General features: G+C 46.1%; 58 protein-coding genes (1 of these 58 running past the window's edge). 24 read left to right on the top strand and 34 right to left on the bottom strand.

Annotated elements, in window-relative coordinates; translation table 11 throughout:
- Positions 1-161: the beginning of a dual-specificity RNA methyltransferase RlmN gene (gene rlmN / locus H6F77_RS19040; RefSeq protein WP_190490124.1), read on the bottom strand. The gene continues 910 nt to the left of window position 1, outside the view; only the first 161 of its 1071 coding nucleotides appear in the window; the start codon lies at positions 159-161; its stop codon lies beyond the left edge, outside the window.
- Positions 162-481: 320 nt separating this feature from the next.
- Positions 482-2035 carry a phytoene desaturase family protein gene (locus tag H6F77_RS19035; RefSeq protein ID WP_190490123.1) on the bottom strand — a complete coding sequence of 518 codons (1554 nt, stop codon included), beginning with the start codon at positions 2033-2035 and terminating at the stop codon, positions 482-484.
- A 76-nt stretch (positions 2036-2111) separates the two neighbouring features.
- Between H6F77_RS19035 and der the strand changes: the two genes are divergently transcribed.
- From der to proC, 8 genes are all read left to right on the top strand, one after another.
- Positions 2112-3476, top strand: a complete 1365-nt coding sequence (gene der, locus H6F77_RS19030; protein ID WP_190490122.1) for a ribosome biogenesis GTPase Der — start codon at positions 2112-2114, stop codon at positions 3474-3476.
- Positions 3477-3751: 275 nt separating this feature from the next.
- Positions 3752-4768, top strand: coding sequence for an energy-coupling factor transporter transmembrane component T family protein (locus H6F77_RS19025; RefSeq protein WP_190490121.1), 1017 nt, complete (start codon positions 3752-3754; stop codon positions 4766-4768).
- Complete coding sequence (locus H6F77_RS19020) at positions 4765-6189, top strand: anthranilate synthase component I (protein WP_190490120.1); 1425 nt, start codon at positions 4765-4767, stop codon at positions 6187-6189. The genes H6F77_RS19025 and H6F77_RS19020 overlap by 4 nt, the downstream gene beginning before the upstream one ends.
- Positions 6190-6218: 29 nt before the next feature.
- A complete protein-coding gene (gene acpS, locus H6F77_RS19015; RefSeq protein ID WP_242022324.1) occupies positions 6219-6686 on the top strand; it encodes a holo-ACP synthase in 468 nt (155 codons plus the stop codon).
- 471 nt (positions 6687-7157) lie between these two features.
- The gene (gene pipX / locus H6F77_RS19010) at positions 7158-7430 is read left to right on the top strand and encodes a transcriptional coactivator PipX (RefSeq protein ID WP_199321436.1); all 273 of its coding nucleotides are present in this window, start codon (positions 7158-7160) and stop codon (positions 7428-7430) included.
- 131 nt (positions 7431-7561) lie between these two features.
- Complete coding sequence (locus H6F77_RS19005; protein ID WP_190490119.1) at positions 7562-8233, top strand: YggS family pyridoxal phosphate-dependent enzyme; 672 nt, start codon at positions 7562-7564, stop codon at positions 8231-8233.
- A gap of 141 nt (positions 8234-8374) precedes the next feature.
- Positions 8375-8971: a cell division protein SepF gene (locus tag H6F77_RS19000; RefSeq protein ID WP_190490118.1), complete on the top strand. Its 597-nt coding sequence runs from the start codon at positions 8375-8377 to the stop codon at positions 8969-8971.
- A 104-nt stretch (positions 8972-9075) separates the two neighbouring features.
- A complete protein-coding gene (gene proC / locus H6F77_RS18995) occupies positions 9076-9858 on the top strand; it encodes a pyrroline-5-carboxylate reductase (RefSeq protein WP_199321435.1) in 783 nt (260 codons plus the stop codon).
- A 32-nt stretch (positions 9859-9890) separates the two neighbouring features.
- Here proC and plsY read toward each other — a convergent pair whose 3' ends face one another.
- From plsY to H6F77_RS18975, 4 genes are all read right to left on the bottom strand, one after another.
- Positions 9891-10568: a glycerol-3-phosphate 1-O-acyltransferase PlsY gene (gene plsY, locus H6F77_RS18990; RefSeq protein WP_190490117.1), complete on the bottom strand. Its 678-nt coding sequence runs from the start codon at positions 10566-10568 to the stop codon at positions 9891-9893.
- 90 nt (positions 10569-10658) lie between these two features.
- The gene (locus tag H6F77_RS18985) at positions 10659-11918 is read right to left on the bottom strand and encodes a DUF3086 domain-containing protein (RefSeq protein WP_190490116.1); all 1260 of its coding nucleotides are present in this window, start codon (positions 11916-11918) and stop codon (positions 10659-10661) included.
- Between the two features lie 86 nt (positions 11919-12004).
- A complete protein-coding gene (locus H6F77_RS18980; protein ID WP_190490115.1) occupies positions 12005-12394 on the bottom strand; it encodes a DUF3119 family protein in 390 nt (129 codons plus the stop codon).
- 98 nt (positions 12395-12492) lie between these two features.
- Positions 12493-13293 (bottom strand): MlaE family lipid ABC transporter permease subunit, encoded by an 801-nt coding sequence (locus H6F77_RS18975; RefSeq protein ID WP_190490114.1) that lies wholly within the window; start codon positions 13291-13293, stop codon positions 12493-12495.
- 447 nt (positions 13294-13740) lie between these two features.
- On the opposite strand from H6F77_RS18975, the gene H6F77_RS18970 reads away from it, so the two are divergent.
- Positions 13741-14001, top strand: a complete 261-nt coding sequence (locus tag H6F77_RS18970; RefSeq protein ID WP_190490113.1) for a hypothetical protein — start codon at positions 13741-13743, stop codon at positions 13999-14001.
- 196 nt (positions 14002-14197) lie between these two features.
- Here the strand turns inward: H6F77_RS18970 and H6F77_RS18965 are convergent, their stop codons facing one another.
- Together H6F77_RS18965 and H6F77_RS18960 are read right to left on the bottom strand one after the other, a co-directional pair.
- Entirely contained in the window at positions 14198-14836 is a 639-nt protein-coding gene (locus H6F77_RS18965; protein WP_190490112.1) for a hypothetical protein, read from the bottom strand.
- A 177-nt stretch (positions 14837-15013) separates the two neighbouring features.
- Positions 15014-15328, bottom strand: a complete 315-nt coding sequence (locus H6F77_RS18960; protein WP_242022321.1) for a putative quinol monooxygenase — start codon at positions 15326-15328, stop codon at positions 15014-15016.
- 544 nt (positions 15329-15872) lie between these two features.
- Between H6F77_RS18960 and H6F77_RS18955 the strand changes: the two genes are divergently transcribed.
- From H6F77_RS18955 to dnaK, 3 genes are all read left to right on the top strand, one after another.
- Positions 15873-16178, top strand: coding sequence for a hypothetical protein (locus H6F77_RS18955; RefSeq protein WP_190490110.1), 306 nt, complete (start codon positions 15873-15875; stop codon positions 16176-16178).
- A gap of 204 nt (positions 16179-16382) precedes the next feature.
- Positions 16383-16676 carry a hypothetical protein gene (locus H6F77_RS18950; RefSeq protein WP_190490109.1) on the top strand — a complete coding sequence of 98 codons (294 nt, stop codon included), beginning with the start codon at positions 16383-16385 and terminating at the stop codon, positions 16674-16676.
- 184 nt (positions 16677-16860) lie between these two features.
- Entirely contained in the window at positions 16861-18717 is a 1857-nt protein-coding gene (gene dnaK, locus H6F77_RS18945) for a molecular chaperone DnaK (RefSeq protein ID WP_190490108.1), read from the top strand.
- 196 nt (positions 18718-18913) lie between these two features.
- Here the strand turns inward: dnaK and H6F77_RS18940 are convergent, their stop codons facing one another.
- The 3 genes from H6F77_RS18940 to H6F77_RS18930 all read right to left on the bottom strand — a co-directional run bounded on the left by H6F77_RS18940 (position 18914) and on the right by H6F77_RS18930 (position 21907).
- The gene (locus H6F77_RS18940; RefSeq protein WP_190490107.1) at positions 18914-19501 is read right to left on the bottom strand and encodes a Uma2 family endonuclease; all 588 of its coding nucleotides are present in this window, start codon (positions 19499-19501) and stop codon (positions 18914-18916) included.
- A gap of 259 nt (positions 19502-19760) precedes the next feature.
- A complete protein-coding gene (locus H6F77_RS18935) occupies positions 19761-20444 on the bottom strand; it encodes an ABC transporter ATP-binding protein (protein WP_199321432.1) in 684 nt (227 codons plus the stop codon).
- Between the two features lie 206 nt (positions 20445-20650).
- Positions 20651-21907: an FtsX-like permease family protein gene (locus H6F77_RS18930; RefSeq protein ID WP_190490105.1), complete on the bottom strand. Its 1257-nt coding sequence runs from the start codon at positions 21905-21907 to the stop codon at positions 20651-20653.
- Positions 21908-22354: 447 nt separating this feature from the next.
- Here H6F77_RS18930 and H6F77_RS18925 point away from each other — a divergent pair, with 447 nt between their 5' ends.
- From H6F77_RS18925 to H6F77_RS18915, 3 genes are all read left to right on the top strand, one after another.
- Positions 22355-23371 (top strand): SDR family oxidoreductase, encoded by a 1017-nt coding sequence (locus H6F77_RS18925; RefSeq protein ID WP_190490104.1) that lies wholly within the window; start codon positions 22355-22357, stop codon positions 23369-23371.
- A 209-nt stretch (positions 23372-23580) separates the two neighbouring features.
- Positions 23581-23877: a hypothetical protein gene (locus H6F77_RS18920; RefSeq protein WP_190490103.1), complete on the top strand. Its 297-nt coding sequence runs from the start codon at positions 23581-23583 to the stop codon at positions 23875-23877.
- Between the two features lie 459 nt (positions 23878-24336).
- On the top strand, positions 24337-25695 hold the full coding sequence (locus H6F77_RS18915; protein ID WP_190490102.1) for a mechanosensitive ion channel family protein: 1359 nt from the start codon (positions 24337-24339) through the stop codon (positions 25693-25695).
- Positions 25696-25700: 5 nt separating this feature from the next.
- On the opposite strand, the gene aroQ is transcribed toward H6F77_RS18915, so the two are convergent.
- The 7 genes from aroQ to H6F77_RS18880 form a co-directional block, all read right to left on the bottom strand.
- Positions 25701-26153: a type II 3-dehydroquinate dehydratase gene (gene aroQ / locus H6F77_RS18910; RefSeq protein WP_190490101.1), complete on the bottom strand. Its 453-nt coding sequence runs from the start codon at positions 26151-26153 to the stop codon at positions 25701-25703.
- A gap of 24 nt (positions 26154-26177) precedes the next feature.
- Entirely contained in the window at positions 26178-26321 is a 144-nt protein-coding gene (locus H6F77_RS18905; protein ID WP_190490100.1) for a hypothetical protein, read from the bottom strand.
- Between the two features lie 417 nt (positions 26322-26738).
- Entirely contained in the window at positions 26739-28004 is a 1266-nt protein-coding gene (locus H6F77_RS18900) for a competence/damage-inducible protein A (RefSeq protein ID WP_190490099.1), read from the bottom strand.
- A 50-nt stretch (positions 28005-28054) separates the two neighbouring features.
- Entirely contained in the window at positions 28055-30184 is a 2130-nt protein-coding gene (gene ppk1 / locus H6F77_RS18895) for a polyphosphate kinase 1 (protein WP_190490098.1), read from the bottom strand.
- 57 nt (positions 30185-30241) lie between these two features.
- Complete coding sequence (locus H6F77_RS18890) at positions 30242-30448, bottom strand: hypothetical protein (protein ID WP_190490097.1); 207 nt, start codon at positions 30446-30448, stop codon at positions 30242-30244.
- Between the two features lie 73 nt (positions 30449-30521).
- The gene (gene sodB, locus H6F77_RS18885) at positions 30522-31127 is read right to left on the bottom strand and encodes a superoxide dismutase [Fe] (protein ID WP_190490096.1); all 606 of its coding nucleotides are present in this window, start codon (positions 31125-31127) and stop codon (positions 30522-30524) included.
- A gap of 236 nt (positions 31128-31363) precedes the next feature.
- Positions 31364-31855 (bottom strand): TIGR00725 family protein, encoded by a 492-nt coding sequence (locus H6F77_RS18880; protein WP_190490095.1) that lies wholly within the window; start codon positions 31853-31855, stop codon positions 31364-31366.
- 113 nt (positions 31856-31968) lie between these two features.
- On the opposite strand from H6F77_RS18880, the gene H6F77_RS18875 reads away from it, so the two are divergent.
- Positions 31969-32601 carry a type I restriction enzyme HsdR N-terminal domain-containing protein gene (locus H6F77_RS18875; protein ID WP_190490094.1) on the top strand — a complete coding sequence of 211 codons (633 nt, stop codon included), beginning with the start codon at positions 31969-31971 and terminating at the stop codon, positions 32599-32601.
- A gap of 107 nt (positions 32602-32708) precedes the next feature.
- On the opposite strand, the gene H6F77_RS18870 is transcribed toward H6F77_RS18875, so the two are convergent.
- Positions 32709-33593, bottom strand: coding sequence for a 4-hydroxybenzoate solanesyltransferase (locus H6F77_RS18870; RefSeq protein WP_190490093.1), 885 nt, complete (start codon positions 33591-33593; stop codon positions 32709-32711).
- A gap of 110 nt (positions 33594-33703) precedes the next feature.
- Between H6F77_RS18870 and H6F77_RS18865 the strand changes: the two genes are divergently transcribed.
- Both H6F77_RS18865 and H6F77_RS18860 read left to right on the top strand, forming a co-directional pair.
- Complete coding sequence (locus H6F77_RS18865; protein ID WP_190490092.1) at positions 33704-35359, top strand: Ppx/GppA phosphatase family protein; 1656 nt, start codon at positions 33704-33706, stop codon at positions 35357-35359.
- 139 nt (positions 35360-35498) lie between these two features.
- Complete coding sequence (locus H6F77_RS18860; protein ID WP_190490091.1) at positions 35499-36035, top strand: dihydrofolate reductase family protein; 537 nt, start codon at positions 35499-35501, stop codon at positions 36033-36035.
- 390 nt (positions 36036-36425) lie between these two features.
- Here H6F77_RS18860 and purQ read toward each other — a convergent pair whose 3' ends face one another.
- On the bottom strand, positions 36426-37097 hold the full coding sequence (purQ, locus tag H6F77_RS18855; RefSeq protein WP_190490090.1) for a phosphoribosylformylglycinamidine synthase subunit PurQ: 672 nt from the start codon (positions 37095-37097) through the stop codon (positions 36426-36428).
- The gene (gene purS, locus H6F77_RS18850) at positions 37094-37381 is read right to left on the bottom strand and encodes a phosphoribosylformylglycinamidine synthase subunit PurS (protein ID WP_190490089.1); all 288 of its coding nucleotides are present in this window, start codon (positions 37379-37381) and stop codon (positions 37094-37096) included. Before purS ends, purQ begins: the two co-directional genes overlap by 4 nt.
- Before the next feature lie 159 nt (positions 37382-37540).
- Between purS and H6F77_RS18845 the strand changes: the two genes are divergently transcribed.
- On the top strand, positions 37541-37951 hold the full coding sequence (locus H6F77_RS18845; protein WP_190490088.1) for a Fur family transcriptional regulator: 411 nt from the start codon (positions 37541-37543) through the stop codon (positions 37949-37951).
- Between the two features lie 202 nt (positions 37952-38153).
- Entirely contained in the window at positions 38154-39242 is a 1089-nt protein-coding gene (locus tag H6F77_RS18840; RefSeq protein WP_309228878.1) for an MraY family glycosyltransferase, read from the top strand.
- Positions 39243-39258: 16 nt separating this feature from the next.
- On the opposite strand, the gene H6F77_RS18835 is transcribed toward H6F77_RS18840, so the two are convergent.
- Positions 39259-40242 (bottom strand): SPFH domain-containing protein, encoded by a 984-nt coding sequence (locus H6F77_RS18835; protein ID WP_190490087.1) that lies wholly within the window; start codon positions 40240-40242, stop codon positions 39259-39261.
- 120 nt (positions 40243-40362) lie between these two features.
- Positions 40363-40779, bottom strand: coding sequence for an NfeD family protein (locus H6F77_RS18830; RefSeq protein WP_190490552.1), 417 nt, complete (start codon positions 40777-40779; stop codon positions 40363-40365).
- Positions 40780-41022: 243 nt separating this feature from the next.
- Between H6F77_RS18830 and H6F77_RS18825 the strand changes: the two genes are divergently transcribed.
- Together H6F77_RS18825 and H6F77_RS18820 are read left to right on the top strand one after the other, a co-directional pair.
- Positions 41023-43128, top strand: a complete 2106-nt coding sequence (locus H6F77_RS18825) for a protein phosphatase 2C domain-containing protein (protein ID WP_190490086.1) — start codon at positions 41023-41025, stop codon at positions 43126-43128.
- Positions 43129-43209: 81 nt separating this feature from the next.
- Positions 43210-43434, top strand: coding sequence for a ferredoxin-thioredoxin reductase variable chain (locus H6F77_RS18820; protein WP_190490085.1), 225 nt, complete (start codon positions 43210-43212; stop codon positions 43432-43434).
- A gap of 67 nt (positions 43435-43501) precedes the next feature.
- Here the strand turns inward: H6F77_RS18820 and H6F77_RS18815 are convergent, their stop codons facing one another.
- The 6 genes from H6F77_RS18815 to H6F77_RS18790 all read right to left on the bottom strand — a co-directional run bounded on the left by H6F77_RS18815 (position 43502) and on the right by H6F77_RS18790 (position 48898).
- A complete protein-coding gene (locus H6F77_RS18815; protein WP_190490084.1) occupies positions 43502-43729 on the bottom strand; it encodes a hypothetical protein in 228 nt (75 codons plus the stop codon).
- A gap of 139 nt (positions 43730-43868) precedes the next feature.
- The gene (locus H6F77_RS18810) at positions 43869-44660 is read right to left on the bottom strand and encodes a YdcF family protein (RefSeq protein ID WP_190490083.1); all 792 of its coding nucleotides are present in this window, start codon (positions 44658-44660) and stop codon (positions 43869-43871) included.
- 106 nt (positions 44661-44766) lie between these two features.
- Positions 44767-45126 (bottom strand): hypothetical protein, encoded by a 360-nt coding sequence (locus H6F77_RS18805; RefSeq protein ID WP_190490082.1) that lies wholly within the window; start codon positions 45124-45126, stop codon positions 44767-44769.
- Positions 45127-45165: 39 nt separating this feature from the next.
- Positions 45166-46698 (bottom strand): bifunctional aminoglycoside phosphotransferase/ATP-binding protein, encoded by a 1533-nt coding sequence (locus tag H6F77_RS18800; RefSeq protein WP_190490081.1) that lies wholly within the window; start codon positions 46696-46698, stop codon positions 45166-45168.
- Positions 46699-46848: 150 nt separating this feature from the next.
- Positions 46849-47442: a 50S ribosomal protein L25/general stress protein Ctc gene (locus tag H6F77_RS18795; protein WP_190490080.1), complete on the bottom strand. Its 594-nt coding sequence runs from the start codon at positions 47440-47442 to the stop codon at positions 46849-46851.
- Positions 47443-47545: 103 nt separating this feature from the next.
- Positions 47546-48898: an adenylosuccinate synthase gene (locus H6F77_RS18790; protein WP_190490079.1), complete on the bottom strand. Its 1353-nt coding sequence runs from the start codon at positions 48896-48898 to the stop codon at positions 47546-47548.
- A gap of 143 nt (positions 48899-49041) precedes the next feature.
- Here H6F77_RS18790 and H6F77_RS18785 point away from each other — a divergent pair, with 143 nt between their 5' ends.
- A complete protein-coding gene (locus H6F77_RS18785) occupies positions 49042-50073 on the top strand; it encodes an adenosine deaminase (RefSeq protein ID WP_190490078.1) in 1032 nt (343 codons plus the stop codon).
- A 137-nt stretch (positions 50074-50210) separates the two neighbouring features.
- Here H6F77_RS18785 and H6F77_RS18780 read toward each other — a convergent pair whose 3' ends face one another.
- From H6F77_RS18780 to H6F77_RS18765, 4 genes are all read right to left on the bottom strand, one after another.
- Positions 50211-50474 (bottom strand): hypothetical protein, encoded by a 264-nt coding sequence (locus tag H6F77_RS18780; protein WP_190490077.1) that lies wholly within the window; start codon positions 50472-50474, stop codon positions 50211-50213.
- A gap of 719 nt (positions 50475-51193) precedes the next feature.
- Positions 51194-52012: a hypothetical protein gene (locus tag H6F77_RS18775; protein WP_190490076.1), complete on the bottom strand. Its 819-nt coding sequence runs from the start codon at positions 52010-52012 to the stop codon at positions 51194-51196.
- 369 nt (positions 52013-52381) lie between these two features.
- Positions 52382-54802: an OmpA family protein gene (locus tag H6F77_RS18770; protein ID WP_190490075.1), complete on the bottom strand. Its 2421-nt coding sequence runs from the start codon at positions 54800-54802 to the stop codon at positions 52382-52384.
- Between the two features lie 358 nt (positions 54803-55160).
- On the bottom strand, positions 55161-55760 hold the full coding sequence (locus H6F77_RS18765; protein ID WP_190490074.1) for a hypothetical protein: 600 nt from the start codon (positions 55758-55760) through the stop codon (positions 55161-55163).
- Positions 55761-56120: 360 nt separating this feature from the next.
- Between H6F77_RS18765 and H6F77_RS18760 the strand changes: the two genes are divergently transcribed.
- Positions 56121-56663: a GAF domain-containing protein gene (locus H6F77_RS18760; protein ID WP_190490073.1), complete on the top strand. Its 543-nt coding sequence runs from the start codon at positions 56121-56123 to the stop codon at positions 56661-56663.
- A 158-nt stretch (positions 56664-56821) separates the two neighbouring features.
- Here H6F77_RS18760 and H6F77_RS18755 read toward each other — a convergent pair whose 3' ends face one another.
- Positions 56822-57304 (bottom strand): cupin domain-containing protein, encoded by a 483-nt coding sequence (locus H6F77_RS18755; protein ID WP_190490072.1) that lies wholly within the window; start codon positions 57302-57304, stop codon positions 56822-56824.
- Positions 57305-57671 lie beyond the last annotated feature (367 nt).

Here is a 57671-nt window from a genome sequence, read left to right as displayed (position 1 = left end):
ATCCATTGGTGCAATTGTTGTCCGCGATAACCAGGTTGTCCCTGAGACTTTACCCAAGAAGTCAAATCCGCAACAGAACAACCTAACAAAGGACTTGACGAATTACTTTCTTGACGCGATTCTACAGCGATCGCCGCAGTCTCATCAGACTGACTTTGCATAGGGCTAATCATAGCAACTTGAACCTAAAACAATATATACAGAACTGGTGCTATTACCAGCTTATCTTTCCAGCCGCCTAAACGTGTTATGGGGTTTTATTTGGGTTCCACACACCTTGCGTATTAAAACACCGACTTTACTCCTTACCATTACCCACACCTCCCCGAACCTAAAAACATCCTGCACAGCAGATAACCCACATGCGTAGGGGGTCTGGGGGCGGCGCCACGCCCCCAGCAGGGGGTTTGGGGGTCTCCCCCCAAGCCCGGGTTTTTTCATAACTAAATCTAAGTAAGCGAAATATAGCGCGATCGCGCCATTAACCCCCAACCCCCAAATCCCGCATCAGCCGCCTAGCCGCATTGTATCCAGCAGCACCAATAACCGACCCCGCCGGATGACAACCAGCACTCGCCGAATACACACCCTCAATCGGAGTACGATAAGGCAACCTATCAGCAAAACCAAAAGAATTATCAACGTGATGGATATGTCCCCGCGTCAGCCCAAAATGCTGCTCAATTTTCTGCGGATGCAACGCAAACACATCCTCAACTAAATTAGACGTACCGGGGGCAAAGCGATCGCATATCGACAATAAATGCCTAACATAACCATCCTCCTCAACCTCCCAACTCGTCCCCTCCAACTCATAGGGAACCCACTGCACAAATAGCGCCGAATTGTGGTGTCCCTCCGCATCCTGTAAAGACCGATCCACAGTTGTATGAATGTACCATTCAATAGCTGGAAACTTAGGCAATCTTCCCGCCTGCACATCAGCAAAAGTGCTACCCAAAACAGACATAACCTCATCTTCATCAGGTAGCAAATGAATCGTCGTCCCATACTGCCCGCAATCTTCAGGCAAACAACTAAACTTCGGCAACCCCTTCAAACACAAATTAATTTTAAAAGTCGAACCATCCTTCTTATACCCATCCAGCCGCTTATTATAATCAGCAGGCAAATTGCGATCGCCAATCAAATCGCGCATCCGAAACGGGTCAGCATTAACAACAATAGTTGTAGCCTTTAACTCACTACCATCCTTAAAAACAATTCCCCTACTAACACCATCCTCTACTAAAACCTTCATCACCCCGCGCCCAGTCTCAATTCGCGCCCCCGCCTTTCTCGCAGCATCCGCCAGACAACTTGTAACCGTCCCCATTCCACCCTTAACAACCATCCAAGTGCCATCACTACCAGGTAGCCGACACATATTGTGGATGAGAAAATTCATCCCCGTACCAGGAGTATCCCAAGTTCCGTACAGCCCAGAAAAACCATCCGTAACCGCATACATCGCCTTCACAAGGTCACTCTTGAAACCAAACCTGTCAAGATATTCCCCCACCGAATTGCGGCAAAGATTCACAAACACTCCGCGCAACTCTTTTCGCACGTATCGCTCTGCCGTATCCTCAATAGAAAGCGGTTCATCAAGCCAAGTTGGTGCAATATCCTCTCGCAGTTGAGCAATTTCATCCTGTAGCGCCCGATCCGCCTTCCAATCAGAATCCGAAAAAAACGAAGTAAACTGGCGCTGCATCTCCTCAGTATTTGAACCAAATAGTAGATAACGCCGATCGGTCGTCGGTAAAAAATAGTGCGGATCTCTCCTAATCAGCGGAATATTTATATCTAAAATCTTAATAAGCTCTGGAGGCATCAACCCCAGCAAATAAGCACCAGTTGAAGTACCCAGATTTGGCGCTTTGCCAAACGGCTGTTCGGTGCGACAAGCACCACCGATAATATCCTTTTCTTCAACTACCAGAACATCCAGACCATGACGCGCCAGCAGTAACGCCGCCACAAGTCCGTTGTGCCCAGCACCAATAACGATGACATCTACTGAGTTTTTCATCTTATTAAGATTACGTCTAGCTACAATGGTAAGGTTAGAGACTCAATGCCTATAGCTGTCTTACAGCATCCAAACTATGCCTCTTCCTATTGTTGCTATTATCGGACGCCCTAATGTGGGCAAATCTACCATAGTCAATCGCCTGTGCGATGTACAAGATGCCATTGTTCACGACGAACCAGGCGTGACACGCGATCGCACTTATCGACCAGCATTTTGGAACGATCGCGAGTTCGTCGTCGTTGATACTGGCGGCTTAGTGTTTAATGATGACACTGAATTTTTACCCCAGATTCGCGAACAGGCGAAATTAGCACTATCAGAAGCAAGTGCAGCCATATTTGTTGTAGACGGACAAACAGGGCCAAACGCATCAGATGAAGCGATCGCCGAGTGGTTGCGTCAACAAACCGTACCTGTACTGGTGGGAGTCAATAAATGCGAATCGCCAGAACAAGGTTTAGCTCAAGCTGCTCAATTTTGGGAATTAGGATTAGGCGAACCTTTCCCTATTTCGGGAATTCACGGTAACGGTACTGGCGAGTTACTAGATGAACTCGTAACCTTCTTGCCACCCGCAGGCGAAATAGACGAAATAGACGAAATTAAAATCGCTATTGTCGGACGCCCAAACGTAGGCAAATCTAGCTTATTAAACGCCTTCGTTGGCAACAATCGAGCTATTGTCAGCCCAATCTCTGGAACTACCCGCGATGCCATTGATACCGTTATCGAACGCGATGGCAAAACCTACCGCCTGATCGACACCGCCGGGATACGCAAAAAGAAAAACGTTGACTACGGCCCAGAATTCTTCGGCATCAATCGCGCCTTCAAAGCTATACGCCGCGCTAATGTAGTGTTACTGGTATTAGATGCCCTGGATGGCGTTACAGAACAAGACCAAAAATTAGCTGGACGAATTGAAGAAGAAGGTCGCGCCTGCGTAATTGTCGTTAACAAATGGGATGCTGTTGAAAAGGATTCCTATACAATTTATGACCACGAAAAGCTCGTAAAAGACCGGATGCATTTTGTCGATTGGGCAGAGACAATTTTTGTTAGCGCCATGACCGGACAGCGAGTTGAAAAAATTCTGGAATTGGTGAATACAGCAGCAGAACAACACAAACGCCGCGTTACAACTTCTGTGATTAATGAAGTCATAGAAGAAGCAGTTGCATGGAGATCGCCACCCGCTACCCGTCAAGGGCGTCAGGGGAAAATATACTACGGAACTCAGGTAAGCAGCCAACCCCCCGCGATCGCTCTCTTTGTCAACGAACCCAAGCGCTTCAACGATAACTACCGCCGCTACATAGAACGTCAATTTAGACAGCAGCTAGGCTTTAGTGGAACCCCAGTTCGCTTGCTGTGGCGCGGTAAAAAGGTGCGCGAAGTTGAAGGCGGAACCAGAAACAGAGCCACTCGCGTCAAATAATAAAGGCAAAAGTAAAAAGTAAAAAGGCAAAATAACAAATCAAGCTTTTGAGTTTATTTTGCCTTTTTGCTTTCGGATTTTGTCTTGTCGGAGTTCTGCGACTCTGATAATAGTGAATTATGAAAGGCTGTGCCAAGGAAGGAGTCTAGATTATGGATTTGGGATTAAAGCATTGCTCGCCAATTCTAATAGCCCAAAGGGTTGAATAGTGAACTTCCAAGCCAAAATCTAAAATCGTTCACCCCAATCCAAAATCTAAAATCTAAAATCGCCATATGGATCTGCTGCGATCGCTGCCACTAGGACTTTATCTCGAACAACCCATAACTTGGCTGCATCACCTCGACCCCAGAGTAAAATTTGCCTGGTTGATGAGCTTTTTAGCAACCCCCGTCTTAGCCAATCCCGTTTGGCGCCTCGTACTTGCGGCTGTGCTAGTTCTTATTACTTTGAGTGCCTCTATACCGTTGCGCGTGTGGCGTCAGCAAATGGGTTGGCTGCTAATGCTAGCATTTTTCGTCCTAGTCCTGACAGCGATCGCCCCCGACGGAATGCAAGCAGAGCATCAGCCACGCCTACCCTCGTCAGAATTAACATTTCCCCAATCCCCAACTGATGGTAGCGAAAATAAGGGCGAAACAAGGCAGTTAGAAGCTACAGCCAGCCCTGCAAATCAAGGCTCAGATGCTGTAAATTCTGCCTCTACAACCGCCGCGAATGAGCCTTCAAAAACTCAAAAATATTCCTACGTTCTCATACATCAGGGACCGCTCAAGATAACTCGCAAATCCCTAGATATGGCAGTTAGCTTCAGCACTTTGCTGTTTACCCTGATTTACAGCACCAACCTCTACTTACTAACAACTGCTCCAGAAGAAATTACAGCCGGGCTAGAAAGCTTGATGCGACCGCTGCGACGATTTAACGTGCCAGTAACAGAAATTGTCTTGACATTAACTTTATCGCTGCGGTTCATTCCCCTAGTGCTGGAAGAAGTACAAAATCTAGTTCGTTCTGTGTGGACGCGGGCAATCAACTGGAAAAAACTAGGCTTTCGCAAAAGTCTTCAAGTTTGGTTGATAGTCGCTGAACGACTGTTGCAAAACTTATTATTAAGAGCCGAGCAAATGGCTAATGCGATGCAGGTGCGCGGATTTACAAGTCCTAACGAGCATCGGGTGCAGTGGTATCAGTTACGCCTTAAAAATGCTGACTGGATGGCCTTGGTGAGTTTGGCCGTGCTGTGGGGAGCGCGATCGCTCTGGGGTGGAGATCAAACTCCAGGGTTATGAAAGCGCTACAAACTTGGCATTGGCGATCGCTCCCCCTAGAACATCGCACCGGATCTGAAGTTTTCGCCGCCCTATTTCTCAAACCTAACGCGATCGCTACTCTCCTAGAAAGTCCTTACCCTACACCGTCAGAAAGCAGCAACCTGGCTCGTTACTCCATTTGCGCTGGTTCCCCCCGAATATTAGATGGCATCCCGCAAATGTGGACTCCAGCAGTAGGGGAAATTTTTCCCTTCCTGCGCCAATTGCTCCAACGCTCAAAAGAAGGAAAAAGTAATTCTTTTGACTCTTCACCTTTTACTTTTGACTTTCCCTTCACCGGAGGCTGGCTGGGATGGCTGGGGTACGACACCGCCTGGGAAATTGAACGACTTCCCAAATTAAAACCAGATCCGCTACCCTTCCCCGTTGCTTACTGGTACGAACCAGAGTGTTTTGCCGTATTAGATTTTTGCGAGCAAACCCTATGGCTTGCAGCCACCCATCCAGATCAACTAGACCAGTTACAACAACAGCTAGAGCCGCAAAATATCATTCCCAAGCAGAGTATGGGAACGAGCAAAATCCAAAATCCAAAATCTCAGCCTCCGCATTTCTTCACATCCCAAATTGGCTATGAAAGCGCCGTGAGGCAAGCGCAGAAATATATCCAAGCAGGCGATATCTTTCAGACGAATTTATCCCTACGGTTTGCCGCAGACACCACAGCCTCAAGCTGGGATATTTATCAAGCTTTGCAGCAAATTAATCCTTCCCCCTTCGCGAGTTATTGGCAGACACCTTGGGGAGCAGTCATTAGCTGTTCGCCTGAACGACTGGTACAGCTGCAAAACCAACAGGCACAGACGCGACCAATTGCCGGGACGCGATCGCGCGGCACTACCCCAGAAACTGATGCCCAGCAAGCTAGTGACTTGATTGCCAATACCAAAGAAATAGCCGAACATATCATGCTCGTCGATTTAGAGCGTAATGACTTAGGGCGAGTCTGCCAGTGGGGTTCTGTCACGGCAAATGAACTATTTACCATCGAGCGTTACAGCCATGTCATGCACCTCGTCAGCAACGTTAAGGGCACTTTACGCCCGGAGTGCGACGAAATCGACCTGATCCGCGCCCTCTTCCCCGGCGGCACTATTACTGGCTGCCCTAAAGTCCGCTGTATGGAAATTATTGAAGAACTAGAACCCGTGCGTCGCAACTTGTTCTATGGCTCCTGCGGCTATCTCGATCTTCGGGGTAACTTAGATTTGAATATCTTGATCCGCACCCTTTTGTTTACCAATAGTGACAGCGGTGCTACTGTATGGGGTCAAGTCGGAGCCGGAATTGTTGCCGATAGCGACCCCAACCGAGAATGGCACGAGTCTCTCCACAAAGCTCAAGCACAACTTGCAGCACTTAGCAGTTTTAAGTTGTAGGTTTTAAGTTAGTTTTCGTCCAATCCCCAATGCCCAATTACCAGATGATTCAACTGGGAACTGATATCGTTTATATTCCTCGGATTCAAGCGACTTTAGATCGGTTTGGCGATCGCTTCTTGCAGCGCGTCTATACCCCAACTGAACAACACGATTGCGAGTACGCTCATGCTAGAGGCGATCGCAAGCAAAACTTGCTCCCCGACAAAATTATTTCATCCCCACTCCGCCTTTCTATAAATTATCTGGCTGGGCGCTGGGCAGCTAAAGAAGCCGTTGCCAAAGCGCTAGGGACTGGATTTGCGGGAGTTCGCTACACCGATATCGAGATTAGACGCCATATCAGCGGTGCGCCCTCTGTGTATCTTTACGGCGCTGCTGCGGATATTGCATCTGCGTGGGGAGAGTGCCACTGGCAGTTGAGTCTCAGCCACGATCGCGATTATTGTGTCGCTACTGCCTTGCTGGTTTGCTTACCTTCAACTACTCCGCAATAATCGTATTTACAGATGCTTACTATTCCTATGCAGATTTGTCAAACAAACTGATAGAACGAACTGCGAAAGTTCCACAGAAAGTTCGCTTAACTTTTAAGATTGCTATAGCAGTTCTCGTCAAGAGAACGTCCAACTATTTTTTTAAGCCATGGTATGCTAACCATTAAATATTATGATTAACTTTTTCAAACGCAGTGTTTCGTGGATTAATCCCTATTAGGGATAGAATAATCTGTGCAGCCGCATTATCCCTGTGGAGCCAGAATCGAGCTATTATCTGCATAGTTTTACCTGAGTCAGCCCCCTGAGTTTCTGAAGTAAAGTGGCTGTTGCATTCGCATATTATGTGGATGCATTATCGCGGGATGCCGCAGATAAAGGCGGCTCTTCCCCATCCCCCAGCGGGGGATGGGCATTACTTGCGGTGACTCTTCCCAATCCTCCAGCGAGGAATGGGCATTACTTGTGTGGATGTTAATGAGCGAAACCTATTTAAATCACCCAACATTTGGCTTGCTTTACAGAGTCTGCGTGCTGGAAGACAGCCAGGAGTTATTTACCACCCTGTATGCCCAGCGTCTCTTTTTTTTAGTGACGACGGCAGGCACGGGCTTCAAATTTGAACCAATCGGTCGTAGCGATGCACGCCTTATGGTGGAAAACCGCATCCGCTTGCTGCGCCGCACTGGTCAATCTCAGGAGTACGAACAACTTCAAGCCGTTTATCAGCAAACGTTTCAATAAAAGCGCGATCGCGCCTTGTCCCAATGCGTAGGGGTTAATTAGTGTAATTCTTTCTGCCGCTTAATGATGAATGATTAATTAATCATCCAGCGTTCATCGCCCCCTAGTCCCACACTCGTCACAAGTGTAAAATGACCGGAACGATAGCACAGCGCATTGCCCAAATTCGTCAATCTCTACCCCCATCCGTTCGACTAATTGCCGTTACCAAGCAGGCGTCCCTTAACGCCATGCGAGAAGCTTATGCAGCTGGGGTACGCGATTTTGGCGAAAGTCGGATTCAAGAAGCACAAACCAAACAAGCCCAACTACAAGATTTGCCTGACATCACTTGGCATCTAATTGGGCATCTCCAAAGTAATAAAGCCAAAAAAGCCCTAGAACACTTCCAGTGGATTCACGCACTCGACAGCTTAGACCTAGCCCAACGCTTAAATCAGTTGGCTAGCGAACTGGCTGTCTCGCCCTCTGTCTGTCTTCAAGTCAAACTTGTGCCCGATCCTAATAAGTATGGTTGGACAGTCCCCGACCTACTTGCAGATTTACCAGCCCTCAATGAATGCTACAATCTGCAAATTCAAGGTTTGATGACAATTTTACCCCTCGGCCTTGATAGTTCAGAAGCTCTAGCAGTGTTTGAAAGTACCCGCGAATTGGCTGAGAAAATTAGACAGCAAAAGTGGTCTAATATTCAAATGCAGCAGCTATCTATGGGAATGTCAGCAGATTATTCTTTAGCCCTTCAAGCGGGTGCGACCATGGTTAGACTAGGAACAATTATTTTTGGAGAACGGGCAACATGAAACACAATCTACCCCGGCGAGGGCTGGTGAGAAAAAAGGCATAAGCTAATATATTGCAGGGCGACTATATATTAGTATTGTTGTCCTTAAGTATCCGAGCGTTTGCCGCGCGTGTTGTATGAATTTTATGGAGCGTGAGCCGTGAACAGTATTTTTTCCAAGCTACGAGATTTCGTTGGTCTCAACGAACCAGTAGAATACGAGTACGAGTACGAAGAAGAACCCGAAACCTACCAACCTCCCTATCAGGAAGAACCTCCCCAACAACAACCATCAGCAGCGGAGGAAGAACGTAGAAGCCGCCGCAATCGGGAGCGCACAGCTGTTACACCAGAAGTAGGAGTGGGGACAAAACCAATGAATAACGTGATCGGTATGCCCGGAGCTGTCAACGGCGTTTCAGAAGTGATCGTAATGGAGCCGCGTTCGTTTGAAGAAATGCCCCAAGCGATTCAAGCATTGCGCGAACGCAAGTCAGTAGTTTTGAATCTGACGATTATGGACCCGGATCAGGCGCAACGGGCTGTAGATTTTGTCGCAGGTGGGACATACGCTATTGATGGCCACCAAGAGCGAATTGGCGAAAGTATATTCTTATTTACCCCCAGTTGCGTTCAGGTGAGTACGCAGTCTGGCGTTGTTCACGAAGTTACCCAGGCTACAGCGCAACCCCGCACAACCCGTCCAGCTGCTCCCGCTCCCGCGTGGACTCCTGAACCGACGCGGATGGCTCAGTAATGATTTTAGATTTTAGATTTTAGATTGGCCGAAATCCAAAATCTAAAATCCAAAATCCAAAATTTTTTTAAAAGACGGGGGCCGTGTTGTCTGTACAGTTGGGCATGATTGGTGGCGGGGTAATGGGAGAAGCGCTCTTATCTCGCCTAATTGCAAAGCAGGTCTATAAACCTGACGCCGTATTGGTTAGCGATCCCTTGCCTGCACGGCGGGAGTTTTTGGCGCATAAATACGGCGTTGGGGTGACAGATGACAACCGAGCTTTGGCAGCAGCAAGTGAGGTGCTGTTGTTGGCTATTAAACCCCAGGTATTTGATGCGGTTGTCAGTTCTCTTTCTGATGTCCGACCAGGACAACTGGTAATTTCTATTTTGGCTGGTGTTGCGTTAAGCCAGTTGGAATCTGCTTTTGGCTCACAGCCTGCTATTAGGGCGATGCCGAATACTCCGGCAACAGTTGGGGCTGGAATTACTGCGATCGCTCCAGGGACACACGTCCAACCCAGCCATCTGCAACAGGCAAAGGAAATATTCCAAGCCGTCGGCGAAGTTGTTGAAGTGTCGGAAAGCCTGATGGATGCTGTAACTGGACTTTCGGGATCGGGGCCAGGATATGTAGCGATCGCAATCGAAGCATTGACAGATGGCGGAGTATGTGCTGGGTTGCCCAGAGCGATCGCTTATAAGTTAGCTTTGCAAACAGTCTTGGGCACTGCTCAGTTATTGCATGAATCTGGTATGCACCCAGCCGAACTCAAAGACCGCGTGACGAGTCCAGGCGGTACGACTATTGCCGGAATTGCCCAGATGGAACGTGCGGGTTTGCGATCTGCCCTGATTGAGGGGGTTGTAGCTGCGTCAAAGCGATCTAAGGAGCTTGGCAGCTAGTTTGGTGGGCAATGCCCACCAATTTAAAATATTTAACTGGTGACTTGCGACTCTTCTTGTTGTGCTAGTTTTTGTCCCAGTTGCGGTTCAGTTCCGGCGAGCAGGCGTTGGATGTTGGTGCGGTGACGCCAAATAACGTAGCTGCCAGCAGCGATCGCAAATATTAGGTAAGGCAGCGGTTGTTTGAGGAAAATCATCAGCAGCGAGACTGCGATCGCTCCTGCAATAGAACTAAGCGAGACAATCCGGGAAATTGCCAGAAATAAACTAAAAACTCCCAACGTTCCCAAGCCTACAGGTAAAGACATTGCCAGCAAGACTCCCAAACCTGTAGCTACAGATTTACCGCCGCTGAAGTTAAGCCAAATTGATTTACTGTGACCTAGTAGCGCGGCAAATGCCGCTCCCGCTACAAGCCAGGGTTGCCACGAAGCAGGCAGAATGGGAGTTGGGGCAAAAGTATAGAAAGCGTTAACGAGGGCGATCGCGCCTACACCTTTGAGCAAATCAACCAGTAAAACCACTACGGCTGGCCCTTTCCCCAACGTTCTCAGCACATTAGTTGCACCAGTGGAGCCAGAACCCTCAGCCCGAATATCAATGCCCTTGAGCATTCGTCCTGCAAGATAACCAGTGGGAAAGGAGCCTAGCAGATAGGCTGTTATTAATAATGCCCCAGTTATTAAAGTTAGCTCTACACTTTTGTTCATGGGTAATAGGTAATAGAGAATGCGTAATTGGTAAAGGCCAATAGGAAATGGCGAATGGGAATCGTAAAACATACAATTCCCAATGCCCAATTACCAATTACTACTATTGAACCTTTCAGCTGCGGCCATTTGCTGAGGATCGGGGGCAAAAGCTAACCACATAGGAAATTGCAGCAAGGACAGGCTGATTTTGTCTTCTGTCTCGTCAATGATAATTAGCGGCAAATCGCCTTCGGTTACCAGTCGGTCTGCTTTTAACACCAGAGCTTCCGCCGACTCGAACAAGACAACACCGCGATCTGGGCCAAACTCGCTGCGGGAAATACCCAGACAATCTTGCAAACCGCGCCGCCATTCGCCCAGGCGTTCTGGGGAATTAGCGAGGATGAGAGCGCGGACGCGATCGCCATACAGCGTCGATAAAACCGAGATAACAGCAGAACTGATCAAGATATTTTGCAAGCGGCTGCCCATCGTTCGCAACGCTCCGCGACCCCCTTGGGTGAAAAACCAGTTAGAGACTCGCTCCGCGTGGACTGGTTCAAACGTGCGTCGGAGTTGCCAAGGGGGGCCGTAATAATCAGGACGCGAACGATATTGGTCCAGTAAACCGCGAATTTGCTTCGCCGTCGATTGAAACCCCTGTTCTGCGAATTTAGGCTGAATCTGCTGCTTAGTCGGTGGCGGAGCTTCCTCCACTACAGGCTTTTGTTGGGGTTCGGGCACTTTTACCAGATCCAACTGTTCGGCTGAAGCGGCCAAATCTTGCAAGCTACCGACTAGATAATCTTTAAAACCCTGGACTCGAATCGCCAGCTCTTGGGAAGTTCCGGCAAAAGTCCGCTTCATTTCATCGCGGATGCGTTCCCGGCGCCGTTCCAGTTGTTCTACAGCAATTTGGAGCGCTTGCTTGCGTTGCTCCATATCGCTCAAAGCTTCTTGCACCAAACGTCCCATAGCCGCTTGGGTTTGAGTCAACTGCTCTTGCAGCATTTTAGCTTGGGCAGCTTGGAGTGTGGCGATTTCTTGCCTCAACGCTTGCTCTTGGCGCTGTAGTTCTGCCACGCGCTGCTCTAATTCGGCTTCCTGTTGTGATGCCTGCTCTTGATGCTGTATTTCAGCCACTACTTGCTCTAACTCAGCTACCGCATTCTCATCTTCCTCGGCTGCTGGTTCTATTGCAGTCGGTTCAACGGTGGCATCAGTAGTTTCTATGTCGGTTGTTTGGTTGATATTTAGCTCTGCCGCTGGTTCAATGGCAGCAAGTGGCTCCTCTAAATTTTGGGATGCCTCAACAGGTGGCTCTTGCTCTGGCTGCCGATCTTGGTTTTGGTGTTCGTCTGAATTCATTTAATAACTAACAACTAACAACTAACAGCTAACCACTCAGCACTCAACACTCAAGACGCAATTTATTGCCTCTCTACAACTCTGCACTATATCTTGGGACAGCGTTGCTCTAAGCAGGTTTGTAGAGTTTTTGGGTCGAACAGAATTGGCAGGAAGTGGATGCTGTTGATTTCTTTAAAATAGAACAGAATAGGCACAACAGGCCAAAAAATCCGCCAGTTTTGCCATTCCTGGTAAGGAAAGCGCCGAATTAAGGATTGAGAGCGGTAGATATCCAATGCTGTTTCTGTGAATTGCAGGCGGATGGTTGCCGCTTGGAACAAGAGGAATAAACCGAAAGCACCGATCGCGAAACTTAACCAGGGTTGCACCAGCAGCAACGGGATGGCTGCGATCGCCAACGCTAAAGGCAGCGTGTAGCTGGGTTTTAACTCAATTGTTCCTTGGGATGCAGAAGATGACGCCGCAGTAGCCACGATCCTTCAATTCCTTTTGGTAAACTATTCTCACTCTTTTATTGTAAAGGTTCTACACATACCAACCCCTACACTTGCTCAACTACTAACAACTCATATTAGAGACCTTTGAGAACAGCGCTGCCAGTTCCGTTAAACATTGCCCAAGTCAAGAAAAAGTTGACAATAAAGATCGCTAGTAGAGACGTGACGACCGCAGTAGTGGTTGATTGACCAACTCCCTTGGCTCCTCCTGTTGTTGTTAACCCCCAGCTACAACCAATTACAGCAATCAACGCCCCAAAGCAAAAACCCTTAATCGCCGCGGTACATAAATCCCAGACATCTAAGAAGTTACGGGCAGAATCGAGAAATACGTTTTGAGAAATACTGTATAAAGCTGTAGAAACCAACAGCCCTCCCAGCATGCCTGTAATAATCGACAAAATTGTTAAAATCGGCAGCATCAAGCAGCAAGCAATGACGCGGGGAATGACCAGGTAATCAATTGGGTCGGTTCTGAGTATATATAGGGCGTCGATTTGCTCTGTAACCTGCATGGTGCCGATTTCAGCAGCAAACGCCGAACCAACTCGCCCAGCTAAAACTACGGCGGTGAGGACTGGTGCGAGTTCTCGGGTTAATGAAAGTGCCAGAACGCCCCCTACTGCATTACCTGCACCCAAGTTAAGAAACTCTCGCGCCACTTGAATGGTGAAGACCATGCCCACAAAAGCGGCAGTTATTAGGGCAATGCTCAGCGATTCTGGGCCAACTGATGCCATTTGGTCAAGGGTGTTGCGGCGGTGAATTTTGCGCTTCAAAAATATGTGAACGAGTACCTGCCCGCCCAAAAACATCGCTGCCAGCAATCGCTGACTCCATAACCCTAAGCTGGAATTGGAACTAAATTCGCTCACTATGTAATGCTGACTCCAAACCTGGCTAAAGGATAACCGACTTTTGCACTACTAATTGGGGATTTTTGAATTCTAACCAACCATAAGTTTATAGGGAGTCCTGCTGTTGCAGATGGGTAAGGACTTTGTTGGGTAAAACTAAGTAAGTTGGTCAACTAAGGCGGCGGGGGAAGCGATCGCGTATCCTTTTTCCTTGGGGTGACGGTTGCGTAATTGTCCACTGCGATCAATTCTCCGATAGCGATCGCTACCTTATCACCAGCGGCTCAAATCCTTATCCCCAAAGCATTAGCAACGATATTACCCCTTAGAGGACAACAAGCATAGATGACTTAATTTTCCTGTCGCCTGATATAGTGACACATCATCTGGCACGAGGCTTATGAGAATTTTTTATTTTAAAAATATAGAACAAGAACAAATGTGTCTACAGAGAGCCGCAAAGTCATGCAAAAAGATATAAACCTACCAATGATAGCCGTTATTAACGATTTAGATGCTCTCATTGTCGAAATAGACGAAAATCCCCACCTCTCTTCCTGGGTTGTGCGTCTGGTACTCAAGTCAATTAAAGATAAAGCGCGGCAACTCGCTACTGCACCTGTACCTCAACCAGCTTACCTAAACTCTACAGCTGCTAACGACTCATTCGAGAACGCACCCAATATCGTCAACCCAAAAACCCAAACTTTACGGCGGGTGCTATAGACTTAGAGCGATCGCTCCAACAATGCCATCAAAATTTCCACAATCGGCACTAAAGTCATTTTTGCCAAAAGTGTGCCAGTTACCCAAGCAATGCCATTTTCCTCTTAGTTTGTTTCCGACTGAAAAATGCCTGTTAACTACGCTAAATTCTTATGGCACTTGGGTACAATAATTCACTTATCTAAGATGTTATGAGCTAAGTTTCTTCTCGCAAAAAAGTTTGCGCCCGCAGGACGATCAATATTTGCCTGCGCTGATGATATTCGGCAAATTCTGGATGATTAAATATCCAAAAATCAGGCATTGGAGTCTCAAGCGATGATATATCTTGGGGTGATATATTCCCTAAAAGTTCGTTGAATAAAGGAATGCGGCGCTTGGCGTAGCGCTCTGTAAAGCTCATGTATTCTGCTAGTTCTAATAAAGTTTGGGGATGATAGGTTTTGCTCAAATGCGCTTCTTGCCGGAAGGTGTTTAACGCCTCCATATAAAATCCCTGCAAAAAATCTTCGAGCCTTGTTAGTTGAGCTTGTTCGCTCAAGTGCCTTAGCCAGATAGTGAAATAAACAGAAACAAGCCCGCCTAAAGTGTTATTTAATTGCACCCGACCTTGGCAAGAACCCAATTTGTAATAGCGCAAACATTGCTGTAAACGATGCTGAGCTAGCAAAGTTGCCCAAGTTTCCATCTCACCGGAAGCGATTATGCGATCGCTTCCAGTGCAGATTTCCATAACTTCTGTAGCTAAACGCTCTGCTACGTCCCGGCAGTTCTGCTTTTTCACACGAGTAGACTGCTGTAGTTCGCTCAACAGCAGTTGAAATATCGTGTCCATACCCTTGGCAGCTCTCCCTTACAGATGTGGTTAGCCCACCCCACCAAAGCCCACACCCAACATGGCTATGCGTCAAATCGGCGTGTGAGGTTGGTTTGGCTGTCTTTGTTCAAGGTGCTACCAGCCGATACAGAGTTTGTACTAAGTCATCCGGAAAAAAAGTATTTTTAACGCAGCTTATTTTATTAACCGATAAATGCGAATGTCTGGTTCACCTACTACTAAACCGTTGAGTTTTTTACCAGCCTCATGGATATGCGCTGACGCAAGATGCACCTGTAATAACGCATCATTCTCCCACTCCTCAACAAATGTAAAATCCCTCGGCTCTTGTTGATTCTGCAAAAGTTCGTAGCTGATACAACCTTGCTCTTGGCGCGTCGGCTCAATTATGTGGAGCAAAATGGATTTTACTTGTTCTACTTTGTCGGGAAGTGCCACAACACGAGCCACAACTCGAACTGTTGTTTCAGACATTGCCTTTTTATCCATAACTCATCGTTATCTATTTTGATGGCAGCAAAACCTGTTCCGTAAATATCATTTGCTGAATGCATGGCTAGTTCGCTGCAATATCCCCAAGGAACTCGATGAGTGCTGTTGCAGTATCATCGCGCCCAACGGTTTGTTACTGCTTTGCTTCGAGCAGCGTCATATACCCGTGTATTGCCTTTATTGCAACATTGTTGTAACTACTCTTAATATCCATTCAGTAACAAAGTTGAGTAAAATGAATTTTCCTCGAAACTGTAAACTTTCCTAGCGTTGGCTAGTTTAAATTTTTAAACGCTATATATAGCAGGCATATAATAAAAAAGCGCTATATGTGGACGGTAACAGTAAAATCTGAGTAATCCCTGCTCTAAAAAGGGCAAAATAATCTGAGATATAGTTACGGACTTTAACCAAGATTCTTAATGTTGTTTTAAGATTTCTGACATATTTACCCACGAGGAGCGATCGCGCCTATTGTAGAAGTTGTCAAGGATTGTTGTCACAGACCTTTCTTAGTCCTCTCTCTAGTGCAGCCCTGCTCATGATTTTCTTTCCTACCTTTCTCCGTTCCCTACTGCTGACAAGCCTGCTGAGCTTTTCAGCCCCTATGGTGTTAATAGCCGCTTTGTTGGCAAGCCTGTCGCTACTAACTTACATTCCCGTCATAGAAGCGATCGCGCAAATTGCCGCAACGCAGATTATGCAGTTCCTCGCAGTCTTCGGTAGTGGGTGTCCCCTACAAGGAAGCCTAGTTATTGGCTTCACCTGTAGCCTAGTAGGAGCTATGTTTAACACCTACGCCTTGTACAACTATCAACACCTGCGCGGTAATGGGCGCCCTTGTTAACCCTATCTTTGCGCTTTCTTGCGCCATTTAAAGTTTTAAAAGCTATATCCAAAAACAACCGAAAACCCTAATCTCATTTATTGTGATGGGGTTAATTCGTCGCCTTAAACTTCAAACTATTGATTGATGAACAAGGGTTTTAGCCTTTGATATTGTGATATTGGACATACGAGCGCATGTCTAAATATATTTATCGGTGAAGAAATGACAGATGAACATTTAGAAGCTATCCGTCAGCGGAACGAGAGAAGAAAAGAAGTTAAAGGTGCAGCCGTTGGCTCTAGCGGCGGTTCTACTCACATAGAACCAGACGATCGTTCTCCTAATAATAGCAAGGTTATATATATTCAGCGGGTTCCTAAAGAAAAAGTTCAGTATTTCCAGGAACTTTATGCCAGCAACATGGATAAAGATCTGGGAGCGGAGACAGATGTTGACTTGCTTTTGGCTGAAGTGAAACGCCTGCGAGGAATGCTGGTTCACCAAGCCGAAAGTTGAGATAGCTTTGCGGGCTGATTACCGCCAAAGTATAAAGATTTATAAAATAATACAACACTTAGGGATAACCGATCGGTTATAGGGATGCCACCCGCACTGGCAAAGGTAGAGGGTAAAAGCCAAGATTGACAAAACTAATTTTGTTGGTTTTTCCTAAAACCCAAATTTGCAAAAGGCGAATACAGTGGCTCAAGTAATAGGTATTGATTTAGGCGCGACAAATGCCTGTGTTGCAGTGATGAAAGACAGAACTCCTGCCGTCATTGCTAACGCTGAAGGATATAGCATAACTCCTTGTGTTGTGGCTTATGGGAGGAATGGCGATCGCTTGGTTGGTCAAATTGCTAAACGCCAAGCACTGATGAATCCTGACAACACTTTCCACTCAGTTAAACGCTTCATCGGGCGCAAATATGATGAAGTTATCGACGCAGCCGAACAAGTTTCGTACCAAGTTTTGCCCGATAGCAACGGAGGAGTTAAACTCAACTGTCCCATATTAGACCAAGAATTTACCCCAGAAGAAATTACTGCCCAAATTCTGCGTAAACTTGCCGACACTGCCAACAAATATTTGGGAGAAGAAGTTACCCAAGTGGTGCTTACCGTTCCTCCTTACTTTAACGACTCCCAGCGACAAGCCACCAAAGATGCTGGCAAACTGGCGGGTTTGGAAGTCCTCCGCATCATTAACCAACCAACTGCTGCCTGTCTCGTCTACGAACTAGAAAGAAGAAGCAACGAAACCATTCTCGTATTCGATCTTGGTGGTAGCACTTTGGATGTCACCATCTTGGACGTTGGCGATGGTGTATTTGAAGTCTTGGCTACAAGCAGCGAACCTTACCTTGGTGGCAACGATTTCGACAAAAAGATTGTAGATTGGCTTGCTGCTGAATTCCAGCGCATTGAAGGCATTGATTTGCGGAATGATAAGCAAGCTTTGCAGCGGCTAACTGAAGCTGCGGAAAAAGCAAAAATTGAGCTTTCCAGCGTTACCCAAGCAGAGATTAACCTCCCCTTCATTACTGCAACTCAGGATGGCCCAAAGCACATAGACACAACCCTCACTGTAACTCAATTTGAGAAAATGTGTTCGGAGTTGATAGAACGCTGTCGCATCCAAATAGAAAACGCAATTCGGGATGCAAGAATAGACAAAAGCGCGATTGATGAAGTCGTACTGGTTGGTGGTTCCACCCGTATTCCGGCTGTGAAAGAATTCGTGCGATCGCTGACAGGAAAAGAACCCTATCAAAGCATTAATCCCGACGAAGTTGGATCAGTCGGCGCAGCTATCCAAGCTAGTGTTCTGGGTGATGGCTGGACGAGCTTTTGTTGTGTTTCGTGGGATTACACTTACCTGTCATTAGGCATCGAAACTTTAGATGGCGCTATGACGACTATGATTCCCCGCCATAGCATTATCCCTACCAAAAAATCTGAAATTTTCTCTACTGCAACTGATGGGCAGACGAGTATAGAAATCCACGTTTTGCAAGGGGAGCGGTTGTTTGCAAAGGACAATAAGAGCTTAGGTACTCTCCGCCTCAACGGGATTTTTCCGGCTCCAAAGGGTGTGCCACAAATCGAAGTTACTTTCGAGATTGATGCTAATGGTATTCTAACGGTTTCGGCTAAGGATATAGCCACGGAACAAGAGCGATCGCTTACGATTAATAGCCTCTTTGTTGAGCAGAAAGAACTTGAACAAATGTTGAAGGATGCGGAAAAGTATTACCAAGAAGATATAAAATTAAGCGAACCAATTGAAGCTAGAAAAATGGCTGCATCTTTAGTTGTCCAGACTGAACGGCAACTAACGGAACTGGGTAAGAAGGCGTCTGAGGCTGACAAGATTTGGATTGAAGAATTGCTGAAAAATTTGCGGGAAACGATAGCAAAGCCCGACTCTGCAAACGATTCGCTTGCGGTTTTAGCTCTTGGTGGTAAGTTGTTGAGCAATAAAACCCAACCAGTTCTGATGCAAATGGGTAGCCCTATCTATGCTTTAACTGGAGCGCCTAAAACGGGGAATTAGCTACTAACTGAATATTTGTTAATAGGAGGAGCGATCGCTTTATTTTGTAGAGAGCGATCGCTTTTAATCTATATTTTTTAACTAAACAACTTTATTTTATCGGCGAGGATACGCATATTTTCCAAGTTGAAATCTGTACCATACATTACCCTTCGCCCTTTACAAAAAGATTAAACGCGATCGCTCTTAAACCTAACTACATAATTGACGCTAAATCCAACAGAAATCCAGGCAGCACATCTTCACCTGATAAACTAGCAGGATTGGGTATAATTTCGGCATCTTGATTGGGGCGATAAATTTCTACTCGCTGGTTTTTCCGATCTATCAACCAACCCAGTTTAGTACCATTATTGATGTACTCTTGCATTTTCGTCCGCAGTTTTTCCAGCGAATCAGTACGAGAGCGTAACTCCACTACAAAATCAGGACACAGGGGAGCAAATCTACTTTGTTCTTCAGGTGTTAAAGCATCCCAACGCTCTCGTCTTACCCAAGACGCATCAGGGGAACGTTCCGCACCATTCGGCAAAGTGAAGCCACTTGAAGAATCAAAAGCAAGCCCTAGATTGTTGTGTCGGCTCCAGCCTTGTAATTGATACGATAAATCGATATTACGATTCCCGGTTTCGCTACCTGTAGGTGGCATGATTATTAGTTCTCCTGACGCTGTGCGCTCAAATCTATAATCGCGGTTGTCCTGACAAAGCTGGAAAAATTGCTCTTGAGTCAAGTCGATTTTCAATTCGATAGTAGGAGGTAATGTAATTGTAGCCGCGTCCATAAATTTGTCCAATCAGCTTCTAAATAATTTCTAGTCTATCCCTGATTCCCCACATGAAGGCATCAAGGCGAACCTGATTTGGAAGCATAACGTGCCTTCAAGTCATAACAAAACCTAGCATGGTTAAAACTAAGGTTTTCTAGACAACAAATTGTGTTTAATTACGCTCACGGGGCTTAAGTCGTTCCTAAGCTGAATCTAGGAAGTACGCATAGATGGGCTACTAACTGCCTAATGCCGAGATAAGTTTCGCTATCCTTTATCTCTTCAATGCACCATCTTCAAGGTGCAAAATTTTATCGGCTACATCCATAATTCGAGCGTCGTGCGTTACCATCAGCACCGTACATCCGCCTTCTTTGGCTAAATTTCGTAGTAACTCAATTACCGCGTGCCCCGATTGCGAATCTAATGCAGCAGTCGGCTCATCTGCCATAATTAATTGAGGGCTTCCTGCTAAAGCACGCGCGATCGCTACTCGTTGTTTTTGTCCGCCAGACAAATCTCGCGGTAAATTCTTTCCCTTACTTCCCAACCCAACTTGTTCTAACAAAATCTGTGCTTCATGTCGTGCGGCGCGTCCCCGAATTCCCTTCATATTCAGCACCACTTCCACATTTTCAGCTGCACTCAGCGCCGGAAATAAGTTAAATCCTTGAAAAATAAAGCCAATATTTTCTAATCGAAACTTTGCTAACTTACTGCGTGACATACTCGTAATCTCTTCACCCAGTAAATACACGCTTCCAGCAGTTGGCGTTAGAATTCCCGCTAAAATTGATAGCAATGTAGTCTTGCCAGATCCAGAAGGCCCCATCAATAATTGAATATCACCCCTCTGAATTTCCAAGTCAATCCCTCTAAGCGCTTGGAAATTACCTGCCCCAGACTCATATACCATCTTTACGCCTAGCGCAGCGATCGCTCTATTCCTCCCATTCATCGGACTTGTATAACTATAATCAGCCCGACTCCGGACGCTGGCAAATTCAATACGGTTGCTTTGAGAAAGAGCCATTACATTTCCTAGTAGAACTTCTTCAAAAGTCGGTTTCTTTGCCTGCTGCTTTGTGCTGGAAGCGCCGCGTTTAGTGTATCAGGTCGTTTAAAAACTTAGTAATTATTTACAACACTTTAATAAATCTTAACCTAAGCCTTAAACACGATCGCTGGATCTACCCTCGTAACCCGTTGAATAGCAAAGATAGCAGAACCAACGCACATTACCAGCGTGACTCCCAAAACTGCGGCGGCGGTTCCGGGGGTGATTAAAATCAAAATCCCCTTAGTTGCAAACGTCCAAGCTCCCAACCCCAAGCACAGGGCCATACTGGGAACATAGCCGAGAACCGCCATCCATAGCGACTGCTCGACAATCACGCGGTATATTACCCAATCCGACGCCCCCATTGCTTTGAGTGTTCCAAACTCCTTAAGGTGGTCAGAGACAGAAGCGTAGAGGATCTGGCCGACAATCACCATACCCACAATAACGCCCACAGCCGCACCCAAACCCAGCACAAACCCAACTCCGGTTCTATTAAGCCAGTAAGCCCGAGTTTGTTCAGACATCTCAGCTTTAGTAAAAGCGCGGGTTCCTGGCAAGGCGGTCTCTAACTTCTGCTTTAGTTGCTGTAAATCTTCACCAGACTTTGCTTGCACCAACACATAAGTAATTAGATCCGTTGGAGTTAACTTCTGCGGCGGAGGCGCAGACGGCTGTAAAGGTTCAGCAGTTGGGCGGAAAGTTGCAGTTGCGCTAGTACACTGTATATCTCCTCCCGTTTGCACCTTGCATTGCAAACTAGAAGTCAGACGGGAATTTGCATAAGCATTGGCATTTTCCAAGGAAGTAAACAAAAACGTACTTGATGTAATGGATGTCGTGCCTTGGTTGAGGGCAACTAAGCCTCCCTGAAACGAGCCAACTTGAGCCACATCACCAATCTTTTGTACGTTGAGCGTACTTAAGTTAGATTTATCCACCATCACGGTGTAAGGCTGCTGCAAATCGCTCAAATTGCCTTTAATTACCTTACCTGGTGTAAATAATTGTCCCGCTGGATTGAATCCAATTATCCTCACAGGTGCAATCTTACCTTGCGGGTCGCGCCACATAGCTGCTTGGACTATTAGCACTTCTACTCCCGCTACGCCTTCTACCCGTTGAGCTTCGATGGCTCGCTGCACCGGGAATGGTAATGTTAGCTCAAAGTGAACCATATCGGCTGATGACACCCAGATGTCGGCTTCAGAGTTATCAATTAATAGACTGGTGGAACGACTAAATCCGTTCAAAATACCAGTCTGAATAGTAACCAAGCTGACAGCAAACATAATACCCGCTTGAGCTACCAGGAAGCGGGGAATATCCTCGAATAAATTCTTGCGGGCAATAGAAGCCATGAAATCGGTTTTTTATATGGGATTAACAGGATTTACGCAGCCCTGAAAGAGCATACCGGAGATTCTTAACTCCCCTATGCCTCAGTTCAGAATGACGTGTTTTTGTTTCAAATGGCTTATTTTTCATTAATTTATTGCGCTGTTACAAATTTTGCCAAAGTTTAGGACTCCTGCACATCTAACCTGCGATACCGTGTGATGCGATCGCTGGCATTTTCTTACTATGCGCGGGCATTCGAGCCGAACCCCCAGAAATACGCATCTAAAGGCATTTGTCAACCCTGAGACTGATGGAACAATGCTAAAGATTGTTAATTTAGTTAATAGAACTTAACATTCTAGCTGGCAAAATCTAAAAACCCCTCCCGTACCCTTCTTGCCATTAAGGGAAGAGGGTGGCGGTGTTAACACAAGAGTTTTTCATCTGTACTTTAAGGAGCAGCAGCAATGCAACTGAAGCCAATTAATCAGCAAGTCGTCGCCGTCGTTGGCGCATCCAGCGGAATCGGGCGGGAGACGGCGAAGCAGTTTGCTTCGCGGGGGGCGAAAGTGGTAGTAGCCGCTCGCACTCAGTCGGCGCTAGAGTCATTGGTGAACGAGATTCGCAGCGCTGGCGGCGACGCGATCGCAGTAATTGCGGACGTAAGTAATTTTGAACAAGTACAAGCGATCGCAGATAAAGCCGTTGAAGTTTACGGGCGACTCGATACCTGGGTACACGCCGCCGCTACAGGAGTAATCGCCACCTTCGACAAAATAACCCCAGAAGAATTTAGGCGCGTCATCGACGTTAACCTAACAGGACAGGCTTACGGTGCAATGGCTGCACTGCCCCATCTTAAGCGTGAGGGACGCGGGGCGCTGATCCACATCTCCTCAGTTGAAGCTAGACGCTCAGTACCCTACCAAAGCCCTTATTCTGCGTCAAAGCACGGCGTTGAGGGTATGCTCGACGCCTTACGCCTTGAACTTCAACATGAAGGATGGCCCATCAGCGTCACTAACATAATGCCTTCGGTGATTAACACGCCATACTACAATAAAGTTCGCACCAAGATAGGCGTGAAGCCAACTGGAGTACCACCCTACTACGATCCGAGCCTTGTCGCCGACGCCATTCTCTACGTCGCCGAGAACCCGACGAGAGATTTTATTGTCGGGGATGTCGGCAAGGCTATCGATATAGTACAGCGGATTTCGCCAGCGTTGGCAGATAGTATTTTGATGCTTGTCGGCTTCGCAGGACAGCACACCGACGAGCCGAAATCAGAAGACGCGCCCAACAATGTGTTCGAGCCTATCGAAGGTTACGACAGAGTTCAGGGAGATTTTAACAACTTGGAGATACCAGCCATCAGTGACTGGTTCGATAAGAATCCGCCGTTCAAGTGGGGCGCGATCGCTGCTGCGGTTTTGGGAGCTGCATCCCTCTTGGGTGCGCTACTTCCAGGGAAAGATGTTTAAGCAATTGCAATTCCTTAGTGTCTAAGAAGCCTCTTTTCTAAGTAAGCAGCGGTTGGGTTTGCCCGCCCCATCGCTGCAACCCAATAAAAATGCTTGCCTTTCTCCTAAATTTCTTCCTGTCCCTAGTAGCAATTTAATCCCGCAGAAAGAGCAAAGTTCGATACTAACTGGGCTACCTTCATTACATAAGAAAAAGGAGCTTAAATTTTATGCCCAACGAAGAAAACCAAGTTTTGCCAGAAGATCCCAGAGAAGCCGAACCCGGACGAGGTGCGCCAGGAAACAATCATTTTGGAGTTCAACTGGCACAAACAATTGGAGTCAATGCCCCAGATGAGCTGATTCCCTCTAATGTTGATGTAGACCAAAACGTAAAGCAACTTGAGGCTTTCCAAGCCCAAGAAGAAGAGACCGATCTTCACACTACGGATGGCTATGTCATTGATGAGGCTGGACAGATTAATAATTTTGCAATAGAGCCTCCAATGTATGTAGAAGAAAAATAGGCTTGGTAATGGCTAATTGGTAATAGGTAGAATCAGGCTAATCAGCAAATAAAAGGCCTTTTCAGTCAGAGCGAAGGAACGTAGGCTGTCATGCCAAAAAAAGACAAGCTATGCGTTTTAGGGCTTTTGACCATTTATGGTTCGGCCAATGCCCACCTTAATTACTACCTACTACCAATTGCCGCTTAAACATTAAACTGTTGCTCTTGCTTAATCACGAAAAAATTTATTTAGAGATATTAATTTAAGATTTAAGTGTAAAGTGGTGAAAAAAATTATTAAAAGCCCCTATACTTAACGCGGCGGAAAATTACTTCTCTCGATAGGGGTAAAAATAGATTGGCGCGATCGCGCCAATCTTCTGTTATACAAATTCAGAAGAAAATTCCCTATCTACAGCCAGAACTCATACACCAGCTAGTAGGTTTATTCTAAGGTGGATCGTTCCTCGGAATAGAAATGAAACCTCGGCACGCAATACATTGGTTCGGCAGTTTAGTAATCAGCGGCATTTTATTCACTACCGCCAACGCTGGGTTTACACAGCAGCCGAATACATTAAGCGAACCAAAGCCGAACACAGCACGGCTGAGAGTTGCTTCAGAAGAACAATATTTTGCCGATATTATCGTCAGAGGACGCCCAGTATTTCAAGTGGGTAGCTTGTCGGGAATTGGTGCATTAGAGCGATCGCAAATCATCAATCGACGCATTGCCAGCCTAATTGAGCAACCTGAATCTTTAGGCGAAGTTACTGTAAAACTTGACAATACCCGCAAAATTGCCACTCTACAACTAAATAATCGAGTTTTGATGACTGTCACCCAACAGGACGCCCGCGACTTCGGTATGTCTGTTGAAGTTTTAGCCCAGAAGTGGGCAGATCAATTAAATAGAGCTTTTAACAAACCGTCTCTAGCCCTTGATGTTGGACAGCGGCTATACCTTACTGTGAGCGATTTGGTGGAGGACACCATCAGCAGGTTGCCCTCAATTTTAGGGGCGATTGTTGTGATTTTTCTCACTTGGAGCTTCGCCAAGGGCGTCGGTTACGTCGCCTTGCGATGGGCGCATCAAACAGAAGGCGATCGCAGCACCGAAATCCTCATGGCGCGACTGGGTTATGGCGGAGTCTGGGTGATTGGTTCTGTCGTCGCGCTGGGAGTCTTAGGACTTGACTTTGGAGCCTTGTTGGGAGCGCTGGGGCTAACCAGCGTAGCTATCGGCTTTGGTTTCAAAGATGTTTTTAGTAACTACATCTCTGGGATGATTTTACTTGCTGCCCGACCCTTCCGCCTGGGCGATCAAGTTGTAATCAAAGAATACGAAGGCACAATTACCCAAATTCAACTGCGGGCGACAACAATTAATACATACGACGGTCGCAAGGTTTACATCCCCAATCAAGATGTCTTCCAAGCCAGCATCATAAATAACACCGCATTCCCTTATAGGCGCAGTTCCGTCAGCGTTGGTATTGCCTATGCTGCGGACATTTCCACCGCACAACAGATCATCCTCGATGCGGTCGTCAAGGTTAAAGGCGTCCAAGAACAACCAGTACCAGAAGTCCTCGTACGGGAACTGGCTACTGGCAATGTCACCCTGGAAGTGCGCTTTTGGGTAAATTCCCAGCGTTTGCAATTTATGAAGACCACATCGCTGGCCAATCAGGCGATTAAAGAAGCTTTGCAACAAGCTGGAATTGAGATACCTACCGAGATTTATACGGTTATGTTTGGTAACTCACCTAACAGCGACGGTCAAATTAATCGCAATTCCCAAGTAAGAGCCGGAAATGGCAAATCACAACTATAAACCACTCATCCTTGTAACTTTCTCAGGTGGTTAATTAACGCTTGCAATCCCAGAGTGTAACTATCCGCGCCAAAACCGCTGATTTGACCTATCGCAATTGGTGCAATATAGGAATGATGTCTAAATTCTTCGCGGCGATAAATGTTGCTCAGATGCACTTCTACAGTGGGAATGTTAACAGCCGCGATCGCATCTCTTATAGCCACGCTCGTATGAGTATACGCCCCAGCATTTATCAAAATTCCCTGGTGCTTGCCCGCAGCATCATGTATTGCATCGACTAAGACGCCTTCATGGTTCGACTGTAAGGGATAAACCTTCGCCTGTAGCTTTTGAGCTTCCTCTACTAACAGGCGATTAATTTCATCCAAAGTCACCGTGCCATACACCCCTGGTTCTCGTTTTCCCAGCAGGTTAATGTTTGGCCCGTGCAGTACCAAAATACTTAGCTGAAGCAAAGTTTTACTATTAATTCAATTGTGTTAGCGGCGCTGGCGCGATCGCTCGTTTACTGGTATTGGTATCGGTTCCGGTTCTGGTTCAGCCTCCGGCCCTAGCAACGTCTCTATGAGCTTGCGTGCCCATTCTTTCAGCTTTTCCAGTACCTTCTCTATATAATCATCCATTGAACCAACGGCTCCTGCAATACAACCAGGATTTTAATTGACAGATGGGCAAGGGTTTTTGGGGGGTTGCGTGCGCCGATGGCGCTTTCACAAGCACCATATATTTTTGTGCTGGATAACACGCCCCACCCCAATCGGGGCATAGCATATGATGCTTTATACAAGCCTTTTTTGCTATCCGATTACCACTTTGAAACTTTAGTTTCGCGTGGTAGTTTGTATTTACTTTAAGCCTAGCACAACTATTAAGAGCATCCCACTCTCTCTATAGACGAGTTTGCGCCAATCCAGGCTTCAGATTTTTAACATATCAATTAAAAATTAACAATTTTTTCATACTTGCGCTATTGACAAGGGAGAAATGTTCTTAAACATTGAGGAATTGCTTGCTAAGAGTATATTTTTGAGTAATTCTTACTAGCGAGAGGATAACGATCTTGCCAATAACTTGCGCCGCAGTTGGTCGAGAGCGTTACAAGCAGCCACCAAGCGAATCGAGGCGCGATCGCGCTGTTGGCCTAACTGATATTTCACGCTTTCTACATAGTCATCCGGCCCCGCCAGGCCAATGTAAACTAGACCCACAGGCTTAGTTTCGCTTCCGCCACCAGGCCCAGCAATGCCAGTGATACTTAGTCCCCAAGTAGTTGAGAGACGCGATCGCACCCCCTGTGCCATTTGTTTGGCAACCGTTTCGCTAACAGCACCAGATTGGGCTAAATCTTCCGGATTGACGCCCAGCATGGAAATTTTCACCTTATTGTCATAAGAAATAACCCCACCCCAGAAGTAATTAGAACTACCAGAAACAGCCGTCAACATACTACCCAAACCCCCACCCGTGCATGACTCCGCTACAGCAAGCGTCTCACCCTCCGCTTGCAACAAACTACCAACAACAGAGGCGAGGGTGTCATCGTCAGCACCGTAATAATTAAGTCCCCCAATTTGTTGCAACTGTTGCGCGACAGGTTCTATAAGTTGCTGCGCTTCCTCTTCCGATTTAGCTAAAGCAGAAACGCGCAACCTCACCTCGCCCATTCCGGCATAAGGCGCAACAGTTGGATTCTGCATATTCAAGAACGCATCAACTTTCTCAGCTAATGCAGACTCCGCAATACCCCAAAACTTCAACGACCGACTGTAAATAATATCCTTACCCCAGCCTTGGCTTTTAAGATAAGGAACAGCCGTTTCTTGCCACATCCGTTGCATTTCCGACGGCACGCCTGGAAACGTGAGAATAGTTGCACCCCCCACCCGCCAGATGATACCGGGGGCAGTTCCCCCCGGATTGGGCAAAATTTCTGCTCCTTCAGGGATGAGGGCTTGTTTGCGGTTGCTGGGCGTCATTTCGCGATCGCGAGAAGCGTATTTGCGGAGGATGTCTTCTATAATTTCTGGTTTTTCAACTAGACCGACGCCAAAAAAGTCAGCAATAGTCTCGACTGTAAGATCGTCGGGGGTAGGGCCAAGACCGCCCGTGAAGATGAGAATTTGCGAATTGCGGTTAAGCGCAATGTCAATAACTTGCTTAATGCGCTCTGGATTATCTCCCACTACGGTTTGATAGAAGTGGGGGATTCCCAGAGTTGCCAGTTGTTGGGCTAAAAATTGGGCATTGGTATTGAGAATATCGCCCAGCAACAGTTCGGTGCCAACGCAAATAATTTCAGCGCTCATAATTATTCATTGTCCAGTGTTGATTGCCATGCCCCATGCCCAATTACCAATTAGCTATTAGCCATTTCCATCAATATTTTTTGAGCATTTTGTTCGGGGGACTCTTCAGTGGGGCGCCGTTGAAGGTAGCGACCATCGGGTTGTAAATCCCAGGATTGACGGTTATCGGCTAACATAACTCCGAGTATTTCTTGGAGGTCTTTGGACATTTCTGGATCTTCAATAGGCGCGATCGCTTCGACTCGCCGATCTAAATTGCGTGTCATCCAGTCTGCGCTGCCAATATAAACTTCTTCTTGTCCTCCGTTATGAAAATAGTAAATACGCGAGTGTTCTAAAAAGCGCCCCACGATACTCATAACGCGGATATTTTCGCTGATGCCTTCCACTCCTGGACGCAGACAGCAAATTCCCCTGATAATCAAATCAATTTGAACGCCAGCCCGCGACGCCTCGTAGAGGGCTGCAATCATTTGGGGGTCTACAAGGGCATTCATTTTAGCGACAATGCGGGCGTGTTGACCGTTGTGGGCGCAATCGATTTCGCGGTGGATCAATCCAAGGAAGCGATCGCGCATATTTACAGGTGCTACCAACAACTTGCGATAAGACCGCTGGCGCGAGTAACCAGTCAAATAATTAAACAAATCCGTCAAATCTGCACCTAGTTCCTCGCGACAGCTTATTAAGCCCAAATCTGTATAAATTCGCGCTGTCCTGTGGTTGTAATTGCCAGTCCCAACATGGACATAACGACGAATGCGGTCATCTTCGCGACGCACCACTAAAACCACTTTGGTGTGAGTCTTTAGCCCCACCAGACCGTAAACCACATGAACTCCAGCTTGTTCTAACTTACGCGCCCAGTTGATATTATTTTCTTCATCAAAACGGGCTTTTAGTTCCACCAAAACCGCCACCTGCTTGCCATTCGCAGCAGCCGCAATCAAGGCGTTAAGAATAGGCGAGTCACCAGAGGTGCGGTATAGCGTCATTTTAATTGCCAGCACCTTTGCATCGTGCGCCGCCTGGGTAATGAAGCGCTGCACCGTTGCGACAAAAGAATGATAGGGATGGTGAACCATCAAATCGCGCTGGCGGATTAGGCTAAAAAAATCTTCACCCTCATCATCATCCGGATCGTTCATCCGGCGAAGGCGCGGGGGTATTCCAGGCGTCCAAGCTGGGTCTTTAAGTTCTGGGAGTGGCAATTCCATCAAGGACATTAAATCTCCCAATCCCAACAAACCATCAATTTCGTAGACTTCCCTATCTGAAATTCCCATTTCCCGCATCAGCATTCCTCGCACTGCTTCGGGCATTGAGCTTTGAAGTTCCATCCGTACCACAGAGCCACCAATGCGGCGTTTACGCAGTTCTTGCTCAATGGCTAGCAGCAAATCGTCGGCTTCATCTTCTTCTAGTTCCAAATCTGTATCGCGTGTGATACGGAAGGGGTGATATTCTTGAATGTTCATCCCTGGAAATAGGGATTCTAGATTATGAGCGATCGCCTGTTCTAGCGGAACCCCCGTCCAAACGCAGGGGCGATCGTAAAACTGCTGGCGCAACTCCTCTGGTAGCGCCATAAACCGGGGCAGCGTCTTAGGTACTTTAATGCGGGCAAACAATTCTTCTCCCGTTTCTGGTTCCTTTACCACTACAGCCAGATTTAAGCTGAGGTTGGAAATATAGGGAAAAGGATGCGAGGGGTCGATAGCCAGAGGAGTTAGTACGGGAAAAATTTGCTGGTCAAAATAGTTTTGCAGGTAAGTTCGCTGTTCTTGGTTCAAGTCCACATAGTCAACAATGTGGATGCCTTTAGCCGACAACTGCCGCCGCAATGCCTGCTCAAAGTGTTGATGCTGTTGAATTACTAAAGGACGCAGACGAGAGCTGATTATCTCAAGCTGTTCGCCGGGCGTCCGGCCATCCGCCGTCAGTTTACTTACTTTGGCTTCTAGCTGTTCCTTCAAAGCGGCGACTCGCACCATGAAGTATTCATCTAAGTTGGAACTGAAAATAGCCATGAACTTGAGACGTTCCAGCAGGGGCGTCCGGGGGTCGATAGCTTCATGCAAAACTCTGCTGTTAAACTCTAACCAGCTTGTTTCTCGGCTGATGTAATATTGCGGATCTCTAAGATTAAGTTCTGTCGCAGTCTTCTTATGTTTAGCCATGGCTTTGGGGGAATGGAGGCGTCACCAATTCTTACAATAAAGCAACGCCTCGCTCTCTTAAAATACTTCTTCTTCCCGACCCTGCCACCATTCACCAAGATTCATCAAATCTTCGTGAATATCAGCTAAGATGCTCGCATATTCTTCAGGCGAAACCATACTGCGGCTCTCTTCAAGTTTTTTCAGACGCAGTTGCACTAACAACCAAGGTTTTGAGATGCTATCTGTTGCTTCGAGATAATACGCTAATTCTTTGCTATCCATAATTAAAGCCTTTTACTAAAAAAGATAGGGTGGGAAATTCCCACCCTATCTTCTTAAGATTACAGGCAGTTGCTTAGGCAGCGTTAGCTAAATTTTGAGCAACGAAGTCCCAGTTAATTAGATGGTCTACATAGTTCTGCATGAAGTTGGGACGGCTGTTCTGGTAGTCCAGATAGTAGGCGTGTTCCCAAACATCCATAGTCAGTAAGGCGCTTTGACCGTGAGCAAGCGGGTTCTCCGCGTTCGGGGTCTTGGTGACTTTCAGGGTGTCGCCGTCTTTGATAAGCCACGCCCAACCGCTACCAAACTGAGTCGCACCAGCGTTTTTGAACTCTTCTTTGAATTTATCAAGACTGCCAAAGCTGGCGTTAATTTTGTCAGCTAGTTCACCGCTGGGCGAACCGCCGCCGTTAGGCTTGATGCCGTTCCAGTAGAAGGTATGGTTCCACACCTGAGCGGCGTTGTTGAACACACCCGCTTTGGATGGGTCTTTGAAGGTTGCTTTGATGATTTCCTCAAGCGACTTATCAGCTAGTTCCGTGTCTTTGACTAGGTTGTTGAGGGTGTTGACGTAAGTAGCGTGGTGCTTGCCGTAATGGAATTCAAGCGTGCGAGCCGACATACCCGACGGTTCTAGGGCGTCTTGGTCGTAAGGTAAAGGGGGTAGTTCAAATGCCATTGAGTGAAATCCTCTCTTAATTGCTTCTTAGCTTAAAGCGAATACCGTCGCTTTAGCATTTCTGGTATTAAGGTTTACCAGCGATCGCGCCAACAGCGCTTGAAACAAAACTTAACCATAGGATTTTAGCTTAAAACTGGAGACACAGCCAAAAGCCGATAATCTGCTGGCGGCTGGTCATTTTTTACAGTAAATAGCGTACTTTGTCAACCCACTAACTTCCTTCGAGGAGAATATTAATGGGTTAAAAGTTCTTTGACAATTTTAATAGCAGCTTTTGCCGTCTTAGCAATAAAAATATTATCTGCCGATAAACTTCTGAAAAACAGCTTGCTTTCTTCAGAGTCAGTTAACAAAATAACTTGTTTATTTCCCTTCAGGGCGAGTGCTACTTCTGATGCAGTTCCCGCACCCATCCCACAAGCAATGACAACATTAGAAGAAAGAACGTTAATATTATTCCGAGCGTTTCCCATATCCGTGACAATAGCAATATCTACGGCTTCGGAAATATTATTAGTGTCGTTATTGGGCAGAATTCCAACAGTTAGACCATTTGCAGCTTTTGCACCCTTATTCGCTGCATCCATAACACCAGCATTTCTACCACCAGTCAGCAAAACCCATCCTTCTTGGGCGATAAGTTGACCGAGTTGATAGGCATTTTGTAAGTCTGTTTCTGATGCATTGGCTCCTGGCCCCATGACACCCATAATAATTTTTCCCATAAAATTGAATTACAAATTGTTTGAAAGCGCTCGGTATTAAAAAATGATATGTGTCTTGAAGTATAGTTTAGTTTAAAATAATTTAATCAGATGTAAAAGCAAGAATAAAAGATATGGTTCAAGCAGTTGGGATTACAGAAGCAATTACTAGCCTAAACGAGGCGCACGACAAATTAAACCTGAGCCAAAGTACGGATAATCACTTTTTTAGAGAATGGTTTGAGGGTTTGCCCGAACTCACAGAGCAAGAAAAAGAATCGCTAAACGGGTTGAAAAATCGCTACCTTTACCATGCAGCGGATGGTGCTATAACAGAAGGTACGATTAACATTATTATGCTGTCTCCCCTTCTGGAACTGGTGCAGCTGTGCGATCCACCTTTTAAGATTAAGGGAGAGGCATCGGTAAAAGTAGAGCTTGAAGACGAAGATGTAGTTTTACAAGGACGCATTGATGCCCTGGTTGTGCAAAATCAATTCTGGGTAGTGGTAATTGAGGCAAAGCGTTATGGTTTTACTGCTTCCTTTGCCATACCGCAGGCTCTAGCTTATATGATGGCAAACCCGCACTCGGAAAGGCCAACTTTTGGAATGGTGACGAATGGGCAGCACTATATTTTTATTAAGCTGACGGCTCAGGAGAAGCAGTACGCACTGTCAGACGAGTTTACAATATCAAAACGCAGTAACAACGAGTTATACGAAGTGCTGCGGGTGATGAAGCAAATTGCAGGCGCGATCGCGTAGAGACAAGCAGCAGCAAGGTGGGAAATGCCTGCGCGTAATGAAGCAAATTGCAGGCGCGATCGCGTAGAGACAAGCAGCAACAAGGTGGGAAATGCCCACCCTACGAACTAAGGTAAACAACCGATAATTATACCAGCAAGTAAAACAAATCCAATCCAGACATTTTGGCGAAAAGTTTCAGCGTAAACAGGTCTGGGAATATCTTTTTGGCTAAGTCGGCTATATTGCCAAAGCCATGCTGTAGTTGCAATTGCTAGTGCTAGCCAAAAGCCTAGCTTAAGATCCATAACAATAGCCAACCACTCCAGTAAAATTACAGTGCAAGTGAAGAATACGCCAACAGCTTCGGCAGCATACTTGCCAAAAAATAAAGCGCTGGAGTTGATGCCAATTCGCTTATCATCTTCGCGATCGCTCATTGCATATACGGTATCAAAGCCTAGCGTCCAGAATACCGTTGCACCCCACAAAATCCACATAGGTTCTTCAAGGCGTGCAGTTACAGCAGTCCAACTAATTAAGACGCCAAAACCCCACGCGATCGCCAGTACAAGTTGCGGAACTGGGAACACGCGCTTGGCTGAAGGATAGAAGAGAATAACGGGAACGGCTGCAACGCACAACCAAAAAGTTAGCTGATTGAGATACAGCGCCAGAACGCCAGCGCAGATTAAAGCTATCAAGCCTACTACAATTCCCGTCCGTACCGACAAAGCGCGAGAAGCGAGGGGGCGCGATCGCGTTCTTTCTACTTGCGGATCGATATTCCTGTCCCACAAGTCATTCGCAACGCAACCAGCCGCACTGGTAGCTAAAGTGCCCAAAACAATAACGCCGACAAGCGGTAGCGGTGGCGTACCTCGTGCAGCCAAAAAGACAGCCCACAGCGCTGGAATCATCAAAATTAGGCGTCCTGCTGGCTTATCCCACCGCAGAAGCCGAATAATAGTCAGCCATGTAGGTTCAGATTGTGGTTGTGGAGTCGTCACCATACTCTTGAGTAGTTGTTAGTTAAAAAAAACAGGTTCATAAATATCTACCTTTTAAAGATATCGTTATGCATAGATAGTGCAATGCGGTTGTGGCGCTGGGTACAAAGACAATGGTTGATTTACTCGCACAAACGGGGGATAGTTTGGTGAATGTTCCTCAGATGGGGGAACAAGAGCGCGTTCTTGCAGCTATTGACATTGGTACGAATTCGATTCACATGGTAGTGGTGCGGATTCAACCGGATCTGCCTGCTTTTACGATTGTTGCTAGAGAGAAAGACACAGTAAGGTTAGGCGATCGCGATCCTGATACTGGCGATCTGAAAGCCGCAGTAATGGAACGCGCGATCGCATCCCTGCGGCGCTGTCAAGAAATCGCCAAGAGTTTCAAAGCCGAACAAATAATTGCCGTCGCCACCAGCGCAGTGCGAGAAGCACCCAACGGACGCGACTTTATTAAATACATCAAGTCAGAGTTGGGTCTGCTTGTCAACCTGATCTCCGGACAAGAAGAAGCACGACGGATTTACCTCGGCGTATTGTCGGGGATGGAATTTGACGGACAATCCCACATTATTATTGACATTGGTGGCGGCTCAACAGAATTAATTTTGGGAGATAGCCACGAACCGCGATCGCTCACCAGCACTAAGATAGGCGCTGTGCGACTTACCAGCGAGTACATCACCACCGACCCCATCAGCAACGCCGAATTCCAGTTTTTGCAAGCTTATATTAAAGGAACTCTAGAACGTGCAGTTGAGGAAGTGCGGGCTGCTCTGCAACCGGGCGAAACTCCTCGCTTAGTGGGAACTGCGGGCACGATAGAGACTTTAGCAATAATTCAGGCGCGAGAACAACTGGGAACGGTACCCAGTCCGCTTACAGGCTACCAGTTGAGTCTTAGCTACCTGCGCGAGTTGGTTCATCGCTTACGCAAGCTAAATAATTCAGAACGCGCCGCCATTCCCGGTATGTCAGATAGACGTTCAGAAATTGTCTTAGCTGGTGCGTTGATTTTGCAAGAAGCGATGGCGCTGCTGGGGTTAGATTCGTTGACGGTATGCGAACGAAGTCTCCGCGAAGGAGTCATTGTTGACTGGATGCTAACGCACGGATTAATTGAAGACAGATTGCGTTATCAAACTGAGGTGCGTCAGCGCAGCGTTATTAAAACAGCCCATAAATATGGCGTAGATTTGGAACACAGCCATAGAGTCGCAAATTTTGCCCTAAGCTTGTTCGATCAAACTAGGGGCGTGTTGCACAATTGGAGTGAAGAAGAACGGGAATTGTTGTGGGCTGCGGCGATTTTGCACAACTGCGGACATTATATAAGCCATTCCGCCCACCACAAGCATTCTTATTATTTGATTCGCAACGGCGAACTGTTGGGATATACGGAAACAGATATCGAAGTTATGGCAAATTTAGCCAGATATCACCGCAAAAGTAGCCCTAAAAAGAAGCATGAGAGCTACAGCAAGCTAGCTAGTAAAGTTCATCGGCATATAGTTAGCCAGTTGAGCGCGATATTGCGATTAGCAGTAGCGTTGGATAGGAGACAGCTTGGCGCGATCGCAGGCGTAAATTGCGAGTTTACGCCAGAACGGCGATCGCTGCATTTACGCCTGCAACCTGCTCATTTAGAGGATGATTGCGCTTTGGAACTTTGGAGTTTAGATTACAACAAAGGCGTATTTGAAGAGGAATTTAACGTTAAATTAGTTGCCAAGTTAGAGCCTGTTGCTGTTGCACTTAACTAGGCCAACTAACTTGCGTTGTGAATAAAACTCTGGAACAGCGAAGCCGCAGAGAGGAAATCGTGCTAACTTTTCACAAGAGTTAAAAAATCGGGTATGTAAGACTGACGCGCTTAGTAGGAAATTACCTCATAAGGAAACTATGAGAAAAATACGTTTGTTCATTGCTTCTAGCGTTGACGGATACATTGCAAGGACATCGGGAGACGTAGATTGGCTGTTCACCGACCAAGACTACGGTTATACGGATTTTTTTGCCCAAATTGATACAGTAATTATGGGTAATAAGACATATCAGCAGATGCTTGGTTTTGGAGAATATCCCTACGCAGGTAAAGAAGGTTTTGTTTTCTCAAAAACTCTGCAAGGTGAAAAAGACAACAATGTAAAATTTGTTGGGGGTGATTTGAAAGGCTTCCTCAACTCACTGCGTCAATCTCCTGGTGGTGATATCTGGCTAGTTGGGGGAGGGGAGATAATTCATTATTTAATGAAACATGGTTTTGTCGATGAATTGATTCTCTCAATCCACCCAATTATTCTAGGGAGTGGTATTCCACTTATTGTGAACGATCCAACTCTTGAGACTGTGCTTGAGTTGAAAGACGTTAAAACCTATAATTCCGGATTGTTGCAAGTATCTTATGATTTGATAAGAAGAACCACAGATACAATCTGAAAATTGCATTGCAGCGGACGGCTACTTTTTATAGCAGTCCTAAATAATTCGCGAAAGCGAGATCCCCGACTTCTTTAAGAAGTCGGGGATCTGAACTTCAATTAAATTGTGTTGGTTGATCCGGCAGGATAACCAAGAAATGAAGATTTATCGCCCCAATCAATACTTGGGAGTTATCAAAAATACTGCTAGTTTATTATTTCCCACTATGGACAAAGTTATAGGGCTTACTATATTGAACTAATATTTGCAAAGCTGCCCAAATTTAATAAAAAAATATTATTCAAAGTATGGTAACAAGTATTGAGTAAATTGCCAGATTGAAGGGCGATCGCTAATTCAAAATGTTCTATTAAATCTAATAGCATCATCAGCGATCGCTCTGCCAACCTATACTAACGCTACAGCCTCTAACAATCCCTTAAACACCGCTAGCCCATCCGCGCCCCCTAACATCGGATCTGATGCCCGTTCTGGATGGGGCATCATTCCTAAAACGTTGCCTTGAAGATTGCAAATACCTGCAATATTATTCAAAGAACCGTTGGGATTCTCACCCTCATAGCGGAACAAAACTTGACCGTTATCTTCCAACTGTGCCAAAGTAGCTGCATCGGCATAGTAGCTACCTTCACCGTGAGCAATTGGCAGAGAGATAACTTGTCCGGATGAGTAACCTTGCGTCCAAGGTAGATTATTGCGCTCAACTTTAACGGGGAGGCGATCGCAGATAAAATGCAAATCGCGATTTCGTACCAATGCCCCTGGTAACAATCCCGCCTCAGTTAGCACCTGAAAACCATTGCAGATGCCTAAAACAAACTTGCCCTGATTTGCGTGTTCTAGAGTAGCTTTCATCACAGGGGAAAAACGAGCGAGAGCGCCGCACCGTAGATAATCCCCATAGCTAAAGCCGCCCGGAATCACCACAACATCTAGATCTGATATTTCCGTTTCTTCATGCCAAACCATACGGGTAGGCTGCAAAAGCAAATCGCGGGTGACATAGGCAACATCGCGATCGCAATTAGAACCCGGAAAAACAACAACCCCAAACTTCATACGGATGTCCCCGCCTGTAAAACTACCTCGGCTTCGCGTAAGTCGAAATGATAATTTTCGATGACAGGATTCGCCAACATCTGGTCGCACATCCGGTTTAGCTGTTTCCGTGCCGTCTGGTCATCAACAGCCGTAAGCATAAGCTCAATATACTTGCCAATTCGCACCTGCTCGACATTCTCATATCCCAAGTGCTTCAACCCAGACTGGACAGCTGTTCCAGCGGGGTCGAGAACGGAAGGGCGAAGAGTAATGTAAATTCGAGCCTGATATTTCCGATTCACAGGCGTCCCCTAATTTTGTGATGCTTTAGATGCTCCAGCTGTCCTATTTTAGATCTCGACTGGTCTGAAGTCGAAGCGGGCGTGAGGTTAACTTGGAAATAGAGACAACATTAGACTACAACCTGAAAAGATTAAAGAACTCTAACAACACAGCAGACCATGAAGAGCCAGCAACGCACCCGCAGCCAAGAGCATATTTTGAACCTGCTCAAGAGTCTAAACCGATCTGTTTCGGCTCAGGATATCTATGTAGAACTTCGCAACCGCAATACTAGCATGGGGTTAGCAACAGTCTACCGCGCCTTAGAATCTCTAAAACTTGAAGGCGTCGTACAGGTGCGGACGCTGGCTAGCGGCGAGTCTCTCTACAGTTCTGCCAAGCAAGACAAGCATCACTTGACCTGCTTGCAGTGTAGGGAGTCGATACCTATCAATGAATGCCCAGTCCACAACCTAGAGACTCAGCTGCAACAGTCGCACCAGTTCAAAATTTTTTACCACACCTTAGAGTTTTTTGGGCTGTGCGATCGCTGCCAGTTAGCCGACACCGCCAGTAACGTAACTCCATGACCAAAAAAATTGCGATCGCAATCTCACCCCTACTGATTTTAAAAAGTCCTGAGTCCTGAGTCGGAGAGGAGTAGAGTAGCAGAAGGGCATAATGCCCCCACATTTTCATCACGATATTACACCGCAATTTAGTCAGGACTAATTAATATACTTTGAGGCTCATTTTGATCGTTGCCACTAAGAGTTGAACGGGGAGATAAATGTGTACGGCTTCCTTCAGTCACTAGGCATTGCCAACCCAACAGGTACCGGATGGCTAGCGGTGGTGTTCACCTTTGTGTCGGCCTGGGTTGTTACCTATCGCTTTATTCCCATAGTACGCTCTTTTGCTTTGCGGGTAGGCTGGGCCGACCAACCCAACGCTAGGCGGATTAACCGGGAACCCTTACCCAACGCCGGAGGACTAGCCATCTACGCCGGAGTTGTAGCCGCCCTCGTACTAGCTAGCCTCTTAAGGCCCATCGTGATCGAAAACGTATTGGCTGAGGTGTTGACCATCCTTCTGGGCGGCTCGATGCTCGTACTGGTGGGCTTTATCGACGACCAGTATGGCTTGCCACCCCTGTTTCGCTTGTTCATCCAGATTCTCGCCGCACTTTTGCTGATTGCTAGCGGCAACGGCATCGAAGCCACTTTCGGCACTCCCATCGACCCGATGCTCTCAATGTTACTCACCATCCTCTGGGTGGTGGGAATCACCAATGCCGTTAACCTAATGGACGGGATGGACGGCTTGGTTGGAGGGGTAAGCTTTATTACCGCTATGAGCCTTTTAGCAGTTTCAGCCCAGTTTGAGACCCGTGCTGCGGCGACTTTGCTTCTGGCCGCTTTAGGGGGGTCTGCGCTAGGCTTTTTGCGGCACAACTTCCACCCCTCCCATATCATCATGGGCGATGCCGGAGCCTACTTTTTTGGCTACGTTTTGGCTGCCACGAGTATCTTAGGCAACCTCAAAGTCACTACCGTGTTTGCCTTAGTTCCGACCGCTCTATTCTTGCTATTGCCCGTAATCGACACCACCCAGGTAGTTGTGCGGCGGCTGATGGTCGGGAAAAACCCCCTCAGCACCCCTGGCAAAGACCACCTCCACCACCGCTTGCTAGCGTGGGGATTCTCCCAACGCAGCGCTTCGATAATACTGTGGGCATTTACCTTGTTTTCCAACTGGGTGGCTATGAGAATGCAAGGGATGTCCTTTGCAGTAATGCTTGCCACTACGGGCAGTATCATCCTTCTTTTGGGTTTTACTGTCTGGCGAAGGATACGAGCGGAGTTACGAACGCAAAGATAACTCCAGCCCACTTAGATTAAGCTTGATTCTTCAGATCGAGCAAGTTAGAGTTGTTGCCATCGCCGACGATAGAGCGAATTCCCTCTAAAGTTGCCGGGAGGGTGCGGGGGTCCATAAACATCACTTTGCTGCTGTCGCTCTTGCCGATAGCCGTTCCCATCTCTATATAATTTTGGGCTATTAAGAACTGGAGTGCTTCTTGAGCATTGGGGTCGGTTTTCAAAGTTTTGGAAATCACTTGCAGCGCCTCAGCAGTAGCTTGTGCCTTAAGAACTTGCTGCTGGCGTTCTGCTTGGGCTTTAAGAATTATTGTCTTTTGCTGACCCTCCGCCTCCAGAATCGCGGATTTTTGGCGGGCTTCGGCATCAAGGACTTGCGCCTCAGCTTTACCTCTGGCAGAGTTAATGGCAGATTCTCTTTCCCCTTCGGAAGTGAGAATTGCTGCCCGCTTGCGACGTTCCGCTGACATCTGCAATTCCATCGATTCCTGCACCGCCTTGGAGGGAACGATATCTCGCAGTTCTACTCGCGTGACTTTTACACCCCAAGGATCTGTCGATTCGTCCAATTCCCGCAGTAGAAGTTCGTTGATTTGAGAACGGGCGGTAAAGGTTTCATCTAGTTCGAGTTTGCCCATTTCTGCCCGAATTTGAGTAAGCACCAAATTCACCATCGCTGCCTGGAGATTTTCCACTTTGTAGTAAGCTTTCTCCAGATCGAGAATGCGCCAGTAGATGACAGCATCAGCAGTGATAGCAACGTTGTCGCGAGTAATACATTGTTGCGGGGGAATGTCTAAGACTTTTTCGCGGGTATTTGCTTGAAAAGCCACTCTTTCGTAAACAGGAATAACAAAATTCAGACCGGGTTTAAGTTTCTTGCCGTTGTATTTACCCAATGTTTCGACTAAGGCTTCGTTGCCTTGAGTAATAATTTTGACGCTGGATAGGGTAGACCCGCCCAGAATCATAAAGATAATAAAACCGAAGAATCCTTCCATGTGTTTTGCCCTTTGTTTGTTGTTATTAGTCGGTTACGCCTACACGGATTATGAACGCGGATGCACAGATAAAATTTAGTTTTGCGTGGGGGAAAGATCGCCTCTGTTTTTAGTCGGCTGCTATGTATGCAACAGGTTCTCTGGAAGGACGATGAGCGTTGTGCCTTCGCGTCCGACAACATAAACTTTTTGATTGGGGGCGATCGCTAGTTTCTCATCGCCACACCGCGCCCTCCAGGAACTTCCTTCGTATAGCACCCGCCCTGGCTGTCCTGGCAAAATTTCGGTTAAAGTCTGGCCCTCTGTTGCATCCTCAATTGTGGATACTTTACGCTTCGGCATCAGCCGATGGCTTAAGAAAACAAAAGTTACAGACAGTGCCATCCACAAGGCAACTTGTACGCCAATCAGCGATGGTAGCAGCATAGCAACTAGGGCCACTACCAAGGCGCTCAGCCCCATCATAAAAGTGGTGAAAGCTGTTGGCACAAACAATTCCACCAAACAAAGCATCGCCCCCGCTGCTAACCAAAACATACTGGGGCTGAATGGGAACTGGCTAACCGCTACATTGGAACCCGTAGCTCCTGCTAGTAACCAGATATTCGTCAGATTCGATGGCATATTGATATCCAGGTCAGTGTATTTATATGGGTAGAATGAACTATTCGACCACTAGCCCATTGTTGTTGACTACAATACTTGTTCATAGATTTCCCCTAATCTGCCAATAATTTTCCACTACCAGTCTCATTTAAATTTTTTTAACTTTTTAAACTGATGAGCCGTTCCCAGCCGCTAATTCATTGTCCTAATCCAACCTGCTCCAACCCCTTAAATCCAGTCGGGCATCGCGTGTGTGAAAGTTGTCAAACAACTCTGCTCTATCGCTATCTGCGTGCAGCACATCGAGGGACGGAACAAATTCAACCAGGCTCGCTAGTTGCAGACAAATACTATGTGATGCCAGGACAAATTTGGTTGGATACACGTCCGACTTTTGCCCCCCACGCTCCTGAACAACTGACCGCGGAAATGATTCCCTACCTGCGGTTGTATCCCCAGCGCCTCCACGTACCGGAAGTGTATGGAGTTTGCAAAATGTCCCCAATGGGGGAGATTCTTTTGCTGGATAATATCCCTGTAGATGCCAAAGGCAACTATTATCCGTCAATTGTAGAGGCGTGGGCATCAGCATCACCAGTGCGACAAGTTTACTGGCTGTGGCAGATTTTGGAACTTTGGCCGCAGTTAACGGAGTTGCGAGTAGCAACAAGTCTGTTTAGTGTGGAAAATCTGCGGGTTGATGGGTGGCGCGTGCGGCTGCGGGAACTTTATAGCGATCCAGTTGGAGATACAAATCTAGGATTGGGCGCAGGCGTTAACGGCAACGGGTTATCAGCAAAATATGAGATAAACTCCTCAGCGGTAGAAGGGAAAAGAGCCGCCTTGATGGAAGAAACATCAGTGCAACCGAGTTTGCAACATCTGGGCGATCGCTGGGCAGAGTGGTTTAAAGAAGCACAAAGATCGGTAGCGCCGCAATTGCTAGAAATTTATCAGCAAATGCAGATGGGGGAAACGCCCTACAGAGCGATCGCGCAAAATCTCAACAAACTCTTGCTACAGCAAGCAGCAACGCAACACTTGCGCTTGCGGATTGCCAGTGCAACCGATACTGGCCCCAGAAGCCAACACAATGAAGATGCTTACTACCCCACAGCAGTAGAACTCCCCACAGATTTCGCTCCCCCTAGCGACCCGATGATTCCTTACCTAAGTGTCGTTTGCGATGGCATTGGCGGTCACGAAGGCGGCGAAGTAGCAAGCCAACTAGCAGTGCAGTCCCTCAAACTGCAAATACAAGCACTGCTGACAGAGGTGGCGGAACAGGATGAAATCATGCTGCCGGATGTGGTAGCAGAACAAATAGCGGCAGTTATTCGCATAGCGAATAACATGATTGCCACCCGCAATGACGAACAAGGGCGAGAATCGCGGCGCAGGATGGGGACAACTCTAGTGATGGCGCTGCAACTGCCCCAAGCAATAAAAACGCTATCTGATACGGGCAATTCTCACGAACTCTACATCGCCAATGTTGGGGATAGCCGCGCCTATTGGATTACAGCTAACTCTTGCCAACAATTGACCGTCGATGATGACGTGGCGACGCGGGAAGTGAAATTAGGTCGATCTCTGTATCGGCAGGCGTTGGAACGCGCTGATGGGGGTGCATTAACCCAGGCACTGGGGACGAAAGATTCTGAGTATCTGCGTCCTAATGTGCGGCGATTTATTTTGGATGAAGACGGGCTGCTGTTGCTGTGTTCCGACGGTCTTAGCGATAACAACTGGGTTGAGCAATCTTGGGCAGATTACGCCGAGTCTGTTCTCAAGGGTCAGATGTCTTTGGAATCAGCAGTCAAGTATTTAATTAATCTAGCTAATCAAAAAAATGGCCACGATAACACGTCGGTGGTACTTACTTATTGCCGCGTTTCCCCAGAATATCCAGTCTTGCTAAATCTTGGGGAAATAGCCAGTAACAGTACGCCGCCTCCAGTGCTGATAAAACCCACCCAGTTTGCCGAAGTTACTCAAAGCGCTTCGCCACCACAGACCCATGAGGAACCGACGCCGCCTGCTGAAGAAATGGTACCCGCCCCCGTCGTGGTGGCTAAGTCAGAAAAGGGGCGATCGCAAGTCTGGGTGTGGCTGCTGGCGTTGGTAATGCTGGCTCTAGCTGCGGGCGCTGCTGGGTTATTAGTGAAGTGGCTGGTTAATCCTACAGGATCGGATACTGTGCGCGATCGCATTCTCAATCCAGAACAACCTTCACCAGCCCGATCTTTCCCATCTCCTACACCCGTACAACCCCAGTGAGTTTTTGCTCCCGTTCTGTGCAAAGATAAAAAAGTTGTCTGGAGCCGGGACGAAGGCTCCCGGAGAGGGAACACCAGGATCATGAAAGTTGGCGATCGCGTCCGTGTCATTAAATCTGTAGTTGTCTACCACCATCCCGAACACCGCAGTCAACCTTTTGATATTAAAGATCATGAAGGGGAAGTGGTAGCTATTGTTACCGAATGGCAAGGTAGACCAGTCAGCGCCAACCTTCCCATTTACGTCCAGTTTGACAAAAAATTCCGCTCTCACTTACGCCCAGATGAGCTGGAAGCTTTGTCTTAGAGTAATCTGCAATTGTTCGTGGCTCGTTGCTATCAGCAATGAACTATGAACAGTTGGGATAAATTATTTATCGCTTACCGCGATTAAACCATCCCCATATATTGATGTCACTTTGCATTTTTTGGTATTCTTTGCGATGGCTGTCGGCTGTCGCTCGATACCACTCGCAGTAACTCTCAAACTCTTGCCGATACTCTACTTCTCGGTAAAACTCTCGCGTCGCTTGGTACACTGCAAAGATGTCAGCGGGCGGTGGCGGACGCTTGGGAATAAGGTGTTGAAATTCTTCTGGCATGAGTTGAAAAAGTAAAAATTAAAAAGGCAAAAAAAAGCATAAAAGACAGTATTCAGCAAAAGTTAAGGAAGCATCGCTCCACGAAAGCAATTTATTCTAACTAATAACTTCCTTGTTTGCCTTCTGCCTTATGCCTTGCTTAGAGCCACCCTTTCAGGCTATAGACTACTCTTCCAAGGTACTCTTTCAGCGCTCGCGTGGTTTTGTATAAGTTATCGGCGTCTGGTACGGCGTTGAGCAGAATTGCTTGCGGCGTGCTGCTGGTTTCGTTGATGTCGGCTTCTGTCACCAAAAAGTCTGTTGGTGCGGGGATGGCTTCAATCCCCTGACGCTTGAAAATCAAGAGCGATCGCGGCATATGCATTGCCGATGTTACTAATAACACCCTCTTGATGCCCTTCTCCTGCAAAATTTGCCTCACGTAGAGCGCATTTTCGTAAGTGTTTAGCGATCGCGGCTCTTCAATTATTGCCTCTTTAGGTACGCCTAGAGTCTCCAAAATTACAGCCATATCCCCAGATTCCGGGGGGCCGCTGCCTTTCCATTCGATGCGTCCCCCACTGGCAATGACTATCGGTGCTTTGCCTTCGCGGTATAGTTGGGCACCATAAAAAACGCGATCGCCCTCTTCGCTCAAATCTGGTGCAGGACGCGGCGGAAAAGCTGCTTTTGTTGCGCCTCCCAAGACAACAATCGCGTCAGCAGTTGGTAGCGGTGTAGTAGGGATATTTTGCCATTCAAGCGATCGCACTATCGAGTCCGAAATCCAGCCATTACCCCCTAGCAGTAAAACTAGCAGTGCCAGAACAATCGGCAGGGGTGTCCAGCGCGGACGTTTCCACAGCACCACCAGAGACACAATCATCAACAGGCACGCTAACCCCAAGGGATAGAAGAATAGCGGGAGTAACTTTGAGAGGAAGAGAAACATTAGGCTTTTTGAAAAAATGCCAGCGATTGGAAATTTCGATCAGACAAACTAAGTCCCAGTCTGAGGGTATTTAGTGACTAATGCAACAGGTGTAGTATGAACGAAGTTAGCGACGCTTTGACTTGCGTGGGGGATTTTTGCCAAACAACCCGCTAGTGTGCGTAGTGTTTCGGTTCTTGTTTTTGCTCTTCCTCTGCTGTACCGCTAAACGGAGTCCGCTCAACACAGGCGTATTTTCTCTAGGGGTTGGAGTTGAAGTTGGCTGTGGTTTGGAGGGTTGATCTGTACTTTTTGACCAAGCCATAACAAAACCACCAGCTAACCCCCCAACTGCCCCACAAAAAACACTAAAGAGCGGTGAATATTTCAGCAAAAGAAAGCAAACTATAAAAAACAGCCACCACTTTAGCCCAGCGGAAAATCCCGCTGCAAGTGCGGTTGAGTCTTGCCAAATGTTTTTAGTCATCAGCCGCTAGATTTAGGATTGTCACTACCAATCTAGAATCTAAAACTGGAATTGTGGCTGCCAATCCTTGGTGGTGTCTATCGTTGTCACATAGGTTTGTTCTGCTTGTGTGAAAGGTTCAGCGGCTGCTTGTTGAGCTGCCAATAGGTCAGCGGTGGCGTCAGAGACATCGCCAGCACGCGACGAGAGGCGATCGCGCAACACTTGGTCAGGCGCGGTGCAATGTAGAATTTGCGGCGTCAGATTGTGGGATTGGCATTTGGCGATCGCATCCCCCCGTAACTGTTGGCGATCGTACTTCGCATCTAAAATTACCGTCCACCCTTGAGACGCCAGCTTTATCCCCAATTCCAACAAGCGGTTATAAGTCTTCTGGGTCATTTCGGCTGAGTAAAGTTCTGCGCCACCTTTTTCGGCCAAAGGTACGCCACCGAGATGTTTCCGCACCGCATCAGAACGCATATGAATTGCGCCGATTTTTCGCGCCAGTTGCGCTGCAACCGTACTTTTTCCCGAACCAGATAAACCCGACATCAGTATCAAGCGTCCCTGTTTGGGTTGAGTGTATTCCCAAGCCAGCTTGTAGTATTGAGCCGCAGTTTTTGCCGCCGCCTCCTTTTCATCTGGCGGAACCGCTGGATCGTCTAACAGGAAAGAAGTTACTTTCGCCCGTACATAAGCTTGACGACTCAAGTACAACGGCAGCACTTGCAAACCTTCCCAATCACCCATCTGTTCGACGTAAGTATTTAAATATGCATTACCCAAGTCTGGACGCGATCGCGCATCCATATCCATCACTGCATAGGCAATGTCGAACATCACATCGACAAAACGAAACGGTTCATTAAATTCAATGCAGTCAAACAGCAGTATTTTGTCTTGCCACAGACAAATATTCCTTATATGCAAATCGCCGTGACATTCCCGAAACCAGTTATTTTCGATTCTGCTATTAAAAATATCCTCGTTCTTGGCAAAGACCTCATCTGTATATTTTCTAGTTTCCTCATATTGGGTTTGGGTTTGAGGGCCACCAATATACTTCTCAGTTTGCCGATAGTTTTCATCAATAGCATCGCGAACTTGGCTAACTTTACCAAAGCTGCGAATATAGTCATTTATCTCCGCTTTTTCGTGGAACTTGGCGACAACCCGCCCCAGTTCCTGCATATGTGTTTCAGTCAGTTTGCCCTGCTCAAACATAGCGCTGAACAACCCATCTTGCGGGAATTGGGTCATTTTTAGTGCATATTCCACAGGCTCGCCCGTGCCACCCAGATGATATTGTTTCCCAGTCTGAGTTATGGGCAAAATTTCTAGATAAATTTCCGCTGCACCGCGTTGATTTAGCCGCATTTCTTCAGCACAAAAATGCTGCCGCAACTCTAAAGTTGAGTAATTCAAAAAGCCAAAATTCATCGGCTTTTTAACTTTATAGACATAATCGCCAGTCAGCAAAACATAAGAAACGTGAGTCTGAATCAACCCAATTGGTTCTGTCACCGAATGGGGATAGAACCCAGGTTGCAACATTTGCTGAATTAAAGGCGGGAGAGCAGTATCAGTCATCTTTCTATTTCCCTTGGCGCTCTAACGGCTAACGCCTTCGCTTCGCTAGGGCGTCTTGGCGGTTTCAATTAAATAAAAAACCCAGGGACTATAGCCCCTGGACTTACAGACAAAAAAGAACTAACCCGCGATCGCGGGTTGCCCTCATGCCTATACGGTTGCTGCTTCAGGCTCTGGATCTTCGCTGGGTCTAGCAGCCAGAACGCTTACAACCACTTGACCCGGTTCAGCCAAAGCTGTAACGCCTGCGGGCAAAGCGAGTTCGTGGACGTGCAGAGCATCACCAACTTGCATATTAGAGACATCAATCTCAATTGAATCGGGGATGCTTTCCGGCGCACATCTTACCTGAAGTTCGTTCATCACGAGGTCTAGCAAGCCGCCGTCTTGCTTAACACCAGCTGCCTCTCCTGTAAAATTCAGGGGCACTTTCACATCCAGGTCGCCATGAGCGGCGACGGCAAAAAAGCTGAGGTGATAAGGATATCCTCTCCAGGGATGGGTTTGAACTTCCTTGAGGAGTGTCTGTCCGCTCCAGGAAATTTCAGGAACTGTTAGATCGATCAGCGTGTTGTTAACAGCAGCTTTTTTCAGCAGGGTTTCAACTGTTTTCGCGTTCACGGTCAGAGGGATGGATTCTGCACCATTATGACCGTACAAAACCGCAGGAATTAACCCAGAGCGACGAAGAGCTTTTGGTTTGCTGCCTTCGGCTCGCTTTTGACATTCAACTGTAACTTGCATTGCGTTTAGCTTGTGAGGGTTTTCAAGAATTAGCAGGTCGGCCAATAATAAGGCATGATGAATTCTGAATTAGGAATTAACAACTCAAAATTCAAAACTCTCCTTAAGGCCGAGATCGGGCAACCGATGTTACTGGCGTGCCGTTGGCGTGCAACAGCGCCCGTTTCGGGCCATGGATTGGATCTTCTACTATAATCGTTTGGTCGCGGCTGGCACCGAGAGAGACGATCGCAATCGGCACTTCCATCAATTCTGCCAGGAACTTGAGATAGTCGAGCGCCTGTTTTGGTAAGTCTTCCAAGGTACGGCACTCAGCCGTTGATTTTTGCCAACCGGGTATTGTTTTGTAGATAGGTTGACAGCGGGCAAAGTGACGAGCGCTGCTGGGGAAGTCTTCGCAGCGTTGACCGTCAATTTCGTAGGCGACGCAAACTTTAATTTCCTCTAGTTCGTCGAGGACATCAAGTTTTGTGATTGCCAGACAGTCTAGACCGTTGATGCGGACGGCATAGCGACCGATGACAGCATCAAACCAGCCGCAGCGACGCTTGCGCCCAGTTGTTGTGCCAAATTCAGCACCGCGATCGCACAACAATTCTCCAACTGTGCCATTTAATTCTGTAGGGAATGGCCCTTCTCCTACCCTCGTGGTGTAAGCTTTCGCAACACCAATCACGCGGTCTATCATTGTCGGCCCCACGCCAGTGCCCACGCAAGCGCCGCCTGCGACTGGGTTTGAGGAAGTAACGTAAGGATAAGTACCGTGATCTAGGTCTAGTAGCGTTCCTTGGGCACCTTCAAACAAAATATTGCGCCGCCGCTGAATTGCGTCGTAAATCTTTAGCGAACTGTCCACCACATGAGGGCGCAAGCGTTCGGCATATCCTATATACTCCTCAATTATTTCTTCTGCATTGAGGGGTGGTAAGTTGTAAAGCTTTTCGAGAATGACGTTTTTATATTCGATCGTCCATTTCAGCTGCGATCGCAACCCCTCTGTATCCATCAAGTCTAAGACGCGAATCCCCGTCCGCTCTGACTTATCGGCATAAGTGGGGCCAATGCCGCGACCTGTCGTGCCAATTTTATGACGGCCCCGTTTCTCCTCCGATGCCTGATCTATCAACCTGTGATAAGGCATCGTTACGTGGGCAGTCTGCGATATCAGCAGATTGCTCGTTGATATGTTCAAAGCTTCTAGTCGATCCAGTTCTTCCAGCAGAACCTGCGGATCGATCACCGTCCCGCAACCAATAATACACTCTGTATCGGGATACAAAATTCCCGACGGAATCAGGTGCAGCTTAAATGTTTGACCCTGAACGACGACGGTGTGTCCAGCATTGACACCCCCTTGGTAACGTACTACAACATCTGCTGACTTGCTGAGTAGATCTGTAATCTTACCTTTGCCTTCATCGCCCCACTGGGCACCTATCACAACTACGTTAGCCAAGGGTTTATTAAAGGAGCTAAAGTTTTCACAAATTATAATTATTATCAGATGTCACTACTGCTGTCAACATAGGAGCAACAAATTGCTGCTTGATGTCGGCGGAGGACAATTAACAACTAGAACTTACTTACACTGAGGTACAAGTGACTTTATATGCTGAACTCCACCGTCATCTAGGCGGTTCGGTTGTACCCCGCGTTCTGTGGCGGTATTTCCATCGCAGCAATTCCGATTTGGCTCAACGCTTTCCGGAGTATGCCTCATTCGAGGAGTTTTACACGCGCCCCCGCAATACGCTAGATGAGTATTTAGAATTACATACATTAGTGGAAAGCACGCAAACGGCAGAAACTTTGCCTTACTTCATCTATAGGCTGATTCGTGGTGCTTACATTTTTGAAAATTTAGCTTATCTAGAGTTGCGATATACTCCGTATTTGCGGACGCCCGAACATTTGAGCCAGTCGGAACGAATTGACTTGATGGCGCAAATTGTAGACATAGTTGGCCAAGCCAGCCGGGTGAGCGAGTATCCGATTGTAACCAGCCAAATTTTGTGCATGCACTCGCGTTTGCCTTATGAGGTAAACCGAGCGATTGTCGATTTGGCTGCTACTGCCAAGGATTATGTTTGCGCCATAGACTTGGCTGGGGGGGATGCTCAGGTAGGGGAGAGATTGGATGAATTTGTAGGCCTTTATGAGTATGCGCGATCGCTGGGCATCAAAACAACAGGCCATCTCTATGAAACCCCATCTGGTTGTTATCCCCAACTCCTCCCCTATCTGATGCGTATTGGTCACGGCATCCAGATTCCTCTAAAATATCCAGAACTATTGCCCGAATTGGCATCCCAGCGTCAGTGCTTGGAAGTATGCCCCACAACTTATCTAAAAACAGGCACGCTATCGAATATGCGTGAATTAAAGGTGGTATTCGACCGCTGTTTTGAGGCGGGTGTAGATATCGCCATCTGCACTGATAATGCTGGATTGCATAACGTGCGTCTGCCGTTTGAGTATGAAAACTTGCTGACTCTGGACATAATTGATTTTGAACAGTTGCGAGCTTGTCAGGATGCGGCTTTCCGCCATGCTTTTGCTTGGCCTTACACTCAAAAACCCGCTTCCCTACTTACAGGTCTGTTGAAACCCGAACTTACACCCGCAGGCTAAAGTCTGAGAGACGCGATATATCGTAGATATCGCTGCTTATTATCTCGCGTGGTAAGTTTACTATTTCCTGCGGCTATCTCCTCTCCGAGGCGATTGCCTTCTCGCACGAAAAAGGTTTGCACTAACATCAAACTCAGTTATTCGTTGGCGCGAACATTGCCAACAATAAACAAATTTGGGCTAGTATCAGACCCCCTTGTACCTGCAAATGGCAGCTTATCAGTGTTGAATGGCAGCAATTTGCCAGCATCGATATTGATTTTGCTGCCTGCTCCTTTCTGAATAAACTGAGTGTTAGCTTGGCGATATTTAACGCTGTCTATGTGGTAAGACGTAACAGTTCCTACGACCGCGAACGTTGTTAGGGCAACGCTAAGTTTGCGGAAATTCAGAGAGATCATTATCTACTTATTTGGGGATAATTTGTGCGCGAGAATTTATGTCAACGGGTGTTGACTTAGCATCCTAAAGGCAAGGTAAGTCTAGACGCTAAGCCGAATTTACATAAGGCTTGCATGCAGATTTATGAAGATTTGTTATTGCTGGTTGAGTTCAGGTCGTCAAGATGCTATTAAAACGTCAGCTCCATTCCTACAAATTAGGGAAAAATTCACATTGCCGTATTTACGCATCTGTCTTTAAGAGGATGACTCGTTATAAGTAAGAATACTTGTATTTAATATGGTTTTCTTGAGGTTTACCAAGTCTTTTTATTTTTAAATTAGGCGGCGACTTATCAACAAAAATATAAAGTTTATATAAAGCAAAATACTACCGTAACTTTTCCAGTTAAGTTTTTGACAATTGAAAATTAACTAAATTCCTTTTTATACAAGCACTTTATTGAGTATTAAGAACGGATGAAGCAATCTGAAACTAAAAACATTGTTTGTAAACTTTTTTAAAGAGGATAAGAAAATATTGGAGTTCATAAGCTGGCGTTGCCTTATAGCGGGGTTAAACACCCCATACTCATAAATTAAATTTATGCAAGCGCCCAAGGCAGCCAACGGCTGCCTTAACAAAACCTTTATATATGTATTTTTTTTGACACTCCGGGGTTTACTAGAGTAGGAATTCGGGGTTAGTCTTAGCTGGACTAGACGAGTGCGATCGCTTCCTAGAAATCCCGGCGACGAGATTTATGTTTGCGCCACAACCTCCAACCCATACCATAAGCAACAAATGCCGACACCCCCAGCCCAGAGGGTGATGCGGGAACGCCTACAGGTTTGGGACGATCGTCATAAACCGCATACAAACCTTTGCGGGTGCTTAAAACAACAGATGTTTTCCGGTTATCTGGATTGAGAACAACCGTTGCATTTCCTAAACCATTCCATAGGTAACTAACTCCCTGAAATATGGGATGCTGACTGTTAATAGCAATTTTCTTCCCGGTATCAGTGTTGTAACTAGGCTCTAATCCCAAACCAAAATTGTTTAAGAAAGTATTCCATCTAGCTGCTTCACTCACCTCGCCACCCCAACCCGTACCAGCAGCGATATAAACATTGCCACCCGCCTTAACATAGTCGATTAGCACTTGGTTGTCAGCAACATTCCCAGCCAGAAAAATTGCATCATATGTCAATAAAGTCGGCAGATCGAACTTAATTTTTATACCCGTAGTCCATTTGTTACCAGCGCCAGTCATAGCATTAGCTAGCGAAGACTCTATAAGGCCAAAGTTGGTAGAGTAGGCATGAAACTTGCCGGGACGCCCATCTGTAAACCATTTACCAATATTTGTAGCAAAAATTCCAGCATCGGGCGTATGAGAAAACCCCAAATTGCTAAAAATCCATTCATCGTTGGCAAGGACAATTTTGGCAGCTAGGGCATTAGGAGTGAATAGTAGACTAGCAAGCAGGAGAGGGAGGAAAGTCCCTGCTGTTTTCCACAAGTTTTTCTTCTTAGTAGAAGTGAAGGCAGTCATAAAACTTTAGGGTTTGGATAGTATAAATTGCCTGAGTTAGCGTATTATCTCCGCAGGGCGGTAAACCGGGATTGTCCAGTGGTTGACGATTTTTTGGTATCTTAAGTCGCAGACGCCCATCGCCTAAAGTAAGCAACCGATTGTATCTACAATCTGAAAATTAATTTACTAGGTAAGCAAGCCAAAAGCTACCGTCGAAGCACTGACAGTATGCATAGGCTGGCAAATAAGCTGCTTTATAAAAAATCTATAAGTTTGCCTGCAAAACTACTGATTGTACCCAATTAAAATAAATTGAGCTAGCGCTATAGTTAGGCAATTTTGTAAAATTAATTTTTTTAAGGTAGAAACTCAATTACTAAAATTCAGCTATTTTTTTGACGATTGCTTAGTTTTGACAGCAGGCGCGATCGCTTCAAATTCTACAGATCTACTTAACCAGGCTGGTTGGTTAGCATCAAGAGATCCGGGACGGTTGGTTCTTGTTGTAACTTGCAGTCGCTTGGCGTCAACCCCTTTGTTAACTAAGGCATCTCGCACCGATTCCGCACGTTTCAACGCCAACTGCTGATATTTTGGCTGGTTGCTGGTGGCATCAGTATTGCCTATTATCCTTATATTTTCCTGGGGATATCTCTCCAGGAAATTTTTGACTAGGAGAATTTTGCTACTTATATCAGAATTATTTAATTTTGCTGAACCAGGAGCGAAGTAAATGCGGGTAGCGATCGCGTTCGGTTCTAGTTGTACTTTATTACTGACAGATTTAACCCCCGGAACTTGCTTTATAGCTTGTACAATCTTCTTTATATCTGCATCCCGATCCACAGTTCCTTCAACCCTGACATTCCCCTCTGTATACTTAGCTTTTATAGCAACGCCACTACTCTGATTTAGTATGGATGTCACCCGTTTTACTTCTGCTGCGGTTACTGCGGGATCTACAGGTACTTTTACGGTTATGATGTCATTGTCTAACTTTAGTCCTACCGCAACTTTTTTAGCAATTTGTCCAGCTTTTTGACGCAAATTTTGATTTGGTACTTTTCCAGAAAGCCGGATAATTCCATTATTGGCATCAACACCAATACGATACATAGATAATTCCGGCGCAGATTCTAAGGCTGTTGTAGTTGTTGCTTCGATGCGGCGTTCAATTCCGTTGCGATACCAAAGAAATCCTAAAGGGAGAAAAATTAAACTTAAAAAGAATAAGCCCGCAATGCGGAGGGAAGGAGGTTTTTTGCGCGGTGATGGTACTGCGTTTGTATGCGTTGGTACTTTTAATATCTGAAGTTTAGCAGCGATATTACCAATTGCCTTGTTGAAGCTAAAAGCCCTTTCACTATTAGCGATATGTTTAGCAATTGTCTTCTCAATCACAGGAACTAAAGCATTTGCGATCGCTTCTTGTTCGAGGTTAATCTGTTTTGTAATAGCATCTGCGATTTCCTGATGGTAGTTGTGCATCTGGCGCGAAATTGTCGATGCTATAACCTCACTAATGGCGTCGCTATCCTGTTTGGTTTTGTTCTGGATAGATGCATCTATCATGGGTGCGATCGCGCCAATAATTTCTTCCTTTGATTCAGCCCTTTGGCGATTTATAATATCTGCGATCGCAGGCATAATTAGATTTATTAACTCTGTCGGCTCATAGAGCCAATGTTCTATATTATTCACTTTATCCTCTATTGAAGATAAAATTGTGGCATAACTTCTATCTTTGAAAACATCATTAATAATATGCTCAATATTAGCAATTTTATCTTCAATAATTAACGTTTTATCCTGCTGGATATTCAACGGCGGTTTATCCATATTTTCCGCCTGAGAACTGCTTATGTTTATATTTTCTTTTTGTTCTAAATTATGCTCATTTTGACTCGACTCGTTAGCTGATTCTTTTTCTGCGTTCAAAAGCCGATGTAATTCGCTAGCTAAAGTTTCATCCTGTGAGATATTTGTGTTTAAATCTTGTGTTTGCGCTAAATTTTCACCATCTTTAATCGAATCATTAGGAAACGATGTTGCTTCGCCTAAAATTTCATTATCCTGAATCGCTGGGTTAGGAAATAATTCTGCTGTTGCTTCTACAATCTCAGCATCTTGAATTGAATAGTTAGGAAATAATTCTGCTATTTCCTTTAAGATTTCAGCATCTTGAATTGAATAATTAGGAGATGGTTCTGCTGTTTTATCTAAATTACAATTATTGTGAATCGATTCATTAGAAGATGCTTCTGGTGTTTCCTCTATAGTCTCAGGATCTTGAATCCAATAGTTAGTAGATTCTTCAGCTTGTAAGTGGGAAGGCTGCGGTTCAATATCAACACTTGGCTGTGGCAAATTCGGCGGTAATAAGTCTCCTGGTTGCTCTAAAATAGAAACATCCGGACTTACTTGTTTAGGAGATTCTTCTTCGCTCAAGAGATGAGTCGGCTGATTATCAAAATTTGGTGCTAAATTATTTTCCACGATTAAATTATCTGTATATTCTAAATTATCTATATCTGCACTCGATTCTTTAGCCGATATCTTTGATACCTTCACCAAATTTTCTGATTCAAGAGGCAGATTTGAAAAATTCTCAATAATTAATCCCCTTTTGCCGTTGCTATTGTTTAGTTTAGAGTTTCCTTTACTTATGGGAGTAATAATATTTAAGTCAATTAATAAATTTAATAAGCGCTCAAACTGGGCGAAAATATAAGGATTCCGCTCAATTAACTCAAAAAAATCTTCTTGCTGCTGCTTTGTAGTAGATGCATCTTCATTTGATAAATTCATAGACTGTTATCCCTTACCCTGGTTTAATAGTCGCTGATAGAGGAGTAGGTAAAACGCAGAAATCACAACAAAGTTTGTTTGTGTTGTACCAGTTGATAAGGCGTGAGCTACCTATTTTGATATGATATGCCCTTGAACGGGTTTAGTAATCAAAATTGCTAGTTTGCAGTAACTAACAGGATGCAGCCGCGATCGCCCTTCTCCCCTCTAATTACCAAAATCCCTATATTTCCCCAATCAGCCGATGCTGGAAGCAACTTATACCCCCGTTATAAGGATATTGTAAGGTGCGTAAGCACTAGCGATCGCAGATGGATTCGCACGAAAAATTTATCACAAAATAAAAATAATAGCCAACTTAACTATATTTCTTATTTTCGTCGGCGCGTTGAACTGCAACCGCATACCGCAGTAATCGCAACAGGTACATCAAGTTAACCCCAATCAGTAAACCTTTACTGATGTAAGAGTGGAAAAACGGTAAAACATAAAGCGTCGCTACCAACACCAACAGCATCTCCACTTTAGCCACAACTTCGCCGTGATGCTTCACATCCCAGTAAGAAATAGGGCTGATGAAACGGTAGTTACTGAAGGGTAAGAAGTGGCGATGTGCATCATCATTATGTACTGGTAAATCGCACAGGGAATGCAAAAAGACACTGCTAAAAATAATTTGAATTTCTTGCCAACTGAAATAGTAAGCAACAAGCCATCCTATTAACGCTAAAGGAATTGAGTGAAAGGTGTGCGTGATGTTTTGCCAAAAAGGTTCGTAGTAAGTTTCTGTCCATATTTGCCGTTCTGGTAGACGGCGGATGAATTTTGCCCAGAAGTAGAGAAGGAACATTGGTATATCAGGCAAAACTGCACCGCACAAAATCGGTAGAGGTTGTGATATTGACTGCGGGTTAATTAGAATAGCAAGGTTAAGAATTACGTGGCTGGGTGTGTTCATAATTTAATAGACGCCTGACAAGTTGTTATTCTGTCCCTTTTTACTATAAGGGGCAAATTCATAGCAATTTAGCGAGCTTTTCCCGATAGTGACAGATGCGTGAGGGAGAAAGCGCGATCGCTATTCTACTTTTCCCTGTTTTTTGAACTGAAAAAACCTACTAATGAGTTAAGCCTGATTCGCTTATTCCGTAAGTTAGAAGCTAAATATTGCAATGTGAGTAAAAATCATTTCAGGCAGTTTTGAAGATATGTTAATAATGCTTTTCGGCATCAGCTTAACAGCAGATGCACTTTGTCAATATTACATATCATCATCAATTCTCGCTTTAACCGCTCGAAAAATCTAGCAAAGAAGCTAATGACAGAACACAATCTACCCCCAAATATAGATAAAATTTTCGACGACAACAGCACGCCAGAGGCTGTGTTTTCCGCCTTACTTCCTACTTTGGGTGAGATGTTGCAGTGCGATCGCATTTTTCTCTATTTACGCGATCCGCATACACGGCTGGGTAAAGTACCTTATTACTGGCTTCGTACTCCTGAGTACCCCAAAATTTTTGACTCTACCTGGAACAAAGAACCAGAATCTTTGCCAAAAGAAGACCCCCTATTTGCTGCGGCGCTGCGTACAGATCCCTCTGTTTTTGTTGAAGATGTTGAGACAGCTGACCCCTCTGTTGTTAATAAATCATTCGAGCAAAGAGAATTTGGGCATAGAGCATTAGTCCACGCTCACCTGTGTCAAGATGGCCATATGTGGGGAATTTTGCAACCGTGTGTTTTTGGTCAGCCAAGAGTGTGGACAGAGGAAGAACACTCTATTATCACTGCACTTACAGAAAAGCTTGCACCGTTAGCTGTTGCCTATGTGCAGTCTAACAAACCCGATGGAGCTTAGAACTTTGCTCATTTAATAATCCGCAACTTGCTTGTTTGGTAAGCTATAGCCAAACAAGTTATACCAATTCTCCATGAAGATGCACTAAATTATAAGAGACAGAGGTAAAGGTGTAGGGGTATGGAAAATCGGTTTCGAGTAGAAGTGCATCCTACCTGTTATGCCTTCTTACCTGCTACTGGTTCAGCTATATTTTCCATATCGACCAGATTCCACTTTAAACCTTTGCTTCTATATATACGCTTCTGCAAATTTGGATAGTCACCAATATCATGGTCTAGCCTTTGACCAACTACTATACATTTGAATATAGAATTGCCCGTGTTTTCTAACTTGTGTGGCTTACCACCAGCGCGATATCCAATAAAATCTCCTGCTTTAACTGGATAAACGCTTTCTCCAATTGTTGCCTCAGCTTCTCCCTCAAGAACGTATACGCACTCTTCTTCGTGATAGTGCATATGAAGCTCAGTTGATTCACGTCCAGGCTCTACTTCAATGATGTGGAAACCGATATTTTTTAAACCTGTCAAATCTCCTAAAGACTTATTCAGTCGGCGAGCATTGGAGTTGAGAAAATGTGTTTTTTCTAGTCCTTCATAAGACTCGATCTCTTCTTTAGTGACTAAATACTTTTCCATTTCTTGATACCAAGGTGCTAAGAAAATTTGATGGTCAACAAGCGAGGGGTTTAAAGATGAATTAAGAGGGAAGTTAAAACAGGTTCAAGGGTGCCATCTCAGCAGAAGCGATCGCTTCTATTGGTGGAGGAGATTATATCATTACCTCGGTATTAAGTGCAACTTTATAGAGAATTGGTATTAGACTTTCATAGTTAATAAATAGTTATGAACATTAGCTGGTAATAATAACGACATAAAAGTGAGTTTACTGGCAATACTTCTCGGTTAAGCTCTAAGCAGTGTTGAGAATGGAGAAGTTAAGATGTTCACATTGAGTTCCAGTTCCCCTATGAAATGGCTTTTTAGACGGGAACTTTGAGCGAGA

It is taken from the genome of Microcoleus sp. FACHB-831 (assembly GCF_014695585.1).
Lineage (GTDB): Bacteria > Cyanobacteriota > Cyanobacteriia > Cyanobacteriales > FACHB-T130 > FACHB-831.
The sequence above is the reverse complement of the archived record's forward strand: the minus strand, read 5'-3'. Positions and strand labels throughout refer to the sequence as shown.

Coding starts and splice junctions, on each gene's coding strand:
- H6F77_RS18800 (WP_190490081.1), bottom strand. CDS start 46,698: ATGACTGATACTGCTCTCCCGCCTTTAATTCAGCAAATGTTGCAACCT.
- purQ (WP_190490090.1), bottom strand. CDS start 37,097: ATGAAGTTTGGGGTTGTTGTTTTTCCGGGTTCTAATTGCGATCGCGAT.
- H6F77_RS18770 (WP_190490075.1), bottom strand. CDS start 54,802: ATGAATTTATCAAATGAAGATGCATCTACTACAAAGCAGCAGCAAGAA.
- H6F77_RS18940 (WP_190490107.1), bottom strand. CDS start 19,501: ATGGACGCGGCTACAATTACATTACCTCCTACTATCGAATTGAAAATC.
- der (WP_190490122.1), top strand. CDS start 2,112: ATGCCTCTTCCTATTGTTGCTATTATCGGACGCCCTAATGTGGGCAAA.
- sodB (WP_190490096.1), bottom strand. CDS start 31,127: ATGGCATTTGAACTACCCCCTTTACCTTACGACCAAGACGCCCTAGAA.
- H6F77_RS18815 (WP_190490084.1), bottom strand. CDS start 43,729: ATGCCAGAAGAATTTCAACACCTTATTCCCAAGCGTCCGCCACCGCCC.
- H6F77_RS18875 (WP_190490094.1), top strand. CDS start 31,969: ATGGTTCAAGCAGTTGGGATTACAGAAGCAATTACTAGCCTAAACGAG.
- H6F77_RS18795 (WP_190490080.1), bottom strand. CDS start 47,442: ATGCAAGTTACAGTTGAATGTCAAAAGCGAGCCGAAGGCAGCAAACCA.
- H6F77_RS18920 (WP_190490103.1), top strand. CDS start 23,581: ATGCCCAACGAAGAAAACCAAGTTTTGCCAGAAGATCCCAGAGAAGCC.
- H6F77_RS18970 (WP_190490113.1), top strand. CDS start 13,741: ATGCAAAAAGATATAAACCTACCAATGATAGCCGTTATTAACGATTTA.
- H6F77_RS18915 (WP_190490102.1), top strand. CDS start 24,337: ATGAAACCTCGGCACGCAATACATTGGTTCGGCAGTTTAGTAATCAGC.
- H6F77_RS18930 (WP_190490105.1), bottom strand. CDS start 21,907: ATGGCTTCTATTGCCCGCAAGAATTTATTCGAGGATATTCCCCGCTTC.
- H6F77_RS18810 (WP_190490083.1), bottom strand. CDS start 44,660: ATGTTTCTCTTCCTCTCAAAGTTACTCCCGCTATTCTTCTATCCCTTG.
- H6F77_RS18900 (WP_190490099.1), bottom strand. CDS start 28,004: ATGAGCGCTGAAATTATTTGCGTTGGCACCGAACTGTTGCTGGGCGAT.
- H6F77_RS18950 (WP_190490109.1), top strand. CDS start 16,383: ATGACAGATGAACATTTAGAAGCTATCCGTCAGCGGAACGAGAGAAGA.
- H6F77_RS19025 (WP_190490121.1), top strand. CDS start 3,752: ATGGATCTGCTGCGATCGCTGCCACTAGGACTTTATCTCGAACAACCC.
- H6F77_RS19020 (WP_190490120.1), top strand. CDS start 4,765: ATGAAAGCGCTACAAACTTGGCATTGGCGATCGCTCCCCCTAGAACAT.
- H6F77_RS18830 (WP_190490552.1), bottom strand. CDS start 40,779: ATGTTTTGGTTAGCAGCGGGGGCGATGCTTTGTTTGGTGGAATTGTTT.
- H6F77_RS18965 (WP_190490112.1), bottom strand. CDS start 14,836: ATGGACACGATATTTCAACTGCTGTTGAGCGAACTACAGCAGTCTACT.
- H6F77_RS18825 (WP_190490086.1), top strand. CDS start 41,023: ATGAGCCGTTCCCAGCCGCTAATTCATTGTCCTAATCCAACCTGCTCC.
- H6F77_RS18755 (WP_190490072.1), bottom strand. CDS start 57,304: ATGGAAAAGTATTTAGTCACTAAAGAAGAGATCGAGTCTTATGAAGGA.
- proC (WP_199321435.1), top strand. CDS start 9,076: ATGATTGGTGGCGGGGTAATGGGAGAAGCGCTCTTATCTCGCCTAATT.
- H6F77_RS18960 (WP_242022321.1), bottom strand. CDS start 15,328: ATGGATAAAAAGGCAATGTCTGAAACAACAGTTCGAGTTGTGGCTCGT.
- H6F77_RS18935 (WP_199321432.1), bottom strand. CDS start 20,444: ATGAATGGGAGGAATAGAGCGATCGCTGCGCTAGGCGTAAAGATGGTA.
- H6F77_RS18820 (WP_190490085.1), top strand. CDS start 43,210: ATGAAAGTTGGCGATCGCGTCCGTGTCATTAAATCTGTAGTTGTCTAC.
- H6F77_RS18780 (WP_190490077.1), bottom strand. CDS start 50,474: ATGATCTCTCTGAATTTCCGCAAACTTAGCGTTGCCCTAACAACGTTC.
- H6F77_RS18865 (WP_190490092.1), top strand. CDS start 33,704: ATGGTTGATTTACTCGCACAAACGGGGGATAGTTTGGTGAATGTTCCT.
- H6F77_RS18890 (WP_190490097.1), bottom strand. CDS start 30,448: ATGGATAGCAAAGAATTAGCGTATTATCTCGAAGCAACAGATAGCATC.
- H6F77_RS18775 (WP_190490076.1), bottom strand. CDS start 52,012: ATGACTGCCTTCACTTCTACTAAGAAGAAAAACTTGTGGAAAACAGCA.
- H6F77_RS18905 (WP_190490100.1), bottom strand. CDS start 26,321: ATGGATGATTATATAGAGAAGGTACTGGAAAAGCTGAAAGAATGGGCA.
- H6F77_RS18805 (WP_190490082.1), bottom strand. CDS start 45,126: ATGACTAAAAACATTTGGCAAGACTCAACCGCACTTGCAGCGGGATTT.
- H6F77_RS18760 (WP_190490073.1), top strand. CDS start 56,121: ATGACAGAACACAATCTACCCCCAAATATAGATAAAATTTTCGACGAC.
- H6F77_RS18955 (WP_190490110.1), top strand. CDS start 15,873: ATGATTTTCTTTCCTACCTTTCTCCGTTCCCTACTGCTGACAAGCCTG.
- H6F77_RS18985 (WP_190490116.1), bottom strand. CDS start 11,918: ATGAATTCAGACGAACACCAAAACCAAGATCGGCAGCCAGAGCAAGAG.
- H6F77_RS18925 (WP_190490104.1), top strand. CDS start 22,355: ATGCAACTGAAGCCAATTAATCAGCAAGTCGTCGCCGTCGTTGGCGCA.
- H6F77_RS18860 (WP_190490091.1), top strand. CDS start 35,499: ATGAGAAAAATACGTTTGTTCATTGCTTCTAGCGTTGACGGATACATT.
- H6F77_RS18880 (WP_190490095.1), bottom strand. CDS start 31,855: ATGGGAAAAATTATTATGGGTGTCATGGGGCCAGGAGCCAATGCATCA.
- H6F77_RS19005 (WP_190490119.1), top strand. CDS start 7,562: ATGACCGGAACGATAGCACAGCGCATTGCCCAAATTCGTCAATCTCTA.
- ppk1 (WP_190490098.1), bottom strand. CDS start 30,184: ATGGCTAAACATAAGAAGACTGCGACAGAACTTAATCTTAGAGATCCG.
- H6F77_RS19035 (WP_190490123.1), bottom strand. CDS start 2,035: ATGAAAAACTCAGTAGATGTCATCGTTATTGGTGCTGGGCACAACGGA.
- H6F77_RS18835 (WP_190490087.1), bottom strand. CDS start 40,242: ATGGAAGGATTCTTCGGTTTTATTATCTTTATGATTCTGGGCGGGTCT.
- H6F77_RS18845 (WP_190490088.1), top strand. CDS start 37,541: ATGAAGAGCCAGCAACGCACCCGCAGCCAAGAGCATATTTTGAACCTG.
- H6F77_RS18870 (WP_190490093.1), bottom strand. CDS start 33,593: ATGGTGACGACTCCACAACCACAATCTGAACCTACATGGCTGACTATT.
- H6F77_RS18765 (WP_190490074.1), bottom strand. CDS start 55,760: ATGAACACACCCAGCCACGTAATTCTTAACCTTGCTATTCTAATTAAC.
- plsY (WP_190490117.1), bottom strand. CDS start 10,568: ATGAACAAAAGTGTAGAGCTAACTTTAATAACTGGGGCATTATTAATA.
- pipX (WP_199321436.1), top strand. CDS start 7,158: ATGTTAATGAGCGAAACCTATTTAAATCACCCAACATTTGGCTTGCTT.
- acpS (WP_242022324.1), top strand. CDS start 6,219: ATGCCCAATTACCAGATGATTCAACTGGGAACTGATATCGTTTATATT.